Source organism: Thiomonas sp. UBA7699 (genome assembly GCF_002482605.1).
Classification (GTDB): Bacteria; Pseudomonadota; Gammaproteobacteria; order Burkholderiales; family Burkholderiaceae_C; genus Thiomonas; species Thiomonas arsenitoxydans.
Genome location: NZ_DLGH01000018.1, coordinates 1 through 55951, shown reverse-complemented (window position 1 = coordinate 55951; position 55951 = coordinate 1). Strand labels below are relative to the sequence as shown.

Here is a 55951-nt window from a genome sequence, read left to right as displayed (position 1 = left end):
ATCGAGCAGCCCGGCCAGGCCGACCACAATGTTCAGCCCCAGCGCCAGCATGATGTAGAGCATGGCAAAGGCTGCGATCCGCACCCAGGCATCTCCTGCGATTTGCAGCACCATGGGCAGCGCGATGAGCGCAGCAGCGCCCGCCACAATCCAGACCCAGTTCTTTTGTTGGTTCATGTTCAGTCTCCTCAGGCGCGATCGGCCACGCGCTCACCCAGCAGGCCTTGCGGGCGCAGGGTCAGCACCAGAATCAGCACGATGAAGGCGAAGATGTCCTGGTAATTACTGCCGAACACCCCACCGGTGAGCGTGCCGATATAGCCAGCGCCCAGCACCTCGATCAGCCCCAGCAGAATGCCGCCCAGCATGGCCCCCGAAAGATTGCCAATGCCGCCCAGCACCGCCGCGGTAAAGGCCTTCAAACCCGGCGTGAAGCCCATATAGAAGTTCGCCGTGGCGAAGTTGGCAAACCACATCACCCCGGCAATTGCCGCGAGCATGGCGCCGATCACGAACGCCGAGGAGATGACGAAGTTGGGATTCACCCCCATCAGCGACGCCACGCGCGGGTTCTCCGCCGTGGCCCGCATCGCCCGGCCCAGCTTGGTGTGGTTGATCAGCCAGGTCAGCCCCGCCAGCAGCACGGCCGTGACTATCAGAATCATGATCTGTACCGGCGTGATGACAATACCGCCGACATTGATGACATTGCTCGGCAGCAACCCGGACGGGAACACCTTGTAGTCGCGCCCCCAGATGATCATCGCCAGGGTTTCGAGCAGGATGGACATGCCGATGGCCGTGATCAGCGGCGCCAGCTTGGGCGCATTGCGCAAGGGCCGGTAGGCGATGCGCTCGATAAAGTAGTTGAGCACTCCCGTGGCCAGCATGGCGATGACCAGGGCGATGACCACGACCAACCAACCTGGAAGATGCGGGGCCACATGATCGAGCACCTTGAACACGGTGTAGGCCGTGAGCGCCCCCACCATCATCACGTCCCCATGCGCAAAATTGATGAGGTTGACGATGCCGTACACCATGGTGTAGCCGAGAGCGATCAGGGCATACATGCTGCCCAGAACCAGACCGTTGACGATCTGCTGAAGAAAAATATCCATACCTTGAATCTCCTGACGAGCGGATGGCTAGTGAGTGACGGCCTGACTCTTTTGGAGCGGCCGGGGTGAAACGAGTAAACCGGGGATGAAAGCAAAGCGCGTGCCGGGACCCCCGCACCGGTTGAGTGCATGCCTCCAGGACATCGTGTGTGAAAGTGGAACGCCTGCGAGCGCGCACGATACGTGCCGCGTCTGGTACGCGGCGGCACCCGGCAACGATGCTGCCGGGCGAGGGTGAACAGGCTTCATGGTTTTGTCTGGGGGCCGGGCTGTCCTGACCCCTGTTTTTTTGGCTGGCGCGATGATAACCGCCTGCCTTGGGTCACCCGGCACCGGGTCAACCCGCAGTTTGAGGCCGCTCAGTCGCTGGATGGTTCAGTTGCGGCACTGTCACTTTCCGGCCCGAAAGATGACACCACACTGCCCCGGGTATTGCGCTCAGCCAAGTCTTGCAAGCGGCGGGCGATGCGCTCCTCCACCCCGCGCGATGTGGGCTGATAGAAGCGGGGCGGCGTCATGCCGTCTGGAAAATAGGTTTCTCCGGCGGCAAAAGCGTCGGCCTCGTCGTGGGCGTAGCGGTAGTCCTTGCCATAGCCCAGGTTTTTCATCAGTTTGGTGGGCGCGTTGCGCAGGTGCAAGGGCACGGGCTGGGTGCCTTGCTCCCGGGCAAACGCGCGCGCGGCGTTGAAGGCCTTGTAAACCGCGTTCGACTTGGGCGTGACGGCCAGATAAACCACCGCCTCGGCCAGCGCCAGCTCGCCTTCGGGGCTGCCTAAGCGCTCGTAGGTTTGCGCGGCCTCGAGCGCAAGGGTCAGGGCCTTGGGGTCGGCCAGGCCGATGTCTTCCACCGCCATGCGGATCAGCCGCCGTGCCAGATAGCGGGGATCGGCACCGCCTTCGAGCATGCGCGCAAACCAGTAGAGCGAGGCGTCCACATCCGAGCCCCGCACCGATTTGTGCAACGCCGAGATCAGATCGTAGGTCTGCTCGCCGCCTTTGTCGAAGCGCAGCAGGGTCGCGCCCAGGGTTTGTTCGAGCAGGTCGGCGGTGAGCGTGGTTTGAGCGGCCCGTACGGCGGCCTGCAGCGCCAGTTCGAGCGCGCCCAGCAGGCGGCGGGCATCGCCATCGGCATGGCGAATGAGCCGTTCTTGCGCCGCGGGCTCGATGGCCTCGACGCCGCTGCCCGCCAGCGCGCGTTGCATCAGCAAGCCAAGATCGTCGGCGTCCAGCGGTTCGAGTACGTACACCACGGCGCGCGACAGCAAGGCGCTGTTGACCTCGAATGACGGGTTTTCCGTGGTCGCGCCGATAAAGGTGAACAAGCCGGATTCGACATGCGGCAAAAACGCATCCTGCTGGCTTTTGTTGAAGCGGTGTACCTCATCGACGAACACAATGGTCGCCCGCCCCCGTTGCTGCGCGGCCTGGGCCTGGGCGACGGCATCGCGGATGTCTTTCACCCCGGCGAGCACCGCCGACAACGACAGAAAGTCGGCATCGAAAGCATCGGCCATCAGCCGCGCCAGGGTGGTTTTGCCCACGCCGGGCGGCCCCCAAAACAGCATGGAGTGCAGCCGCCGGGTTTCAAACGCCACGCGCAGCGGCTTGCCGGGTCCGAGCAGGTGGCGTTGGCCCACCACTTCACCGAGATGATGCGGGCGCAAACGCTCGGCCAGTGGGGCGTTGGCCCCAGGCGCGGGCTTGGACGCAGACAGCGGGCGGGCGGGCGCGGGCAGGTCCGCGTCGTCGAACAGGCCCGGGCCGCTAGTCATGGCTGGCTGATGACCGAAGCCCCTTTGGGCGGAGTGAAACGGAAGCTGTCCGGGCCGAAGGTCGGGTTGTGTTTGATGGCGGTGAAGCGCATGGTGGAAATTTGCCCGAAAGCATCGCGCAACTGAAGCTCAGCCACTTCCGGGCCTTGCGCCGTGCTGCGCAGACCGATGCGTATCCAGTCGAAGTTGCTGTCCTTGGCCTTGGGCGTGGCCTGCACCCATTGCAGACCGCCGGCATCGGCCTGGGCCTGCAGGGTGAACAGCCGGGTCAGGTCGGTTCCGGCGAAGATCGCGGCAGGCGTGCCCTTGAACGCCTGCGTGACCGGGGTGATGGTCACCTGATCGAGGTCGTGGTCATAGGTCCAGAGCTGCTTGCCGTCGCTGACGATGACCTGGGCATAGGGCTTGGTGTAGTCCCAGCGGAAACGGTCGGGCCGCTCGAAGGCAAACTGGCCGGTAGCCGGCGCCTGCGCCGGGCCCTTGGGGTTGCTCACAGTCTGAGTGAACTGGGCGCTGCCGCCCCGGGTTTGCTGCAGCCACTGTTCGAGCAGTTGCACCGAATTCGCCGCGAAGGCCGCAGGCAGACTGGCGCCGAGCAGACCGCCCGCGAGAAAAAGCCGCATCAGCGTGGTGCGCCAGCGCGTGTTCATAAACATCATCATTCGGTCTTTCAAAAATTCAAATCAGGGTGCGTGATGCGGGCGCAAGTTCACTCCGACCGCACCGGCACCAGGATGTCGCGGTTGCCGTTGGCGGTCAGCGCCGACACCAAACCGGATTGTTCCATCTGCTCCAGTAGTCTGGCTGAACGGTTGTAGCCGATGCGCAGATGACGCTGCACCAGAGAAATCGACGCCTTGCGGTGCTGCAGCACGATCTGCACCGCCTGATCGTAGAGCGGGTCGCTCTCGCCGTCTGAGCCGCCCGCGCCACCCACAGCGCCCGCCCCATCCAGATCTTCCTCGCCAGTGAGGATGCCTTCGAGATAGTTCGGCCCGCCTCGACTTTTGATGTCTTCGACCACGCGGTGCACTTCGGCGTCACTCACAAACGCGCCATGCACCCGCTGCGGCATGCCCGAGCCGGGCGGCAGGTACAGCATGTCGCCCATGCCCAGCAGGCTCTCCGCACCCATCTGGTCGAGGATGGTGCGCGAATCGATTTTGCTCGACACCTGGAAGGCCATTCGGGTGGGAATATTGGCCTTGATCAACCCGGTGATCACATCCACGCTGGGGCGCTGGGTGGCCAGGATGAGGTGAATGCCCGACGCCCGCGCCTTCTGCGCCAGGCGGGCGATGAGTTCCTCGATCTTTTTGCCCACCACCATCATCAGATCGGCCAGTTCGTCGATGACGACCACGATGTGCGGCAACTTCTCCAGCGGTTCGGGAGACTCTGGCGTGAGGCTGAACGGGTTGGTCAGCGGCTCGCCGCGCGCACGGGCCTCCTGCACCTTGGTGTTGTAGCCCGCGAGATTGCGCACGCCGAGCTTGCTCATCAGCTTGTAGCGGCGCTCCATCTCGCCCACGCACCAGTTCAGCGCCTGCGCCGCCTGTTTCATGTCGATCACCACGGGCGCGAGCAGATGCGGAATGCCGTCGTACACGCTGAGTTCGAGCATTTTCGGATCGATCAGAATCAGCCGCACATCGCTGGGTTCGGCCTTGTACAGCAGGCTCAGAATCATGGCGTTGACGCCGACCGACTTGCCCGAGCCGGTGGTGCCCGCTACCAGCAGGTGCGGCATCTTGGCCAGATCGGCCACCACCGGGTTGCCCACGATGTCCTTGCCCAGACCCATGGTCAGCATCGAGGCGGCTTCGTGATAGTTGTTGGAACCCAGAATCTCCGACAGCTTGATGGTGTGCCGCTTGGCATTGGGAAGCTCGAGCGCCATGGTGTTCTTGCCCGGAATGGTTTCGACCACGCGGATGCTCACCAGCGACAAGGCCCGCGCCAGATCGCGCGACAGATTGACGATCTGCGCACCCTTCACGCCAGTGGCCGGCTCCACTTCGTAGCGGGTGATGACCGGGCCGGGATAGGCCGCCACTACGCGCACCTCCACGCCGAAATCCTTGAGCTTTTTCTCGATCAGGCGCGAAGTGAACTCCAGCGTTTCGTGACTGACGGTTTCCGCCTGCACCGAGGGCGCGGCATCCAGCAGGCCCAAGGCCGGCAGGGAAGAGTCGGGCAGTTCATTGAACAGCGGTTTCTGCTTTTCCTTGAGCACGCGCGGAGACTGCGGCACATAAGCCACCGAAGGCTCGATCAGCACGGGAGCGAGCACCTCGCGCTCTTCCACCAAAGGCCGCTGCAACTCGACTTCCTTTTCGCGCTCCTGCTTGGCTTGCTGCCCGGCCAGCACATCGTCTTCGCGTCCGCGGCGTTCGCGCTGCCAGGTCCACAGCCGCTCGATCCAGCCGCCAAGGCGCTCGGCCGCGTCGGCCCATGAAAAATGACCGACCCAGCTCAGCGAAAACAGAAAAACCGCCAGCAGCACCAAGGTGCCGCCGGTGTCGCCCAGCAAGGTATCAACGGCGATACCCAGGCCATGCCCAAGCAAGCCGCCGGCCTCGCCCGGCAGGGCGGAAGCCAGACTCCACAGCCGCGTCGACTCCAGCGCCGCGCTGGAAAGCGGCAACAGCAGCAGGCCCGCCGCGGCGGCCAGCGGCTGCAGCTTGCGCCACCGGCTCACAGGCGTTTGCTCCTCGGCGGCGGGTGTTTGCGCCTGGGTGTTGCGCCACATGCGCAGCAGGCCGTACAGGCCCAGCGGAATCAGCCACAGGGCCGAGAAGCCCAGCAGAAAATAGGCCACATCGGAAAACCAGGCCCCAACCACGCCGACCCAGTTGGCCACATGACCATCGGTGCCCGAACTCGACCAGGACGGATCGGACTTGTGAAAGCTCAGCAGGCTCAGGCAAAGCAAAATCCAACCGATGAAGGCGGCCGTCAGGCGTACCTCGCTCGCAAAACGCTGCAGGCGGCTGCGCGGCTCAGAACGGAGCGCCGCCTGGGAAGGGCGACGTCGGGTATCGATTTTCGGCATGGGAGGGGTGTTCAAAATCCAGGGTGATGCATCGCGCCCGCCATCAAACTGGGCTTCAGGGCGGATTTTGCCGCCTTCGCGGCGGTCATGGGCAAACAAGCCAACGCGACAGATCGCCCAGGCTCAGAATCGCAGGCGGATATAGACGACGGATCAGGAGCGAGGACGAGGAGCCGTGCACACCCCGCTCGCATCAAATCAGGGTCGAGAGATGCTCTCGGATCAACAGGGTGCCGTCTTCGCGCTCGACCACAAAACCTTGCTGTTCAAAGTCCTTCATCACCCGGCTGACCATTTCGCGCGAAGCGCCGACCATCTTGGCCAGATCCTGGCGTGAAAGCTTGTTGCGGATGACGTGCTCGTTCTGCATCTCGTCCGTGAGTTCCATCAGCGCGCGCGCCACACGGCCATAGACATCCATCAGCGCCAGAGATTCAATTTTTCGGTCGGCCCGACGCAGACGCAGCGCCAGCCCGCGCATGATCGCAAAGGACATGCTGGTGTTTTCAGGCAGGCATTGCAGAAACGCCACCCGGCCGAGCATCATCACATCGGTCTGCACCTCGGCCTGCACCGTGGCGCTGTGCGGTTCGCCATCGATCAGGCTCATTTCCCCGATGTAATCGCCCGCATGCAGCACGGCGATGATGACTTCGCGGCCTTTGGCATCCATGCTGATCACCCGCGCTCGGCCGGAAAGCAGAATGAACAGGGCATTCGACTTGCTGCCCTGCTCGACGATGTTTTCGCCGCGCTTGTAGCGCCGCTTGACGATGGATTGCGAAATCGACCAGGCCTGCGATTCGGTGAGCACGGCAAACAGCGGCACGCGCCGAACGAGGTCAATATCGGTGATTTGCGACATCAGTTTCTCCAGTTTATGGGGCGGCGGGGCAATTTCGAAGGCAGGCGGAGAAGCCAGAAAATAGCCGCATGCCGCACGCCCGATATGCCGCACCCCTAAAATCTTATCTATTGTGCGGCGGCTTGCCCTTGTTCTATTTTCGAGGACAGTCCGTCAGCAGCGGTTGCAGCGCGACCTTCTCCCCCATCCTCTCAGCCCGAAGTTTCTCACACATCATGACATCCAAACACGCCAAAGTGCTCATTCTGGGCTCCGGCCCGGCCGGTTACAGCGCCGCCGTCTATGCGGCCCGCGCCAATCTGAACCCCCTGCTCATCACCGGTCTGGCTCAAGGCGGTCAACTCATGACCACGACCGAAGTCGACAACTGGCCTGCCGACGTCGATGGCGTGCAAGGGCCCGACTTGATGGCGCGTTTTCAGGCGCATGCCGAGCGTTTCAATACCGAGATCGTGTTCGATCACATCCACACCGCGCATCTGCGCGAAAAACCCATCCGCCTCGAAGGCGACAGCGGCGTCTATACCTGCGACACCCTGATCATCGCCACTGGCGCTTCGGCCAAATATCTGGGACTGCCCACCGAAGAAGCCTTCATGGGCAAGGGCGTCTCGGGCTGCGCGACCTGCGACGGCTTTTTCTATCGCAACCAGCCGGTGTGCGTGGTGGGCGGCGGCAACACGGCCGTCGAAGAAGCACTGTATCTGGCCAATATCGCCAGCAAGGTGACCGTCATTCACCGCCGCGACAAATTCCGTGCCGAGCCCATTCTGGTCGACAAACTCATGGCCCGCGCGGCCGAGGGCAAAGTCGAACTCAAGCTCTGGAGCGAATTGAAAGAAGTGCTGGGCGACGCCAGTGGCGTGACTGGCGTGCGCATCCACAACAGCCAGACCGGCGCCGACGAAGACATCGCACTGAATGGCTGTTTCATCGCCATCGGCCATCAGCCCAACACTGAAATTTTCAAAGGCCAGTTGGACATGAAGGACGGCTACATCATCACCCGCAGCGGCAACGAAGGGATGGCGACCGCCACCAGTGTGCCCGGCGTATTCGCCGCGGGCGACGTGCAAGATCACGTTTATCGTCAGGCGATCACCAGCGCAGGTACCGGCTGCATGGCCGCTCTGGACGCACAGCGCTATCTGGAGAATGCGGAGTCTTGACACCGATAGCGGTGGACAAGCAAATCTTTCCGGCTATAATCTTTAGGCTTTGTTCTACACAATTTCGAGGTGTGCCATGGCACGAGTGTGTCAAGTGACAGGTAAAGGGCCGATGGTCGGGAACAATGTGTCCCATGCGAACAACAAGACCAAGCGCCGCTTCCTGCCCAATCTGCAATATCGTCGTTTCTGGGTTGAAAGCGAGAACCGTTTCGTGCGTTTGCGCGTAACGAGCTCTGGGCTGCGCACCATTGACAAAAAAGGCATCGACGTCGTGCTGGCCGAGCTGCGCTCGCGCGGCGAGATCTGATCGCCCTCTCCATTCCTTCCTAGAACTGCACGGAACCCATCATGGCAACCAAAGGCGGACGCGAAAAAATCAAGCTGGAATCCTCTGCGGGCACCGGCCATTTCTACACCACCACCAAAAACAAGCGCACCACGCCCGAAAAGATCGAAATCATGAAATTCGATCCGGTCGCGCGCAAGCATGTGAATTACAAGGAAGGCAAGATCAAGTAATCTGATCTGTCTACCAAAGAACGATCCGCTGGATCGGCCAGAGTGTTCAAATTCACTGCGGCCTGACCAGCGGATTTTTTGTGGGCGCCTCTTTTTCATGGGCGCCTCCTTCGGCGCTCCATCAATGTTTAGCCTGGGCATCCGGCATGAATGCCCAGGCGTCGTAAACATCAGAATTCAGGCCGTCGGCGTATAACGTCGCAGCCTCAGCGACAACTCCCGAAGCGGGGCCAGGCCACTGTCTTCGGCGCGGCGGCACCAGTCCTGCAGCTTCAGGCGAAGCTGTTCGGCGTTCAGATTGGTCTGCTCCCACACCGATTTGAGCTCTTCGCGCATGTGAAGCAGCTTGCTCAGGTTAGGGCTGGCACTTGCCGCCGCGTCCACCAAGGCGCGCGAACGCTCGCACAGAATCTCGCGCTCGATGCCGATCCAGCGTTTGGCTGCGCGCAAAGTCGGCAGATGGCTCACCGCGCCCTGCTCTGCAGCTCGGGCCAGCTCGGCCTTGAGGGTGGACTTCAACCCCGCGGCATAGCGCGCCATCAACTCATAACGGTTGGCGATAACAGCTTGCAAAGTGAGCTGATCGACCTCGGCGCGCACCTCGCCCAGCCGGAACTGCGGCGGTAGTTTGCGTGGTTTGGCCAAACCCACCCAGGACAAAGCGCGGATATACGCCCAGCCGATATCGAACTCCCACCATTTGACCGAGAGCTTGGCCGACGTGGGATAGGTGTGGTGGTTGTTGTGCAATTCTTCGCCGCCGATCAGCAACCCCCAGGGAGAAATGTTGTGGCTGCTGTCTCGCGCCGAAAAATTGCGATAGCCCCACCAATGACCCAGCCCGTTGATCACCCCGGCTGCCCAGATCGGAATCCACAACATCTGCACGGCCCACACCGTGGCGCCGATCGCGCCGAACATCAGCACATCGAGAATGAGCAAAAGCCCGACGCCCTGCCAGATAAAGCGGGAATAAACGTTGCGCTCCAACCAGTCGTCAGGAGTGCCGTGACCGAATTTGCTCAGGGTTTCGGCGTTTCTCGATTCGGTTCGGTACAACTCGGCGCCGTGCAACAGCACCGTATCGATGCCGCGCGTCACCGGACTGTGAGGGTCGTCGACCGTCTCGCACTTGGCGTGATGCTTGCGATGAATCGCCACCCATTCCTTGGTGACCATGCCCGTGGTGAACCACAGCCAGAAGCGGAAAAAGTGCGAGGCGATCGGGTGCAGTTCCAGCGCCCGGTGAGCCTGAGCGCGGTGCAGAAAAATAGTGACGGACGCAATGGTGATATGCGTGGTAATGAGCGCAAATAAGACTATTTGCAACCATGATGCACGCAAAAGGCCGTGCCCAGCCCAATTCAAAAACACATCAAACATCAGAAACTTTCAGATCGATACAACACAATTGGAACTTCGCCGCTGGCGAAAGTTGCATTCATTATCGGTCTTGCACTGACGACAGCACTCAGTGCAAACGAGAAGCCCTTGTCAGTCCGATAGCGTGGCATCGGCTTCGCCACGATCAGATGAGGTCGGGCGCCGCTGCAGCACGGCGGCGTAAAAGCCGTCGGTGGCGTGACGATTGGGCAACAACTGCAAGTCCCCTTGGGTCACCAGGCCCTCGCCTTCTACTCCTTGCTGACGTAGCACCGTATCGGCGGGAACACGCTCGAAATCGGGGTGCGCGGTCAGAAAGGCATTGACGATGCCGCTGTTTTCTTCCGGCAAGACGCTACAGGTGGCGTAAACCAAGCGCCCGCCCGGCTTCAGCAACGTTGCCGCCGATTGCAGAATGTTGGCTTGTTTTGTCGTCAACTCGGCAATATCTTCAGGCTTCTGTCGCCATTTCATATCAGGGTTACGGCGCAAGGTACCCAGGCCGGAGCACGGCGCGTCCACCAGCACCCGGTCGACCTTGCCAGCCAGACGTTTGACCCGTTCATCGCGTTCATGTGCGATGGCCACCGGGTACACATTGGATAGCCCACTACGCAACAGCCGGGGTTTGAGCTTGGCCAGGCGGTAGTCGGCCACGTCGAACGCATAAAGCCGACCCGTGCTGCGCATCATGGCGCCCAGCGCCAGGGTTTTGCCGCCGGCTCCGGCGCAGAAGTCGACCACCATTTCGCCGCGGCGCGGGGCCAGCAGTACGGCGAGCAGCTGACTGCCTTCGTCCTGCACCTCCACCCAGCCTTCGCGAAAGACGGTGAGATCCTGCAAAGCGGGTTTGCCTTCCAGGCGTACGCCCCACGGCGAATAGGGCGTTGGCTGCGCGGGCAGATTGAGGCGGGCGAACACGTCGAGCACGGCTTCGCGCCGTGCTTTCTGCACATTCACCCGCAAATCCAGCGGGGCCGGGCGCAACATCGCCTGCGCCAGCGCGGGATATTCCGCGCCATAGTTCGCCTGCAAGGCGGCCGCCAGCCATTCCGGCAGACTCCAGCGCACCGCTTCGGACAGGGCCATCGCGTCTTGTGCCAGCAAGCGTTTGCGCCACTCGAGTTGCTCGGGAGAAAGCGCGGCATGCAGCGATTGCGCGTTTTCCGACCAGCCGAGAATGGCCAGACGCAGTTCCATAGCTCCGCCGATGCTTTCGTCGGTCGCGGCCAGCGTCTGAAACAAGCGCAGATGCCGCAGCACCTGATAGACCGTGTCGGCCAGGATCTGTCGGTCGGTCTTGCCCAGTTGCGGCTTGGCACGGAACAGCCGCGACAGCACGGCATCGGCCGCGGCGTCGAAACGCAACATATCGCGCAGCACGTCGCGCGCGGTGTAAAGCAGGTCACGCGGTTTCATGGCGCTCTTTCAAAGGGAAGAATCGGAGGACGGACGGATACGGGTGCGCAAGCCGTCGATCTGCACCCGCCCTTCCAGCAAAGCCCGCACGGCGGGGGGATAAATTCGGTGCTCTTCAAGCAAGACCCGCGCGGCCAGCGTCTCGACCGTATCACCATCGAGCACCGGCACGGCGGCCTGCGCCAGAATCGGCCCGTGATCGAGCGCACTGCTCACCAGATGCACGGTAGCGCCGTGCCACTTCACCCCTTCTTCGAGGGCCCGCGCATGGGTGTGCAAACCGGTGAAAGCTGGCAGCAAAGACGGATGGATATTCACCAGACGGCCCGCAAAGCGATCCACGAAGGCCGCACCCAGCACCCGCATGAAGCCGCACAGCGCGATGACGTCGGGCTCCAGCGCGGCAATCGCGTCGCCCAAAGCACCGTCGAACGCCTCACGGTTGGGAAAGTCGGCATGCGCGATCACCTGCGTGGGCACACCGAAGGCACGCGCAGCGTCCAGCCCTGCGGCATCAGCCCGGTTACTGAGTACTCCACGCACGCAAACGCCCCAGCCCTGTTCACGCTCGGCCTGAAGAATGGACTGCAGATTGCTGCCGCGCCCGGAAATGAGGAGAACCAGATTTTTCATCGGCGGGCAGTGTAGCCGCCGCGTCAGGTGTTTGATATGCGCCGTGTTTGCGCGCGCTACCGCGAAAACAGACCGCAGCGTGAATAATGACGGGTTTAATGTTGCCACGCCGCCATGAAATGCCCCTTTTGCCAAAGCCCCGACACGCAGGTGATTGAAACCCGCGATGTGGAAGACGGCACCGCGCTGCGGCGGCGGCGGCGTTGCGGCCAATGCGACAAGCGCTTCACCACCTATGAACGCGCGGAGGTCAGCTTTCCGGTGGTGGTGAAAAAAGATGGCCGCCGCACCGAATACGACCGCGACAAACTGCGCGCCTCTTTCCTGCTGGCCTTGCGCAAGCGGCCAGTCAGTGCCGACGCGGTGGATACCGCCATCGGGCGCGTGGAGCAAATGCTGCTGCAAAGCGGCGCGCGCGAGCTGCCCTCCACCCAAATCGGCGCCTGGGTGATGGAGGAATTGCGCACGCTCGACGGCATTGCCTATGTGCGCTTTGCCTCCGTCTATCACAGCTTCAAGGATTTGAGCCAGTTTCTCGATGTGCTGCAGGAAATGCAGCCGCCCTCGCCCGCCGCCAAACCCCGGCGCGGCAAAACTCCGACATGAACCCGGACGACGTTTCATTCAGCGAACAAGATCAGCGCTTCATGCGCCGGGCGCTCGATCTGGCGCACAGCGCGATGTACCGCACCAGCCCCAATCCGCGGGTGGGCTGCGTGCTGGTGCGAGACGGCCAGGTGCTGGGCGAAGGCGCCACGCTGGCGGCGGGGCAAGATCACGCCGAAGTCCAGGCGGTGAAGCAAGCCTGGGAGCGCGGCCACGAGGTGCGGGGCGCCACCGCCTACGTCACGCTGGAGCCCTGCGCGCACCACGGCCGCACGCCGCCCTGCGCCGACCTGCTGGCCACGCAAGGCGTCGCGCGCGTGGTCGCTGCGCTGGTCGATCCCAACCCGCTGGTGGCAGGCCAGGGATTGCAGCGTTTGCGCGATGCCGGCATCCAGGTCGATGTCGGGCTGTTCGCCGATGAAGCGCGCGAGATCAACCTTTGCTTCATCTCCCGCATGGTGCGCGGCACGCCCTGGGTGCGGCTGAAGGTGGCCGCCTCGCTCGACGGCGTCACGGCCCTGCCCAACGGCGCAAGCCAGTGGATCACCAGCGAAGCGGCCCGCGCCGACGGCCATCACTGGCGCGCGCGCGCCTGCGCCGTGCTCACCGGCCTGGGCACGGTGCGGGCGGACGATCCCCAGCTCAATGTGCGGGCGGTGCAGACGCCGCGCCAGCCCATTCGCATCGTCATCGACAGCCGCCTGGAATGCCCGCCGACCGCGCGCCTGTTGCAGAGTGCGGAATCGCCGCTGTGGATCGTCCACGCCCTGCCGCCGGAACAGGCCGCGCCGCGTCTGGCGGCGCTGCGCAGCGCGGCCACCGCCTCGCTCGATCTGCAAGACATCGCCCTGCCCAACGATCCCGGTAAACCGGGCAAAACCGATTTGCGCGCGCTGATGCAGGTGCTCGGCCAGCGGGGCATCAACGAGCTGCACTGCGAGGCCGGCGAAAAGCTCAACGGCTCGCTGCTGCGCGCCGGCGTGGTCGATGAACTGCTGCTGTATCTTGCGCCCCAGTTGCTGGGCGAGGGCGCCGGATTGGCGGCGCTGGGGCCCTATCAGCAGATCAACGAAGGGCTCGCGCTGCGATGGCACGATGTGCAGCGGATCGGCGCCGATCTGCGCATCCTTGCACGTCTCCCTCATTCCTTTTCTCTTTGAACCCTCATGTTCACCGGACTCATCACCAGCGTCGGCCGCATCGCCGAAGTCACCCCCCTCGGTTCCCAGGCCAGTCACGGCAAACGCGTGCGCCTGCAGGTCGATCCGGCCTGGCTGCAGGGCGTAGAGCTCGGCGAGAGCATCGCCGTCAGCGGCGCCTGCATGACGGTGGTGGATCTTCAGCCCTGTGGCTTTGCCTTCGACATTTCGGCCGAAAGTCTGGCGCGTACCACGGGGCTGAACGTGCCGGGCGCCCGGGTCAATCTGGAACAGTCGGTCGCGCTGTCCACCAAGCTGGGCGGCCATCTGGTCACCGGCCATGTGGACGGCGTGGGCCAGGTGGCCCGGTTCGAGCCCATCGGCGAATCCTGGCTGCTGGAGGTGGACGCGCCCGCCGCTTTAGGCAAGTTTTTTGCGTACAAGGGCTCCATCGTGATCAACGGCGTGAGTCTGACGGTCAACCGCGTCGAAGATCTGCCGGAGCGTTGCCGCGTGAGTATCAACCTCATTCCGCACACCCTGCAGCACACCAATCTGCATCAACTTCGCGAGGGCAGCGCGGTGAATCTCGAAATCGACCTCATCGCCCGCTATGTCGAGCGCATGCTGGGCGCACCGGAGGGTCGGAAAGATGTGTGAGTTGTTCGCCTACTCCAGCCGTGTGCCCGCGCGGGTGCGGTTCGCCTTTCGTGAATTCGCGCGCCACGGCGGGCCGCACGCCGCCAATCCCGACGGCTGGGGCGCGGCGTATTACGAGGGCAGCGACGCGCATGTGCTGCGCGAAGCCCAACCCGCGCTGACCAGCGCCTTCGTTCCGGTGCTCGAAAAGCACGACTTTCACAGCCCGCTAGTCATCGCGCATATCCGCCGCGCCTCGCGCGGCCCGGTGACGCTGGTCAACACCCAGCCGTTCGCCCGCGAGCTGTTCGGCAAGCGCCACCTCTTTGCCCACAACGGCGATCTGCCGGACATCGAGCAGGCGCTTCCGCTGGCGCATGCAGCGCACCGCCCGATGGGCCAGACCGATTCCGAACATGCCTTCTACGTGCTCATGCAATCGCAGCAAGTGCTCGATGCGGCGGGTGAGAGCGGCGACCTCAAACGCCGCATCGAAGTGGTCTCCGACTTCGCGGCCAAATTGCGTGCCCTTGGCGCGGCGAACTTTCTGTTCACCGATGGCGACCTGCTGTTCGCTCATGCGCATCGCCGCCGCAGTCATCCGGGCAACACCTGGGTGCCCGGTTTGCACCTGCTCATGCGCGAAGCCGCCAGCGAGCATCAGATGCGCGCTTCTGGGCTGCACGTTCAGGGCCGCGACGACAAACCCGCGCCCGCCGTGATGCTCGCCAGCGTGCCCCTCACCCCGGAAGACTGGGAGCCCCTGCCCGAAAATACGCTGCTCGTCGTCCAGCAGGGCCGATTGATCGCGCGCCTCGGTGCTTGATCATTGCCCCGATCAGCGCCCCAACCCGGCTCTGAACAGCGCTTGAGTCGGCCACACACATGCCGCCCGTTGCAAACGGACACAGGCTCAACCTTTTGCGCTGATAAAGTCTGGCCCGACTTCCCTGAGACGCCCGCCACGAGCCCATGAAACATTTTCCAGCCCGCCTTCTATCCACTTTCGCCCTCCTCTGGCTGGCCCTGGTTCCCCGCGCGAGTTGGGCGCTGGGGCTGGGCGGCGTATCCGACTGGGCGCAGTCCACCTGGAATGCCGCGGTCAGCACCACCCAGACCGGACAGGACGATCTGTACTTCAGTGGCTACACCTGGCACGACCCCGGCACCTACACCGCCGCTAAACGCGCCACGCTCAACAAACACGCCTGGGGCATAGGCTGGGGCCGCCATCACATCAATGCCGACGGCAACGAAGACATGGTGTACGCCATGATCTTCTCCGACTCGCACTGGAACGCCGAGCCCGTGGTCGGCTACGCCCATCAGTGGATGTTCAACAACGACGCGCCGGTGGGCTTCGGTCTGGGCTACACCCTGGCGGTGACCTCGCGCGCCGACATCTTCCACAACATCCCCTTCCCCATCGCGCTGCCCATCGCCTCGATCCGTTTCGGCAGGCTGTCGATTTATGGCACCTTCATCCCGAAGGTGAACAACAAGCTCAACAACGGCAACGTCGCGTTTTTCTTCGGACGTTACGAATTCTGACAAGGCAAGCGGCGCAAGCGCGCCGGGTGAGGCGGTTTTAGAATGTTGGGCTTTTCAGCAGCGCCCCGTCCCCATCATGCCCCTGTCCCCCGTTCCCGACATCATTGCCGAGCTCAAGGCCGGGCGCATGGTCATTCTGGTCGATGAGGAAGATCGCGAAAACGAGGGCGATCTGGTCATTGCCGCCGAGCACATCACCCCGCGGGCCATCAATTTCATGGCCACGCATGCGCGCGGTCTTATCTGCCTGACCCTCACCGCCCAGCGCTGCGCGCAGCTTGGCCTGCGGCATATGGTCGAGCACAACGGCTCTTCGCACGGCACCGCCTTCACCGCGTCCATCGAAGCTGCCGAAGGCGTCACCACGGGCATTTCGGCGGCCGACCGTGCGCGCACCGTGCAGGCCGCCGTGGCGCGCAACGCACAGGCCAGTGACATCGTGCAACCGGGTCACATCTTCCCGCTGATGGCCGCTGAAGGCGGCGTGCTGATGCGCGCCGGGCACACCGAGGCCGGCTGCGACCTCGCCGCTCTGGCCGGGCTGGAACCCGCCGCCGTGATCTGCGAGGTGATGAACGCCGACGGCACCATGGCCCGCCTGCCCGATCTCGAACAATTTGCCGCGCAGCACGATCTGAAAATCGGCGCCATCGCCGATCTCATCGAATACCGCAGCCGCACCGAATCGCTGGTGCAGCGCGTAGGCGAACACCCCATGCAGACGCCGTTCGGCCCCATGCGCTGCGTGGCCTATACCGATCGCGCCGGTCATGGCCTGCATCTGGCGCTGGTGCATGGCGACCTGGCCGCGCAGGCCGCGCCGCTGGTGCGGGTGCACGAGCCCCTGTCCGCTCTCGACCTGCTCGATGCCGCCTGCCAGCGCCATTCCTGGAATCTGCCGCAGGCGCTTGGCCGCATCGTGCGCGAAGGCGTGGGCGTGGCCGTGCTGCTCAACTGCGGTGAATCGGCCGCGCAATTGAAAAGCCAGTTTGAGCGCTTGTTGCAGCCGGCGGCCACGCCGCCCAAATCGGGCGTCACCGCCTTGCGCGACTACGGCATTGGCGCGCAAATCCTGCGCGATCTCGGCGTGCGCCAGATGCGCCTTCTCGGCCAGCCGCGCAAAATGCCCAGCATGGCAGGCTATGGGCTGGAGATCGTCGGCTTCGAGTCCGCACAGGACAGCGCCCCCACCCTTGCGCCCGGCGCGTAAGCTGTTGCCCTTCTGCGCCCCGCGGCGCGCCACTCCTCTGCACTCCAACGCCATGCAAAACGTCCAGAACCGCATTCTTTCCGAACAACTCGATGGCCGTGAGCTGCGCGTCGCCGTGGTGCAGGCCCGCTTCAACACTGCCATTACCGACCGCATCACCCAGTCCTGCCTCGACGAACTCCAGCGCCTGGGCGTGAACGAAGACGATATCGGGCTCTACACCGTCCCCGGCGCGCTCGAACTGCCGCTGATGCTGCAGGCGCTGGCCGAGAGCGAGGCCTTCGATGCGCTCATTGCCATCGGCTGCGTGATTCGCGGTGACACCTATCACTTCGAGGTCGTCTGCAATACCAGCGCGGCCGGTATCGCTCAGGTGGCGCTCGACTACAACATGCCGGTGGCCAACGGCGTGCTCACCGTGGAAAACGAAGCGCAGGCCGAAGCCCGCATCGACAAAGGGGCCGAATGCGCCCGCGTCGCGGTGGAAATGGCCAACCTGTTCATCGACATCAGCGACAACGACGACGAGGCCGCATGACCGCAACCACCGCCCCCAAAAGCGCGCGGCGCAAGTCGCGCGAGCTCGCGTTCCAGGGCATTTATGAATGGCTGCTCGCCGGCAGCGATACCGGCGCGATCGAAGCCTTTCTGCACGAACGCTACCCCACCATCAAGCTCGACGACGATCACTTTCAGTCGCTGCTGCATGGCGCGCTGGCCGAGGCCGGGCCGCTCGACGCCCTCATTCAGCCGCACATCGACCGCCAGACCAGCGAGCTTTCCCCGGTAGAGCACGCCCTGCTGCTGATGGGCGCCTTCGAGCTGCAGCGTCATCTCGACGTGCCCTATCGCGTGGTCATCAACGAAGCGGTCGAACTCGGCAAGGTGTATGGCGGCACCGACGGCTATAAATACGTCAACGGCGTGCTCGACCGCATCGCCGCGCAATTGCGCAAGACCGAGGTCGAAGCCGCTAACCAGTCGCACCCGCAAGCGCAGCCCACGGCCACCGACTTCAGCCCGCCGCCCAACCCCTACGCGAACGTGCCCGTCAGCCACAAGGCCAAAGCCCCGCCGCGACGTGCGGCCGCTTCTTTCCCCCGGCGCGCCAGTGCCAGCCCGCGCCCGCCGCGCAAAGACTGATCTCCCTCTGATAGCCGCCATGCGCTTAGCCCAACGCAACCAGTCCATCGAACCCTTCTACGTCATGGACGTGGTGCGCGCCGCGGCCGAACAACAAACGGCCTGGGAAGCGCAGGGCAGGCGCATGATCCATCTCAGCGTGGGCGAGCCCGATTTCACCGCGCCCGAACCCGTGGTCGAAGCCGCCACCCGCGCGTTGCGCGACGGCCGCACCGGCTACACCCTGGCGCCCGGCCTGCCTGCGCTACGCGAGCGCATCGCGCAGCACTACGCCCAGGTGCACGGCGTGACGCTCGATCCCGCGCGCGTGTTCATCACTGCGGGCGCCTCGGGCGCCCTCACCTTGGCCAGCCTGCTGCTGTTCAATCCGGGCGATGCAGTGCTCATGCCCGACCCGAGCTATCCGTGCAACAAGAACTTCGTGGCCGCTGCAGGAGCCCGGGCGCGCATGCTGCCCGCCCCCGCCGCGCAACGCTTTCAGCTCACCGCCAGCGAAGTCGAGGCCGCGTGGACGCCGCAGACCGCTGGGGTTTTGCTGGCCTCGCCCTCCAACCCCACCGGCACCTCCATCGCGCCAGACGAGCTGCGCCGCATCGCCGACGTGGTGCGCGCGCGCGGCGGGGTGAGCATCGTCGACGAAATCTATCTGGGCCTCAGCTATGAAGCCGGCTACGGCCACACCGCGCTAGCCGCGGGCGACGACATCATCACCGTCAACAGCTTCTCCAAATACTTCCAGATGACCGGATGGCGGCTGGGCTGGCTGGTCGTGCCGCCCTCGCTCGTCGCCCCGCTGGAGCGCATGGCCGGCAATCTGTTCATCTGCGCCAGCAGCGTGGCGCAACATGCCGCGCTGGCCTGCTTCGAGCCCGACACCCTGACTGAATACGAACGCCGCCGCGCCGAGTTCCAACGCCGCCGCGACCTGATCGTGCCCGGCCTCGAAGCCTTGGGCCTGCGCGTGCCCGTGCGGCCGGACGGCGCGTTTTATGTGTACGCCGACTGCTCTGCCTACAGCGCAGACAGCTGGGACTTCTGCTTCGAGGTCATGCGCGATACCGGCGTAGTGCTCGTACCCGGCAAAGACTTCGGCACCGCCGAGCCCCAGCGCTACTTCCGCCTGAGCTACGCCAACAGCATCGCCAACCTGCAGGAAGCGCTGGCCCGGCTACGCGGCTATCTGGAACGCAAGGTGGCATGAAAATCGCCCAATGAACCTGGAGCATCGCATCCTGCTGATCGCGGGGCCGAATGGCGCTGGGAAAACCACCTTCGCCAAGATTTTCCTGCCCGAAGCGGATTACAGCGACTTCATCAATGCCGATCTCATCGCCTCGGGCTTATCCCCATTCGATCCCGATAGGGCTGCTCGACGCGCTGCGCGCCTGATGCTGGAAGAAATTGACTTACGGGTGAAAAACGGGAAAAGCTTCGCCCTGGAAACCACCCTCAGCGGGCGCGGCTATGCCGCACAAATTCCACGGTGGCGTGCATTGGGCTATCACGCCAAGCTCGTGTTTTTGTCCTTGCCCGATGCGGAAATGGCAGTACAGCGTGTGGCGGCCCGTGTGGCACAAGGCGGGCATGCCATCCCTGAAGCCGTCATCCGACGCCGTTTTTCAGCCGGATTACTCAATTTCCATCATCTCTACAAACCGTTGGTGAACGCCTGGGCACTTTATGACAACTCGGGTGATCTACCCTCTCTGATCAGCAGCGGGGACAACCCATGACCATCTCTCCGATCAAGCACACCCCGCCTTCTGTCGACCCCGATCTGCAAAAAGTCGAGCCCGCCCTGCGCCGTGCAGCCCAAAGCGCGCGTGAGCTCGCGCTGCGTACCGGCACGCCTTGCTATGTCTGGCGCGATGGCAAGCTGATCAACATTGGCAGCCCGCAGATGAATCCCTCAGCCGACACCCACACCACCGAGAAGGCATGAACTCGACCGCCAGACCTTCGGCGCAAGCCCCTTGCCTCGCTGTTTTCCACTGGCCCGTGCGGGTGTACTGGGAAGACACAGACGCCGGGGGTATCGTCTATTACGCCAACTATCTCAAGTTTTTCGAGCGCTCGCGCACGGAATGGCTGCGCAGCCTGGGGCTGGCACAGTCGGAGCTGGCGGCGCAATCGGGCCTGGTATTCGTCGTGGCCGACGTGCATCTGCGCTACGCCGCCCCCGCCAAACTCGACGACGCGCTGCAGATCCAGCTTCGCTTGCAGGACATCGGCAGCGCCAGCCTCACCGTCGCGCAACAGGCCTGGCGCTGCGACGCCAGCGGCGCGCCCGCCGCGCTGCTGTGCGAGGCCACGGTGCGCGTGGGTTGCGTGGCGGCGGCCACGCTGCGACCATCGCGCATTCCGCGGGAAGTCTTCGACCGCGTCACCCGCTGGGCAGCGCCTGCTTCACCCGCACCCTGAGTTGCAACCCTTCCTGTCGTGAACCTTTTTTCCGCAATCCTGTCTTCTCCGCAGCGGCCGCGCCCGTTGGGGATTTGTTGTAATGCAGGCTGTCTCTCCTGAGCCGCGCGCTCACTCTCCCACTACTACAGCCAGACCTCCCTATGGATCAAAACTTCTCCATCGTATCCATGGTGCTCGGCGCCAGCATCGTGGTGCAGCTGGTGCTCGCCCTTCTGCTCTCCGTATCGCTGGCGAGCTGGACCGTCATCTTCCGCAAATATTTCGCCATCAAGTCGGCGCGGGTGAAGTCTGAAGACTTCGAACAGGAGTTCTGGTCGGGCACGGGGCTCAACGACCTCTACCAATCGGCGCTGAGCAACGGCCGCCACGGCAGCCCGCTGCAGCGCATCTTCGCCTCGGGCATGCGTGAATACCTCAAGCTGCGCGAGCGCCATGTGCTCGACGGCTCCACCCTGGTGGACGGCGCCCGCCGCGCCATGCGCGCCGCCTTCCAGCGCGAGATGGACGCGCTCGAAGCCAACTTGTCCTTTCTCGCCTCGGTCGGCTCAGTGTCGCCCTATGTCGGCCTGTTCGGCACGGTGTGGGGCATCATGCACGCCTTCGTCGGCCTGTCCAATCTGCAGCAGGTCACGCTGGCCACCGTGGCGCCCGGCATTGCCGAGGCGCTGGTGGCCACGGCCATCGGCCTGTTCGCCGCCATCCCCGCGGTGATCGCCTACAACTTCTTCGCCCGCGACATCGACCGCCTGGCCAATCGCTACGAGTCGTTCACCGAAGAGTTTTCCAACATCCTGCAGCGCCAGAGCACGCCCGCGCCGAGCGCCGCGCAGTCGGCCGCGGCAGCAAGCGCCGGGCGAGCCGGGCCGGTCACCGGCTTTGGCGGAGGGCGCTGAGATGACGCTACCGCGCTCACTTCGTTCGCTGATCCCTGGGAACTTCTGACATGCCCGCCCTCCAATCCAGCAGTCGTGGGCATCGCTCGCGGCGCGCTCTGGCCGACATCAATGTCGTGCCCTACATCGACGTCATGCTGGTGTTGCTGATCATTTTCATGGTCACCGCGCCGCTCATCACGCCGACCATGGTCAAGCTGCCCACCGTGGGCAATGCACCGCAGGCGCCCAGTACCTTGGTACAGGTCACCATCCAGAAGGACGACATGCTCGAAGTCTCGCTGCGCGACCCCAAGAGCAAGGCCGCCAACGCCGCGCCGCAGCCCGTCAGCCTCAAGGACTTGCCGCAGACCGTGCAGCAACTGGCCGCGCAGGCTGGCCTCAGCCTCGATGCCATGCCGGTGCTGATCGCCGCCGACAAAAACGTGAAGTACGACGCGGTGATGCGCGCGCTCAATCTGCTCAAACAACACGGTGTGGAGCGCGTGGGCCTGGCCGTCCAGTCCAACCCATCCTGATGCGTTTTTTCTCCCGTTTTTTAGCCCGGTTTTTTCCCCTTTTCCCATGAACACCGCGCGCTTATCCCCAGGCGACCCCTCCGCGCTGCGGCCGCCGCACGAACGCGGCACGCTGCGCGCCTTCGGCCTGGCCGCCCTGTTCCACCTACTGCTCATTGCCCTCATCGCCTTCGGCGTGCACTGGAAGAGTCACCCGCCCGAAGCGGTGGAGGCCGAGTTGTGGTCGCCCACGGTGCAGCGCGCCGCGCCCCGGCCCACCGCGCCGATGGAACGCAAGCAGCCGCAACCCCGGCCGCAGCCCGCCCCTCCGCCACCGCCACCGCCCAAACCCGTGGCGGCCCCCAAACCCGAGCCGCAGGTGCAACAGGCCGACATCGTGCTGAAGCAAGAGCGCGAAGCCGCGCTCAAAAAACAGCAGGCCGAGCAACAGACGCTGATCGAAAAACGGCTCAAGGAAGAACAGAAAAAACTCGCCGAAGAAAAGCAGCGCCTGGCCGAGCAAAAGCAGCAGCAGGAACTCAAACAACAACAGTTGGCCGAACAGCGCAAACAGCAGCAGGAAGAAAAACTGCGCCAGGAAAAGCTGGCCGAGCAAAAAAAGCTGGCTGAACAAAAGCGGCTAGCCGAGCTGAAGCAGAAAAAACTGGAGCAGCAGCAGGCGCAGCTTGCCGCCTCGTCGCGCGACGATTACATGAAGCAGTTGATGCAGCAGGCGGGCACCGGCGCGGCCAACAGCACAGGTACTGCGGCGCGCACCTCCGGTCCGTCGGGCACGTATGCGGCGCGCATCGCCAGTCTGGTGCGGGAGAACGTGACCTATCCCGAGATCAACCAGATCACCGGCGATCCGCGGGTGACGGTGCTGGTCAACCTGGCGCCGGACGGCACCGTGCTCACCGCGAAAATCGAGCGCTCCAGCGGTGTGACGAGCTGGGATCAGGCCGTGCTACGCGCCATCGAGCGGGTGCACCACTTCCCGCCCGACAGCAACGGCAAGATCTGGACGCCGATGTTGGTCAAAGCCGGGCCGCGCGACCCAAGCTGATCAGTAGTCGATCTCCGCCCGGCCGTCTTTCGAGATCTGGGCCAAGGCGCTCAGGATCGGATCGGTGGGTGGCAGGCGGCAGGCCGGCACACTCAGGCGCACTTGCGCCCCGGCGCGTTCGACGTCGAGCAGCAGCGGCAAGCCATCTTCGCTGGCGTGCTGGCGGGCCAGCCCCACCAGCGGCTCGGCCGAGCTGGCGCCGTTGAGTTTGAGACGGATACTTTTTCCCAAGCGGGCGCGGGCCTCTTCGAGCGTCCACACCGCGTCGGCGTTGAAACGCAGCCCGCCATTGAAGCGGTCGGTCTGTGCCTTGCCACGCAGCACCAGCAGGGCGTCGTCGCGCAGGCGGTCGCGCACGGTGTCGAGCAGGCTTTCGCCGATGACGATCTCCATCGCCCCGGAGCGATCTTCGAGCGCGAGGATGGCGATGCGCCCGCGCTGCGACTGCACCAGACGCACCCCGGCCGCGATGCCCGCGATAAGCACCGGGTCGCGCGAATCGACCAGATCCATCAGCGCAGTCGGGGCGAAGCGCCGCACCTCCTCGGCGCTGGCGTCGAACAGATGGCCGCTGAGGTAGTAGCCGATGGCGGTTTTCTCAAAGGAGAGCTTGGTGCGCAGATCCCAGGGCTCGACCTCGGGCAGCAGCGGCTCGTGCGCCGGGTTGTGGTCGCCATCGGCGGCGTCGGCGGCGAACAGGTCGAACAGCCCGGCCTGCTGCCGGGCGGCCTCGCGCTGCGCGGCGTAGTCCATCGCGGTTTCCACCGCGGCCATCACCGCGGCACGCTCGGGGTGCAGGGTGTCGAACGCGCCGGCCTTGGCCAGAGCTTCGAGCACGCGCTTGTTGAGGCGGGTGCGATCCACCCGTTCGGCAAAGTCGAACAGCGAAGTGAAAGGCCGCTCTTGCCGCGCAGCGATCACGGCCTCCACCGCAGCCTGGCCGTTGCCCTTGATGGCGCCCAAGGCGTAGCGGATGGTCTTGCTGTCCACCGGATCGAAGCGCCACTGCGAGGCGTTCACATCGGGCGGCAGCACGGCAATACCCCGCGCCTGCGCATCTTCCACCAGCACCTTGAGCTTGTCGGTGTCGTCGAGGGCGATGCTCATGTTGGCCGCGAGGAATTCGGCGGGGTAATGCGCCTTCATCCAGGCCGTCTGCACGGCGAGCAGCGCGTAGGCGGCGGCGTGCGATTTGTTGAAGCCGTAGCCCGCGAACTTCTCCATCAAATCGAAGATCTCGTTGGCCTTCTCCGGCTTGATGCCGTTTTTGGCCGCGCCTTCGGCGAAGATGCCGCGGTGCTGCGCCATCTCCTCGGGCTTTTTCTTGCCCATGGCGCGGCGCAGCAGGTCGGCGCCGCCGAGCGAGTAGCCACCGATGACCTGCGCCACCTGCATCACCTGCTCCTGATAGACCATGATGCCGTAGGTTTCCTCCAGCACCGAGGCCATGCGCGGGTCGGGATAGACCACGTCTTCCTTGCCCGCTTTGCGCGCGCAGTAGGTGGGAATGAGGTCCATCGGGCCGGGGCGGTACAGCGCCACCAGGGCGATGATGTCCTCAAAGCGGTCGGGCTTGGCGTCACGCAACATGCCTTGCATGCCGCGCGATTCGAGCTGGAACACGGCGACGGTGTCGCCCTTGGCCATGAGTTTGTAGCTCTTGGGGTCGTCCAGCGGAATGTCTTCGAGTTTGAAGTCGGCGCGGTCGGGGTGGTTGCGGCGGATGAGTTGCGCGCCCAGCTCCAGGATGGTCAGCGTAGCCAGGCCGAGAAAGTCGAACTTCACCAGCCCGGCGGCTTCGACATCGTCCTTGTCGAATTGTGAAACGGCGTCGGTGCTGCCCGGCTGCGCATACAGCGGGCAGAAGTCGGTAAGTTTGCCCGGCGCGATGAGCACACCGCCAGCATGCATGCCGATATTGCGCGGCAGGCCTTCGAGCTGCTGGGCGAGATCGAGTAGTTGCCTGACCTCCTCTTCCTCCTCGTAGCGCTGCGCCAGCAGGGGCTCCTGCTTGAGCGCGTCGGCTAGTGAGATGTGCTGGCCCGGCTTGGCGGGAATGAGCTTGGCGATGCCGTCGCAGAAGGTGTAGCTCAGATCGAGCACCCGCCCGACGTCGCGCACCGCGGCGCGCGCGGCCATGGTGCCGAAGGTCGCGATCTGCGACACGGCTTCGACGCCGTATTTCTCTTTCACATAATCGATGACGCGGTCGCGGTTTTCCTGGCAGAAGTCGATGTCGAAGTCGGGCATGGACACCCGCTCCGGGTTGAGAAAGCGCTCGAACAGCAGCGCGTACTCCAGCGGGTCGAGGTCGGTGATGCGCAGGCTATACGCCACCAGCGAGCCCGCGCCCGAACCCCGCCCCGGCCCCACCGGGCAGCCGTTGTTCTTGGCCCAGTTGATGAAGTCGGCCACGATGAGAAAGTAGCCCTCGAAGCCCATCTTGGCGATGATGCCCAGCTCGTACTCCAGCCGCTGCTGATAGCGCGGGCGGGCCGCTTCGCGCTGGTCGGCCTGCGGATAGAGCACGGCCAGCCGCTGCTCCAGTCCTTCCTGCGCCTGCTGGCGGAAGAACTCGGCGGGGGTCAGTCCCTGCGGCGTGGGGAACAGCGGCAATTGCGGTTTTCCCAGATCGAGCACCAGATTGCAGCGCTGGGCAATCGCCACGGTGTTGGCCAGCGCCGAGGGCACATCGGCAAACAGCGCCTCCATCTCGGCCTGCGACTTGAAATATTGCTGAGCAGTGAACTTGCGCTGGCGGCGCGGGTTGCCCAGGGTTTCGCCCTCGGCGATGCACACCCGCGCTTCGTGGGCATCGAAGTCGTCGGCCTTGAGGAATTGCACCGGGTGCGTTGCCACCACCGGCAAACCCAGTTCGGCCGCCAAGGGCACCGCCGCCTGCACGTGGGGCTCGCACGCGGCATGACCGCCGCGCTGCAACTCGATGTAGAAGCGCCCCTCGAACACAGCCGCGTGCTGCCGCGCCAAGTCACGCGCGGTGGCCGTGTCGCCCTGCAGCAGCGCCTGCCCAATGGCACCTTCATGCGCACCCGAGAGCGCGATCAGACCTTCGGCCAGCCCGCCCTCCAGCCATTCCCACTGCACCACGGCACGGCCGCGCTGCTGGTTGTCCAGCCAGGCCCGACTGAGCAGATCGCAGAGGTTGAGATACCCGGTGCGGTTCTGCACCAGCAGCAGCAGCCGTGTGAACTGCCCCGGATGGCGGGCGCTGCCCAGCAGCACATCACAGCCGATGATCGGCTTGACCCCGGCGTCCAGCGCGGCTTTGTAGAACCGCACGGTGGCAAACAGGTTGTTGAAATCGGTGATCGCCAGCGCCCCTTGCCCGTCGCGGACGGCCGCGGGCACCATGTCGTCCACGCGCAAGGCGCCGTCGACGATGGAGTATTCAGTGTGGGTGCGAAGATGGACGTAGGACATCGGGGTATTTTAGGGAGGCGCCGATCCCTGGTGCACACTCAATGAGCCGCCAATTTCTGCACCTCGGCCAGCACCAACGACCTCATGCGAGGCAGTTCTACCAGCGTGGTCTGCCACACAATGCCAAGGTCCACGGTGAAGTAGCCGTGAGCCACCGCATTGCGCAAACGATAGGCGTCGGCCAGTGCGGTCTCGGGATGCCGCTGCAAAAAATCCGGATATGGGCGAGATAGTCTGCCAGCCGCAGCGCATTCCGATTCAATGGGACACCCTCTGCGAAGTTCGCCTGTGAAGAGGCTTACACCGGCTTCGCTTCGGTGAGCACCTGGTCCCGGAACTTGGGCGGCAAGGCATTCGGCGTCAAAACGTCCACAAGCACGCCAAGCAGGCGCTCCAAAGCATTGCTAATGGCGTTCAGATCGAACAGTGAGGTTTCAGGCAGGGGATCGACCAGTAAATCAAGGTCACTGCCTTCCGTATCGTCGCCGCGCAAAACCGAGCCAAACACACGCGGATTTCTTGCATGGCGCGCCTCCACGATGCTGCGAATGGCAACACGGTGCGCGTATAAAGCCTCAGAAGGTTTCATCCGGCCGACTCCATGAAAGTTTGCGAACCATCATAACGCGGGTCTCAAAATTTTCGAGATCGCGTTATTTCAACATTTACTGCTTCTATTTTCCCTCTTTTCCGCCCATCTTTCCTGCAAATTCCCGCTCTGCTATGGTGTCAACCAAGGCAGCGACGACTGCCTATTTCACACACCGGAGACCCCGCAAGATGATCAACAGCTACCTGCCCGCATGGCCCTTGCATCCTGACGGGGTGTTCTGGGTGGGTGCCGCGCTGGTGTTGGCCACGCTCACGGGGGAATCGGTGTTTCGCTTTCTCAAGTGGCCGCGGCTGGTGGGCTATGCCGCGGCCGGCATGATTCTGGCCGCAGGCGGGGCCGGTCTCAATGTGTATGAGCTGCAGAACAGCGCCCGCGCCATTGTCGATACGGCCCTGGCCGTGCTGCTTTTCGAGATCGGCCACCGGGTGAATCTGCGCTGGCTGCGTGCCAATCCGGCGCTGCTGGGCATGAGCCTGCTCGAATCGGCGCTGGGCTTTAGCGCGGTATGGATCACTCTGGTGTTCCTGGGCTTCACCGCGTTGCAGTCGGCCATCGTGGCTGGGCTGCTCATGGCCACCTCGCCCGCCGTGGTGCTGCGCATCAGCAGCGAGTTTCGCACCAACGGGCAGGTGACCGAGCGCTTGCTGCTGCTCTCGGCCCTCAACACCTTTTACGCCCTGCTGGTCTGCAGCCTGCTGCTGGGCATGATGGACGCCGACGGCCCGCAGGGCGCGGCCGCCTCGGCGCTGCATCTGCTGTACCTGCTCGGCGGCTCGGTGCTGGCGGCGGCGCTGCTGGCCTGGGCGGTGAACTGGGTGGAGCGGCATTTCGACTTCCGCGACGAGGGCGGGGCGCTGATGCTCGTCGGCCTCATTGTGCTCACCCTCTCGGTCACCCGCATGCTCAACTGGTCGGCCCTGCTCACGCCTCTGCTGGCCGGCGCGCTGCTGCGCTGGCGCAGCCCCAGGCCCCGGCTGTGGCCGCGCCATTTCGGCACCGCAGGCGGTGTGCTCATGGTGCTGCTCTTCCTCATTCTGGGGCTGAGCCTCAACGCCCGCATTCTGCTGGCGGGCGGGCTGGCGGCGGCGTTGGTCATCGTCGTGCGGCTGGTGGCCAAGCTCGCCGGGGCGCTGACGTTCGGCCGCGTTAGCGGCGCGAGCTGGCGGCAGTCTGTCGCGCTGGGCCTGTCGCTCAACCCGGCCGCTGGCGTGAGCTTCGTACTTGCGCTGAGCTTTCTCGGCAGCTCGGCCGGGGCGGCGCTGCACCCCATGCTGGCCGTCGCGTTCAGCGCCATCGCCCTGCTCGAACTGCTCGCCCCGCTGCTCACCCGCTGGGCGCTGGGCTATAGCGGCGACATCGCCCCCGGCCCGGTCAGCCGCACCACGGGAGGAAGCGCATGAGTCTGGGGCCCTTCACCAAATCAGGCGCCTTGAGCATCGGCATCGAGCTGGAGCTGCAGATCGTCAACCGGCACAACTACGACCTCATGCCCTGCGCTCCCGATCTGCTGCGGCTGCTGCAAGGCCACAAGTTGCCCGGCGTGGTCACGCCGGAAATGACTGAGAGCATGATCGAGCTCGCCACCGGCATCTGCACCGGTTATGACGACGCCCTCGCCCAGCTCACCGAGATTCAGGGCGCGCTGGTGGAAGCCGCCAACAAGCTCGACGTGGGCCTGGCCGGCGGCGGCACTCACCCCTTTCAGCACTGGGCGCAGCAGCGCATTTTCGACAAACCGCGCTTTCTCCAGCTCTCCGAGCTGTACGGCTACCTGAGCAAGCAGTTCACCGTGTTCGGCCAGCATGTGCACCTGGGCTGCCCCGACGCCGATACCGCGCTCTACACCCTGCACTGCATCTCCCGCTTCATTCCGCACTTCATCGCCCTCTCCGCCTCGTCGCCCTATGTACAGGGCGAAGACACCGGCTTTCACTCCGCGCGGCTGAACTCGGTGTTCGCCTTCCCGCTCTCGGGCCGGGCGCCCTTTGCCCTGACTTGGGAAGACTTCGAGCGCTACTTCGACAAAATGACCGCCACCGGAGTGGTCAAAAGCATGAAAGACTTCTATTGGGACATCCGCCCCAAGCCCGAGTACGGCACCATTGAAGTACGCGTGATGGACACCCCGCTCACCATCACTAAGGCCGCGCGCATCGCCGCCTACATCCAGACCCTGGGCGCCTACATCCAGCGCGAGCGGCCCTTCCAGCCGCAGGAAGACGACTACCTCGTCTACACCTTCAACCGCTTTCAGGCCTGCCGCTTCGGCTTCGACGGCACCTTCGTCGACCCCGCCACCCGAGAACACCGCACCCTGCGCGAAGATCTCATCCGCACCCTCGTCAAACTCGAAGGCCACGCCGCAGACTGCAAATCTGACGTCGCCCTGCGCGAGTTACTGGCCGACGTCAGCGCCCGTGGCAACGATGCCGAGTGGATCCGCGAGGTGTTCTCACGCGAGCATCACCTGCCCGAAGTGGTGCGGCAGCAGGCGGGGCGGTGGATGACGGCGAGCCCGTACAAAGCCTGAACCGGCTGGCTGGCAAGCGCGGTGACGTTCAGATCAGCGATTGGTAAAGCGCAAGGGTCTGATTGACCATGGCCTCCACGCTGAAGCTCTGCAACACACGGGCCCTGCCCGCCTCGCCCAGCCGATGCGCCAGTGCCGGATCGGCAAGAACCCGGTTCAGCGCCCCAGCCAGGGCCGTAGCATCGCCAGGCGGCACCGTCAGTGCGCACACGCCCTCTGGCGCCAAGGCGTTGACCCCGTTGTGCAACCAGGTGTTGACCACCGGCTTGCCACAAACCATCGCCTCGGCCTGCACGATGCCAAAGGCCTCGGCCGTGGCAATGGAGGACAGGCAATACACGTCACAGGCATGAAAGTAGGCGGGCAGATCCACCTCGGGAATTTCTCCGGCGAAGTGCACCTGGGCGCCCGTGCCGCTTGCAAGTTCGCGCAGCTCGGCGCTCATCGGGCCGCTGCCACCTAACAACAAGACGGCAGGCACCGTCGCCATGGCCCGGATCAAAACATCGAAACCCTTGTAATACACATGCCGCCCGAGGGCGAAGACCAGAGGCTTGTGACCGTGCTGGGCACGCAGCGCCTCGGCCTTGCGCTGCACGGCCTCGGTCAGTGTGAGAAGCCGGGTATCGATGCCGAAGGGAATGACGTGGCGCTTATCCAAGGGAACGAAACGGTCCATCTGCGTGGAGTTCAGGTGCGCCTGCGTCGCCCCCACCACGGCGTCTAGCCGCTTGAGCAGGTGCGGTGCGAGCTGCTGGTACAGCGGCCCCAGAACCCGCTGGCGCACGATGTCGCTGTGCCAGCTCACCACCTGCGCCGGCTCTCCCGGCACCAGACTCGCTACCACATGCGCGAAGGGGTCGGGCCAATGCTGGTGCACCAAATCAAAGCGCCTTGCCTGTGCCAATTGCCGGGCGCGCCCAATCATCGCCGGGGCAATGGCCTGACTGCCCAAGTGCCCCCAAACGCCCACTGGCTCCACCCGCACGCCATCAACCAGCCGCGAACTGGCGCGGCCCGTAGTGTCGTAAACCAGCACCGAAACATCCACCCCCGCCGCCGCAAGCCCGCGCGTGAGCGTCTCCACATGGCGCTCCATGCCCCCCGGCCGCTCGAAGGCGTATTTGGCGATATGCAGAACGCGCATCAAAGACTCAACTCAATAGGGCATCAGGCGAGGCTGCGGTAGACCGCCAAAGTTTGCTGCGCGCACTTCTCCCAACTGAACGTTTTGGCACGTTCCAAGCCGCGCTCTGCGTGCTGTCTCGCCAACTGGGCGTCGTCGAGCAAGCGATACAAACCCTCGCGGATGGCCTCGGTGGAAAGAGGATCGACCTCCAATGCCGAGCCCGCCGACACCTCGGGAAGCGAGGTGACGTTCGAGGTCAGCACAGGTGTTCCGCTGGCAAACCCTTCCAACACCGGCAGACCAAACCCTTCATAGAGCGACGGGTAGGCAAAAACGGCTGCGGCTGAATACAGATCGACCACTTGCGAGCGCGGCAGGTAGCCCGTGCGCACAACTTCGCCCTTGGCTTCCAGCTCCCTCACCCGTGAAAGCAGGGTCGAATCGCGCCAGCCGCCGCCGCCCACAAGGACCAGCGGGCAGGCGCGGCGCGTGGCCGCTGGCAAATCGGCATAGGCTGCCACCAGGCGTTCCACGTTTTTGCGGGGTTCCAGTGTGGCGACGGAGAGCACAAAGCCCCGGTACCGAAGACCGAAGGCCTTCAAGGTCTCTGCAACCTCCTCCGCTGACCTCACGCGAAAGTCTGCATCCGCCCCGAGGTGGGTGACAAAAAGCTTGCCTGCCGGAATGCCATACACCTCTGCAAGTTCGCCCGCGACAAAGTGCGAATCGGTGACCACCCGGTCAGCCCTGGCTAACGCCGAAGCCAAATGCTTGTCGAGAAAAGCCACTCGCTCTGCCGGATGAAACTGCGGATAGCGCACATGCGACAGGTCGTGCGCCGTGATGACCAAGGGGCCGGCATATCGCACCGGGATGTAGTTAGGCTCGTGATAGAAAAATCCTTCGCTGGCCAAGGCACCAATACGACGCCCATCCTGCCACTCGCGCAAAGCCTGCCTTGCCGCATAGGCCCCTGGAACCCCCCGTATCGCCACCTTCAGCGCTGCGAGTCTGCCCCGTGGGCTCAAGGCCGGGGCGGAATGGGCAGACCGGTCTTCATTCACAAAAGCATGAAGCGCCTCACCACGATAAATGCGCCCCCCCAGGAAACCCGCCACGGCATCCAGTTCTCCCGTGGCCGCTAACGCCTCGATGAGATGTTGCGTGTAAAGGCCAATCCCGGTGCGCGGTGGCAACAGCGACTGCACATTGAACAGAACTTTCAAGCCACGGCTCCAGGGGCCGTATTGCCCTGCAGCATCCACGCCAGAGTGTCTTCCAGGGCATGGCGGGGAGCAAACCCCACGGCTTCCGTCAGCTTGCGATGCGAACCACGAAGCACGGGAATCTCGTTCGGCCGCACGAAGGCCGGGTTGACTTCCACGGCCATGGTGTGACCCGTCTGGCGGGTCATGATGTCCAGCACGGTGCGCAAGGCCACCGCCTTGCCCGAACAGACGTTGAAAACCTCAGACCGCACACCCGACTCCAACAGCCCCATGTAAGCCGCGGCCACATCGCGCACGTCCGAGAAGTCTCGGCTGACGTCCAGATTGCCCAGCTCGATCTTGGCCGCGCGGCGTTTGAAATGACTCACGATCTTGGGAATGAGAAACTTCTCGTCCTGCCCTCTCCCGGTGTAGTTGAACGGCCGTGTCATCACAATGGGCAATCGGTCAAACCAGGTGCGCACCATGTGTTCCATGGCGAGCTTGCTGCAGGCGTAGTGGTTGACGGGCGCGGGGCAGACCGATTCATCGATGATCTCGATACCCGGCGTGCCGTAGATATTGGCCGAGCTGGCGATCAACACCTTGCGAGGCAACTCGGCCAACGCCGCCAGGGCTTCGAGCAAATTCAACGTGCCGAACAAGTTCACGTCGTAAAACGCACGCGCATCGGCATGCCCCACAAAAGCCAGCGCAGCCAGATGCACCACATGCGTGGGCCGCACCTGCGCAACGGCCGCACGCACGGCCTGGGCATCGGTGAGCTCGCAGGCGATTTCTTCAGGGCACTGTGGTGAGCCTTGCACCAAGCCCACCACCTTCGAACCGCGCGCGCGCAGTGCAGCAGCAAGGTAATGCCCTGTGAAGCCACGAAGGCCGGTGATGAGAACGGTGTGCTGCTCGATGGTCATGGGCGCAATTGGGCCAAGAGAGGATGCGGAACGTCCGCATAAGGGTTGACGACCGTGACACCGCGCCATGTGAAGCCTTGTTGTAAATCTTCACTCAGCAAAACGCGACAGTGGTGGTCTGCGGCGACGGTGAGGATGAGCGCATCCCAAATATGCAGGCCATGGGCTGCGCACAAATCCATGGCCGCGATGAAAGCCGAGCCGGTGGAGTCTGCCACCTGAAAGGCATCGGCCCAGGCCAGCACGGCATCCCGCGCAAGCTCGGCAGGGCGTAACGCTTTACCTCGCAGCACGCGAAACAATTCACCCAGGCATTGCGCCGGAATAAGCACATCGCCCAGCGCCAAGTGCTCGATCAGTGCAAGGCTGGCATCGTGCTTGGCTGCGCTGCCCACACCTTCCGCGTAGGCAAGCACGTTGGTGTCTAGCGCAACGCGCAGATCAACGGTCATACAGTTCTTCGCGCTTCCAGGGAGGCAGATTTTGCGGCGGTTGTTTTTGCAAACGCTGCAAGAGCGCGCGTCTCGCCATTAAATGACCCTGCCCTGCCGAAACGGCACGCATGGTGGCGACGGATTTGCCGCGAGACAGAATGACAACCTGCTCACCCTGGCTCACCTCACGTAGCAGCGCGGAAAAATGCCGATTGGCCTCGCCAGCGGAAATGGTTTTCATGTGCGCCCCAATGAGTAGTGTTGAGCACTAATTGTAGTCGCGCACATCCATTGCGATTGCTCAAAAAGACAACCCTGCCGCATTTCTGCGCAAGTCCGCCTCCACCATCATGGCGCACAGTTGCTCCAGCGTGGTGGTGGGCTCCCAGCCGAGTTTGGCCTTGGCCTTGGCCGGATTGCCAATGAGCAAGTCAACCTCAGCTGGCCGGTAAAACTTCGGATTGACGGAGACGATGGTCTTGCCCGTGGCGGTATCGATGCCTCGCTCTTGCTCATTCTTGCCCTGCCATTCGAGCGCAATGCCAGCGCCTTTGGCGGCCATGGACACGAAGTCGCGCACCGTCTCGGTGCGGTTGGTGGCGAGCACAAAGGTGTCGGGCTCGTCAGCCTGCAGCATGCGCCACATGCCCTCCACATAGTCTTTGGCGAAGCCCCAGTCGCGCTTGGCGTCGAGGTTGCCGAGTTCCAGCACGTCCAGCTTGCCGAGCTTGATCTTGGCCATGCTGTCGGTGATTTTGCGGGTGACGAACTCACGGCCACGCAGCGGGCTTTCGTGGTTGAACAGAATGCCGCTGCTGCCGAAGATGCCGTAGCTCTCCCGGTAGTTCACCGTCATCCAATGGGCGTAGAGCTTGGCTACGCCATAGGGGCTGCGGGGATAGAACGGGGTGTCTTCCACCTGCGGAATGGCCTGCACCTTGCCGAACATCTCTGAGGTGCTGGCCTGGTAGAAGCGGATCTTCGGATTGACGATGCGGATGGCCTCCAGCAGGTTCAGCGGCCCAATGCCGGTAATCTGGGCCGTGGTGTGCGGCTGGTCGAAGCTCACCCCGACAAAGCTCTGTGCGGCGAGGTTGTAGACCTCGGTTGCACCTGTGTTCTGCAACAGGCGGATGGTCGACCCAAGGTCCGTCAGGTCGTATTCGACCAAATGCAGGTTCGGATGGTTGGTTATCCCGAGCGCCTCAATGCGCCAAAAATTGACCGAACTGGTGCGGCGGTAGGTGCCATAGACCATATAGCCCTTCGCTAGCAGTAGACCTGCTAAATAGGCGCCATCCTGCCCACTAATCCCAGTGACAAGCGCAACTGCGCGAGATAGTGCTTCAGCTGCCATGCCTCACCTTATCTATAAATGAAATATTTACGAATGCCTTCGGAAAATTCCGATAAACGACTCAATTTAAATGCGCGAGCGCCTCTACTTCGTTACAAAACCAATTAATAGAATGATTCCACTCCCAAATTCTCGCCTCGCGAACGCCTTCTGTTTGCATCTTCTCCCTCAAAATGATAGATGCCTCAACTGAATCAACAACCAGATCGACTCCAAACGCACGATGCGCCGGAATGTCAGACGCGATGACGTTCAAACCCATCGCGAGCGCCTGCCCAATGCCTAAATTATAACCTTCCCAACGCGAAAAATTCATATAAATATCGGCCGCCGCATACAAATCAAGCATCTCCTCATCCGAAACATTAGCATGTACGGTGAGTCCTAGTGCTCGCATCCTGTCAACATCCGCTTCGTCGCCCTTCCCGCACAATACGAATACACACCGAGTCGCAAAATCTGGATCAAAGGAATCAAGAGCAGCCTTGACCTCACTAAACTTATCAACCCCCTTGTACAAAACCTCTCCAGCGTGAAATCTACACACATTTAACACTACAAATTTCGAACTCCAACCGTGAAACCCTCGAATTACTTCCCTTCTAACTCGGAAATCAGATGACCACCTACCCAAATGCGCGTTACCCAGAGGAATAACTGCATCTGGCGCGACAACGGACTCATCGGCCACTGCTTGAGATATAGCAAAAACCTTCGTCGCCATTCTCATACTAATATTTTTATCCGCAAGCACCTCCCTTCTGGCCGCTGCATCCGGGAAAAATCGAGGTGGCGGTTCCCCATAGTCATACGCAATAACTGGTGGATACACGCCAACCCATCTCGAAACTGAAAAATAAGGGGGCGTGTGCGCGACAATTATGTCCACCTGAGAATCTATAGCTAGCGTCGCAATGGACCGCGGATCTTGCATCTCAATAATTTCAATTCCATCATACCTATAGTCGTTTTCACTTCTCCTACCGACAAGAACAATCTGATGTCCTCTCCTCATTAATTCCCGAACCTGCAGATCAATTACAACAGCAACTCCGTGTCCAATTGCGTAGGTCGACGAAAGCACCATAATCTTTATATCCAGGTCCGGAGATTTTTGCCATGCAGCCCGTCTTCTCGGCGCAAATGACAACTCGTAGGGGTGCTCCAAAGAAAGGTTAGGCGAGTAATAGGGATCATCAACCATATAGTTTTTATGGGTAATCCACGCTTTTATAGCCTCCGAACGCGCTAGTTCGATTTTCTCTGCCGTTGTATCGAAACCCCTACTTTTGCTCTCGTGATGTATAACAACACAATCGGCAACATAAATATTTTTCCTCCCCATTTCCAGGAGATCAAGACATAACATCACATCATTAAACGAAACGGCGAAATCTTCTCGCAATCCTCCAACTGCCTCAAACGCCGATCTAGACACGGCTAATACAGCTCCAGTAACCGCCGCGACCTCTCGGGTCGTATTCGCAAGGTTCCGATATCCACCATCCGTCTGCTTTAAGAAAACATGCGCATGAGCAGCAACACCTTGAATTCCTAAAATTATTCCACCATGCTGAACGGTTCTATCCGAATACAAAAGCTTCGCGCCGACCGCACCAACATTTGGTAGCACGGCATAACGACACAATTTCCAGATCCAATCGGGGTCTATAATCTCAGTGTCATTATTTAACAATACAAGGATGTCCCCCCGGGCCGATTTCGCTGCCAAGTTATTTAATGCAGAGAAATTGAATTTCATCGGGTCTCGTATTACGCGGATTTCGCCCAGCGCCTCCGACGCACTTAGATTATCAAGCGTCTCAACCTCGACGGAACCATTATCAACCACAATAACTTCTAGTTTGTCTTTAGGCCAGTTTGTGATTTTTATACTTTCTAGACAAGGCCCGAGTAAACTCCACTTATCTCGCGTCGCAATCAAAATGCTAACGAATGGCCTCTCCTCTACCGCGCCATTTACTCGCGATACCCCCGCCTCAGCAGTCTTCCCATTGCTGCTATGAAATAAAACATGAGGTACGTGTAAAATTTGCGTGTCCAGAGATTTCTCTGCAATGCATAGCGCTACATCGGAAAGTGATTTGCCCTCAACTGAGAGCATATTTTCTATTTTCGCAACGGGCATGACCGCATTAGTGGTCGCAAAAAAATCACCAAACAATAGCCCTTGTTTTGCCAGCACTCTTGAGAATCTTGGCTTCATCCAGGGAGAGTGAATTACCCCATCCTCCGATATTATATCCTCGTCGCTATATGAAAGAGTTGCATTGCTATTTTTTAGCATGGCATCTGCAAAACATCTGAACGCATGACTCCGAGGAATTGATTCAGGCTCCATGCATACAATTATTTTATTTTCAATTTTATTTTCTATTCCGCCCCGACAAAAGACTTTCTCACCCCTTGATGCCTCAGCAAATGCAATTTGAAATTCCGTTTCATCAACATCAATGTTAATGGCCACAACCACCCAGTCGACGCCAACACTTTTCTTTATATTATCGAACACAGCCCAAATTCGATGGACATTTTTCTTAGAAAATGGAATAACTATTAAGACATCCGCCGTATATTTTTCACTTTCGGCTAAATACTTCAACTCAATGGCCGAAGGCGTATCGAATCGTAGCGACCATATTTGATAATTGAAGGCCGCCGCCTCGTGAAGCGGCAGCTTCGCCAGGCTCTTGATTTCTGTATTTTCATTTCTAGGCCTCCAGACATGAGGCGCTCGGCTCAGTGACAAGCCCATCTTTTCCAACGCACCTTGAACACGTGGAAAGCGGCGAGTAATTGCCTGCATTACGATTATGCGCTCGCTCTTGTTTTTCGGAAAAAGCGCTAGCAGAATAGTCCTTAGATGGCGACTCGGCCGAGAGAGGCCTAATTGCCCCATGTATGAAAACAGGCGAAGCGGCTTAGTTAGCCTCCACGACCTTGAATTCAAAAACTTAGCTAACTGCTCCTCAGTGCCCAACAGTCGACTCTGAGATTCGCTGGCAATCTGTTCCAACTCAGCTGCATGCGCCCGTAACCGTGCTCTTTCTTGCTCTGCCTTTGAGGCTCGCAGTGCCATAAAAGCAACCTTTTCTTCAAGAGTGCGTATTCGCGAGAGTTCCGCTGAATTTGAGGTTGCAGCCTTTGAATTCTCTATTTTAGAAATTTCAATATTTTGATTCATGAAATTTATCTTGACAATTTCTTGATTATTAAGCTGCTGAGACGATTAACCATAATTTGGAATTTTTTGCCGCGCGAAAAATTTTTCAGCCTTCAATATAATTGATCTTCTTTAATCGGTAAATATTATTATAAGAGCCAGCTATCATGAATGTGATTTACATTAATTTCTGCCATATAAATCATCAAAGCGGATAATATCATCCTCTTCAAGATATGTGCCGCTTTGCACCTCGATCATAACTAGATCGATCATTCCTGGGTTACTTAGGCGGTGAGCAGTACCCGCGGGAATGTAGGTCGATTCATTGGTGCGGACGAGCATGTCCCGTTCACCGTTGGTCACCCTCGCAATTCCGGAAACCACAATCCAGTGTTCGCTGCGATGGTGGTGCATCTGCAGCGAAAGCGTGCCTTTGGGTTTCACCACAATGCGCTTGATTTTGAAATCTTCAGCCTCTTCGAGCACGGTGTAAGTGCCCCATGGCCGGTGAACTTCGCGGTGGATTTTGTAGGCATCGTGGCCGCTGGCCTTGAGTTGTGCGGTGATCTGTTTGACGTCTTGGGCGCGGCTGCGGTCGGCCACGAGCACGGCGTCTGGGGTGTCCACCACGATCAGGTCGTGCACCCCCACCAGGCCGACAATGCGCTGCGGGCTTTGCACATAGCAGTTGCGCGCGTCGTGCAGCAGGGCTTCACCGAGTATGCGGTTGCCTCGCGCATCGGCATCTTGCAGGTCGCTCAATGCGTTCCACGAGCCGATGTCGCTCCAGCCTATGTCGCAGGGCACCACGGCCACCTCGGTGGAGGGTTCCATCAAGGCGTAATCAATCGAGATGTCGGGGGCGTATTCGAAGGCCTCGGGCCGCATCTCCACCTGGCTGATGCCCCCGCCCTGAATTTCTGCTGACGCGCCCAGGCAGTTCTGCACGCTGTCGAGCACATTGGGGGCATGTTCTGAAAGCTCACGCAGCACGGCATCCACACGGAAACAAAACATGCCGCTGTTCCAGAGGTAGCGCCCGCTGCTCAAAAACTCGGAGGCTTTGGCCAGCGTTGGCTTTTCCACAAAGCGCAACACGGTGTTGCCCTCGGCTTCGATGTAGCCGAAGCCCGTTTCGGGGGCCGTGGGCTGGATGCCGAAGGTCACCATCTTGCCCTGTGCCGCGAGCTCGCAGGCTTGATTCACGGCAGTGGTGAACTCTGCCTGCTTGGTGATGAGATGGTCTGCGGCGAGCACGAGCAAGGTGGCATCTGGCCCGAGGTGCTTCTCGGCCCAGAGGGCGGCGGCGGCCAGCGCGGGGGCGGTGTTGCGGCCGAAGGGCTCAAGAATGTAGGCGGTGGCTTTGCCTGTGGGGTTGACCAGGGCGTACTCGTCTTTGGTCTTGAATACGAGATCGCGGTTGGTGACGGTGAGAATCTGCTCGACGCCGGGCAGGGCTGCTGCACGCAGAAAGGTCTTTTGCAGCAGGCTCTGGCCATCGGCCAACTGCATGAAGGGTTTGGGGTGCTGCTCGCGCGAGACGGGCCAGAGGCGGGTGCCTGCGCCGCCGGAGAGGATGACGGGGAGTAGTTTTTGACAGGTGCTCATGGTTCGGATGGAAAAACATCTATTCCGAGGGACTGTGCGGCAAGCGCGAGACGCTTGTCGTAAGCGCCAAAGACAAGCAGGTGGGATGTTCCCAGCCTTTGGTGCAGTGCCTCGGCTGCGGCGAGATGCACAGCATCGTATGCGCGCAGGGAAAGAAGATCAGCCAATTCTCCCGCGCGGTGCAGCAGAGTTTGCGCCGCGCCGACAACGTCGAACTTTGGCCAGTCTGCTTCAAAATCGCGCCGCCAACGCTGCAGCGCGTCTGCGTCTGTTGCATCGGCGGCGCGCCGCCTGAACGCAGCGCGGGCCTCGACATAGGCGATGCCATGGGTCACCACGCGTTCTGCTTGCGCAATGGCGTGCCGCACCTCACTTGAGCCGGACTCTTCGACGTAGAGTTTGACCAGCGCGGAGGTGTCGAGATACAGAATCAATCGCGCAACTCGCTAATGGTTTGTGCGAGTGATGGAGTTTCGGCGTGCAGCGCAAAGTGTTCGCGCGCGCCCTGTGGTTTCCCCCCCTTGCCGACGCGCAGCCATGGCAATTCTTCCAGCATGGTGAGTGCGTCTTTCGGTTCCGGAGCATCAATAGGGGGCTCAACCCGCGCAATTTTTTTGCCATGCGAAGTGACAACCAAGCCCACGCCCGTGGAGACCCTGTGCAGATAGGTGGACAGATGCGCTTTGAACTCCCGAACGCCGACTTCAATCATCCTTGACCCTTTGGTTGTAATCACATCGTGTCATTGTAGCCTCAAGCTGATTTGCCGGCCTTTGTGATTCCTTGTGATTGATTGACCAAAGCCAGACCTGTTCGCTCAACAATATCAAGATGTTTTTCGCAGCGTCTGCTTGCGCTGGGCGAATTGCTGGTTGGCAATCCGTTTGCGTAGCACAGTCGGTGCGGGCGGGCTCATGTGTTTGTCATAAGCGCTCACCACCTCGTCCACCCCGCCAAACATTTTTACTTTGCCCCGCTCCATCCACAGCACTTTATTGCAGGTCTTGCGAATGGTGTCGCTGGAATGAATGGCGAGCACCACAATTTCCGCGCGGGCGTGCAGGTCTTGCAGGCGCTTGTTGGCCTTTTCCTGAAAGCTGGCATCGCCCACGCCGAGCACCTCGTCGAGCAGCAGGATGTCGGCTTCCACGGCGGTGGAAATGGCGAAGGCCAGGCGCACGCGCATGCCGCTGGAGTATGTGCGCAGGGGCAGGTCGAGGTAGTCGCCCAGTTCGGTGAACTTGGCGATGTCTTCGGTCTTGCGCTTGATTTCGGCGTCGGTCATGCCCAGCAGCAGGCCGCGCAGGCGGATGTTCTGGCGGCCGGTGGACTGGTCGTCCATGCCCAGGCTGATGTCGAGCAGGGGCACGGTTTTGCCTTGCACGGCGATGTGCCCCGCCGTGGGCGGGTAGATGCCGGCCATTACGCGCAGCAGGGTGCTTTTGCCGGCGCCGTTGTGGCCGATGAGGCCCAGGCGGTCACCGCTCTCCAGCTTGATGCTGAGGTCGTCTATGGCGCGCACCACGACCACGCCGGTGTTGTCTTCGGCAATGCGGTTGCGGCGCCCCATGCGCAGCACACGCTTCTTGAGCGAAATGGCTGACACATCGAAAATGGGCAGATCGAGGTGGACGTTTTGGAGGGTGATGCTGGCGGGCATGACGAAGTGGGGACTCGGGCGTCACACCAGGGTGACGAGGTCGCTGGAATACGCAGGCAATTGCGCATCGGTGGTGAGAAAGCGCAGCGGCTCTGAAATGGCTTGCGCGATGAGTAGCCTGTCGAACGGATCTTTGTGATGATTGGGCAGTGAGCCGACCGTCAGGGTGTGTTGCCAGGTGACGGGCAGCTCTTGAAACCCAGCTAAATGAAGCTGGCGCAGCAATTCAGAAACGTCAACCTGAATTTTTCCCAGCCCCGCCTTGATGGCAATTTCCCACAGGGAGGCTGCGCTGATGTAAACGGCGTCTGCGGCTTGCAGCATGTCGCGCGCTGTACCGGACAGGCGGGGGTCGTCTGTCATCGCCCACAGCATCACATGGGTGTCCAGAAGCAACTTCAAATCTTTAGCCCTTCGGTGAAACCCTGCAGCACCTCGGCGGGCAAAGGATCGTCAAAATCTTCAGCGAGTTGAATTTGTCCCTTCATCAAGCCGAGGCGCACGGTCGGCTTCGCTGTGGCTTGCAAGGCAGTCAGCCGGGCCACCGGCTTACGCGCCCGGGCGATGATGACCTCTTCGCCATGCTCGACACGCTCAATCAATTGAGACAAGGTTGTTTTGGCTTCGTGAATGTTGACGGTCTGCATGGCATTCGCAATTTTGCACGGAAATTGAGTCTAGTTTAGCCAAACACAAATCAGATACGGGCTTTGGAAAAATAGCGCACGCCCGGCATCCCTCCAAAGGCTTCGTCGATGGCAGCGACTTCGCCTTGCGGCATGACGGCCACGCAGGCGATGGCGTCGTTTTCGTCCCGCTGCACCGCAATGCGTTTGAACACCTCGAAGAGGGTGATGGCCGGTAGCAATAGCGCCGCTGGCTTTCAAATGATGGGCGCGAAGTGCTCTGCGCTTGGTCAGTCGGAGAAATACGCCAGCCAGCCCGATGAATCGACCACATGGCGCGTCATAGTCGGGCTCACGCGGCACTGTGGTGTCGATACCGCGCAGCAAACCCCGCAAGGCACGCGCGGGCTGCTGCATAACCAGCTCGATGCGCGAGCCAATCTGCACGACTTCGAGTTTTTGTCAGGGCTTGAGGCCCAAGTGCTCGCGCACCCGCTTCGGGATAACGAGTTGAAACTTGGGGGAGAGGGTCACGGTTTCCATGAAACGCCCATTGATTGCATCAGTCAACCCGACGCAGCGGGAGATCACAATCGATCAGTTTGCGGCGACGTCCCTCTTCCATAGTCTTCACACCCAATACGGAATTCGACGGTGGTAGCGCCCGGTCATGCCCAGCGCCAGCAGCCAGCCGAACACGGCCATGCCGATGGTGAGCCCCCAGGTAAAAGCGGGCGGCACTTCGCCCACCAGGGGCTGGCGCACGATGTCGATGAGGTAGGCCAGCGGGTTGTATTCCACGATCCACTTGTGTTTGCCGCTGAGCATGCCGCCGTGAAACAGAATGGGGGTGACGTAGAACGCGACTTGCAGCAAGGCACTCACGATTTGCGGCAGGTCGCGAAAGCGCGCGGAAATGAGCCCGGCCACCGCCGCCATCCACATGGCATTGAGCAAAAACAGCACGAGGCCCGGAATGAACAGCGGCAGGGTGGCCCAGCTTTTCACGCCAAATATCAGCAGGGTGATGATCACGATGATGAAGTTGTGCGCAAAGATCACGCTATTGCGCCACGCGGCCTGCAGGATGTAGATCAACCGCGGGGTGTGCACCTGGCGGATGTAATTGGCGCTGTTGATGTAGGCGGTGCTGCCTTCGTTGACGATGCTGGAAAACAACCCCCACATCACGATGCCGATGGCCAGCATGGGCAGGTAATCCGCGAGCTTCACACCGAACAGCGAGCCATACACCACGCCCATGGTGCCCACGAGCACGCCCATGCTGATGGTGAGCCAGAAGGGCCCGAGCTTGGAGCGGGCGTAGCGCTGGCGAATCTCAAGCCAACCCAGCAGGCTCCACAAACGCCAGGCAAAAATGCTGCGGGTGAGGTCGTTGAAGGCGATGCGGAGTGCAGACATGTAGCGACAGATTTAGCGACAACAGAGGGCTTGGAGGCGGCGATGTTACGTGACCGGTTGTGCAGACCATCGCTTGACCTGTTGACTCGCCTGACCTGTCGCCGCTTCGGCAAAGACGCTAAGTGCCACGCTGCTCACACTGGAATAAGTCTTTGCGCGGTAAGGCTATTGAATCGGCACGTTAAAGTTTGAAACGACTCATCCCCACCCCGCCCTCCCCACAAGTGGAGAGGGAGCCAACACTCCTCCCCCACAGCGTGGGGGAGGCTGGGAGGGGAAGCGCCTTGCGTGGCGAGGCCCATGAACCGTTCATCCTTCTCCATGCCGGATCAATAGTCAGGCACCTCCAGGCTCAGCCCGCATTTGACTTGGCCTCGCCTGGCCGAAACTGCATGCGGTGTAGCTGGGCATAGAGGCCGTCTTTTTGCAGCAACTCGGCCTGCGTGCCGAGTTCAATCAGCCGGCCCTCGTCGAGCACGGCGATGCGGTGGCAGTGGGCTATTGTTGCAAGCCGGTGGGCGATGACGATGGTGGTGCGGCCTTCCATGAGGCGGTTGATGGCTTGCTGCACAAGGCGCTCGCTTTCGGCGTCGAGCGCGCTGGTGGCTTCGTCGAGGATGAGCAGCGGGGCGTTGCGGTAGAGCGCACGGGCAATGGAGAGCCGCTGGCGCTGCCCGCCTGAGAGCTGCGAGCCGTTGTGGCCGACCGGGGCCTGCAAACCGCCGGGCAAGCCGCGCACGAAATCGCCCAATGCTGCGGCGTTGAGCGCGGCCCAGGCGCGGTCTTCGTCCACCTCGGAACCGAAGCTGACGTTGGCGCCAATGCTGTCGTTGAGCAGCACCACGTCTTGCCCGACATAGGCGATCTGCTCGCGCAGGCTGTGCAGACTCCAGTCGCGCAGCGGCACGCCGTCGAGCAGCAGTCGGCCCCGAGTGGGCTCCAGCAGGCGCGGCACGAGGCGCATGAGCGTGGTCTTGCCCGCGCCGGAAGGGCCTACGAGCGCAAGGCTCTCGCCCGCCTGCACGCGAAGGCGAATGCCGTCGAGCACCGGGCGGTCCATGGCGCTGAGGGTGACGCCCACATCGTCAAACTCAAGGTCGCCGCGCACGCGCTCAGCGGTGTGCGTGCCAGTGTCTTGCTCTCGCGGCGCATCCACAATGCTGCGCAGACGGTCGAGGGAGCTGAGCGCGCGCATCATCGGCTGGACGATGTCGGCCACGCGACGCAGCGGCGACAGCGTCATCATCATCGCGGTAATGAACGCCACAAAGCCGCCCACGCTGTGCTGCCCCGACACATCGCTTTGCCACATGGCAAACACGATGACCACCGAAACCGCCAGCGCCGACAGCCATTGCGACACCGGCGTGGTCGTGGAGCCCGACACCAGCGTTTTCACCGTGGTGCGGCGCAAAAATTGGTTGATGCGATCGAACCGCGCGGCAAAACCGTTCTGCGCGTTGTGCACACGAATCACCGGCGCGGCTAGCATGCCCTCCTCCAGCGCGTAGGAGGTTTCTTCCGCCGCCTTCTGCATCTGCGCATTCAAGCGCTTGGCGCGGCGGCTGATGATGCGCATGGTGAAAATCAGCGGCAGCAAAATGCCCAGGGTCAACAGCGTCAGACTCCAGTTGACCCACAGCAGATAGCCGAACAAGGCGATCAGGGTGAAGCTGTCGCGCACCAGCGTCAGCAGGCCCGGAAAGATCATGCCGAGCGCCAACTGCGCCTCATACACCGACGCCCCGATCAGGCTGCTGGCGCTCTCGCGCTGGAGTTGCGACAGTTGCGCGTGCACAATCTGCCCGTAAACCAGTTCCCGCACCCGCGCGAGCACGTTCTGCGTCAACCACTGAGTGAGAAACTGCGAAGCCAGCCACGCCAAACCCCGCACCGTGAACAAGCCCATGAGCACCGCAGGCACAGCCCACAAGGGGAAGTCCCGCTTCGCCGTGAAGCCCACGTCGAGCACATGCTTCATCAGGGCTGGGAGCACCGGCTCGGTCGCTGCCACAATCGCGGCGAAGAGCACGATGAGCAAGGCGGCGGAGCGGTTGCGGGGGGTGGCGTTGAAAAGTTGCCGCAGCAGACGAACCGCAGAGCCAGACGGTCTCAAACTTCTTTCAGACATATAGAACACTCATGCTTATAAAGCGACAGAGCATAGCCTCCAGCAGCTTGACCGACACTTCAATATTTACAACTTTTGCCATTGTCTTCGCCGCGGCCTCCACTCCGCTACCGACAGCATGGGGCTCCGCTTCGTTGGTTTTTTTGCTGATCGCGTTTTTCCTCCAATCCCTCAAGAAAAACACATGGCTTCGCATTCGCAGAAATTCTCTAGCTTGGGCCGCGATGGGATTACTCACGGCGCTAGCCATAGGTATGCTTTACGGCGCAACGCCGCTTTCACAAGCATTCGAGTTCTGGACAAAATATCTCAAATTGCTAGCAATCCCAATCATCATTGGACTCGCTCCCGATGAAAGATTGAAGCGCTTGGCATTAAACGCGGCGTTGACCGCACTAGTCCTGTCATTGCTAGTATCTTACGCACGATATTTTGGCATCATACCGCTCTATACCGATCCAAATCAAGCCTATATTGGCTTTCAAAACAGGATCACCTTTGGCCTTTATACATCAATTGCAAGTTACATATTCGCATACCGCGCCATTAAGCATAGTGACAAGAACTGGAAAGTTGCTTATTTAATACTTTTTCTATCCAGCTCCTTTAATACTTTGGCCGTCAACAACGGGCGAACCGGCTATGTGATATTTTTCGCACTCACAGCTATGTTTCTTTATCGAAACATACAACCAAGATGGAGGCTGCCATCGGCTGGGGTTGCACTAATCACCATTACCGCGCTTCTATTGGCCTCTCCAGTCTCGCGTGATCGCATAGGAAGAAGTATATCGAATGCGGAAACAATTCAACAAAAAGCGCCGGTGGAACAAAGTTCGATTGTTATTCGATGGCAATTTCTGAAGAATAGCATAGACATAATTCGGAGTGCGCCCTTCTTTGGACATGGCACGGGAAGCTTCGAAAGCCAATACGAAAAGCGCATAGTTGGCACCACTCAAGTCGGCAGTTCAAACCCGCACAATGATTATCTTTTGATACTATCGCAGCTTGGAATATTTGGCCTATTTTTTGAAATATTTTTTATCGTCACAATATATATAAAAGCGAGGCTGATGAACAATGAACCAGAGGAGTGGGCATATGCCTTATTAGTTGCGTTCATTTTATACTCAGGCCTTAACTCCACACTTCTTGATGCAGGCGAAGGGAGATTTTTTGTAGTTCTTTTGGCAATAGTACTCCAACACAGTACGGGCCACACCATTAAAAATTTCGCCTACAAAAATAATCATTCGGGGCTTGATTAAGATGGCAAGTTTGAGCTTGATAATAATCACAAAAAATGAAGCGCGTAACATCGCGAAATGCATTAATTCCACGCAAGGAATAGCAGAGGAAGTCATTGTATTTGACTCGGGAAGCACCGATGGAACACAGGAAATTTGCCGCCAATTGGGTGCAAAAGTTAATGAAACTGATTGGCCTGGATTCGGGCCACAAAAAAACCGTGCATTGCAAGAAGCCGCTGGCGAGTGGATATTATCACTCGACGCAGATGAGCAACTCAGCCCTGAACTAAAAGAGGAAATAATCACCATATTAAATGGCGAGCACCATAATGCGGTCAGCTATTCAATCCCCAGAAAGTCGAGCTATTGCGGTCAATTTATGAAGCATAGCGGATGGTGGCCAGATCGGGTTGTGCGTCTTTTCAAAAAATCTGCTGGAAAATTTACTGACGACATAGTACACGAAAGAGTCATTTTCTCAGGAAAACTTGCGGAATTAAAAGGCTGCATCATACATAATTCCATAGTCAGCATTGAGCAGTCGATTGAAAAAATGAACTCCTACTCAACTTCTGGCTCCATGCGACTCACCGAGCTAGGAGTTCGCACATCCATTACAAGAGCAATTTTTAAAGGGCTATGGGCTTTTTTCAGAACTTATATTCTAAGACTTGGTATTTTAGATGGCCGTATGGGGTTTATTTTGGCTGTTGCCAATGCAGAGGGAGTTTATTATCGTCATGTCAAGACATGGGTGAGGCAACGTGACCAGTCCAAATGACACAAAGAGCAACCTGAGTGTAGTTATATTGACATACAATCGTAGTGATGCACTTTTTGCAGTACTCTACGGCTTGACCCATCAAAATATAAAGCCCCAGGAAGTAATTATTACAGATGACGGATCTACCGTACATCACAGGCTGGCCATTAAGCAGCACTTAGCAGAGCGCAACTGGCCATTCAAAATAAAATATATCTGGCATCCTGATATTGGATTTACGGCGGCCCGCGCAAGAAATCAAGGCGTTATTAATTCATCGGGTGACTACATTATATTATTAGACGGTGATTGCGTTCCAAAGGAAGACTTCATTCTTCAGCATTTATTTCTCAAGAGGCCAAGATGTTTCATAAATGGCAGTCGCGTGCTACTGAATAAAAATTTAACAAAAAAAGTTATAGCTAGGCCAGAAACTATCGGTCTTTCATCTTCTTATTGGCTTATGCAAAAAATTACGGGCCAAACGAATAAATGGATTCCGACCGTCATGCGTATTCCCCACCAATGCCGACGCGGGTCTGCCGTGTTTCATTGGAAAGGAATAAGGAGCTGCAATTTCTCTCTTTGGCGGGAGGATTTTGACAAAGTCAACGGTTTTGACGAGATGTTCGTCGGCTGGGGGCATGAAGACGCGGACTTTGTCTGGCGGCTACATCAAGCAGGTTGCCGACGTATCAATGGTTTTTGGGCCACCGAAGTGCTGCATCTATGGCACAAGGAGGCCAGCAGAGATCGCGAATCGGCTAATGTCAGGCGCTTACAAGAACGCATGAGCGATCCGAATGCGGGGTATGTGGCAAAAAAAGGCATCCGCGAAGCAGCCTATGACGATTGCGAGATCGTCTACTCCAACTGATGCCTGCCCGGAACCATTCCCCCTTTCCCAACTCAGCCTTTTTGTCGTCCTGTTCTAATTCAATTGCGCATCGCAGCAAGACTTGCGAATTTTTACTCCGGCAGGGCTCTCGTCCTTCTTAGAATTCCATTGCTGTGTTGGCTTCGGTCTGGCCGAAGCAACACGGCTCTTTTACTGACACCCTCATGCAGCGACGCCGCTTTGTTTTAGGTTCTCTCTCTGCTCCGCTTGTTCGCGGGGCGGCTTCTTTTGTTGGGCTCGCCGCGCTGGCCAAATCGGCGCAGGCGCAGTTCAAGGTGGATGTTTCGGGCATCGGCGCCACGCAGATTCCCGTGGGCATCGGCGCTTTTCGCGACCTGAACCATTGCCCGCAGCCGATTGCCGACATCGTGCGGGCCGATCTCACGCGCAGCGGGCTGTTCGCCGTGAGCAATCTGGGAGAGCAAACGCTCACCGAGCAAGGCCCGCCGAATTACGCCGCCTGGCGTTCGCAAAATCTCGAAGCGGTGGCGGGGGGCAGCGTGGCGCAGGTGGCGGGCGGGCGTTGGCAAGTTCAGTTCCGCCTGTGGGACGCGGTGAAGCAGGCCGATCTCGGTGGTCTGGCGCTGACGGTCATGCCGGGCGACCTGCGACTGGCGGCGCACAAGATCAGCGATTACATCTACCAGAAGCTCACCGGACAGCGCGGGGTGTTTGCCACGCGCATTACCTACATCACTAAGGCGGGACAGCACAATTTCTCGCTCAACATCGCCGACAGCGATGGCGCCAATCCGCAGTTTGCGCTGCGCAGTCGCGAGCCGCTGCTCTCGCCAGTTTGGTCGCCCAACGGGCAGGAACTGGCCTATGTCTCATTCGAGACCGGCAAGCCCGTCGTCTTCATGCAGGATGTGCGCAGCGGCGCACGGCGCGCAGTGGCCAATTTCAAGGGATCGAACAGCGCACCAGCCTTCTCGCCGGATGGCAGCACGCTGGCCGTGGTGCTCACCCTCACCGGGCGCTCGCAGATTTATCTCATGCCCAGCAAAGGCGGCACGCCGCGGCAGTTGATGCGCTCGTATTCGATCGACACCGAGCCGACTTTTTCGCCCGACGGCCAGAGCCTGTATTTCGTCAGCGACCGCGATGGCGGCCCGCAGGTTTACAAGGTCGGGCTCAATGGCGGCAGCGTACAGCGCATCACCTACAGCGGCGGCTATAACGTCAGCCCGGCCATCAGCCCGGACGGCAAGACGCTGGCCTACATTTCACAACAGGGCAACAGCTACCAGCTCTGGTCGATCAATTTCGCCACCAACGCCACCCAGTTGCTCGATGATGGCAGCGATTGCGGTCACCCGAGTTTTGCCCCGAACGGCCAGATCGTGCTTTATTCTGCGGGGGGGCGTGGCGGTGAAGTGCTCAAGACGGTGTCGATTGACGGTCGTGTGCGCTCGACCTTGTCGCAGGCCGGCGTGCAGGTGCGCGAACCCAGTTGGGGACCCTGGACGCCGGATCGCTGAGGCTGCTTTCCACTGATAATTTCTTATTCCGCTTTCCTTTTTTCTCGTTTTATCTGTTCTTCGTTGCACCCACCCCTTTTTACCCACCCTGATCTGATCGGAGAAACTCGTGAACATGCGCACTACCCTGGTATTTACCGCACTCGCTGCCGCCTTGGCCCTTGGTGGCTGCGCGTCACCCGTGCCTGTCAAACAAGCGCCAGTCGAGTCCAAGGCGCCCACCGCTGTGGAAGGCGGCACCGCAGGCGCCAATGCCAACGGCGCTGGTCAGAACCAGGTCGCCGCGGTACAAGCCCCGGCTGAGACCAACGCCGGCCCCGGCCCCAACGTGCCCAAGAGCGTGTATTTCGCGTTCAACAGCTACACGGTGGAAAGCCAATACACCCCGGTGCTCAACGCCAACGCCACCTATCTCACGCAACACCCGCAGGCTCATGTGCAACTGCAAGGCAATACCGATGCCCGTGGCAGCCGCGAATACAACCTGGCGCTGGGCCAGAAGCGTGCAGATGCGGTGATGAAGGGCATGGAGCTGCTCGGCGTGAAGCCCGCGCAGATGGAAGCCATCAGCTACGGCAAGGAAAAGCCCAAGGCCCTGGGCAACACCGAGGCTGACTACGCCGAAAACCGTCGCGTTGACATCGTCTATCAACGATGAGCCGCTTCACTTTTTCGCAAGCCGCCCGCCCGCTGCGCCGTGTGCAGCAGGTGCTGCCTGCGGCTTTGCTGGCCGCGGGGCTGGGCATGGGTCTGGCCGCGCCAGCCCATGCCGACATGTTCCCGGACAACGAGGCGCGGCGCGCCATTCTTGATCTGCGCAACCAGGTGACGCAGAACCAGCAGGCCACGCAGAACCAGCTCGCGCAGCAGGCGCAGCAGATCCAGCAGATCCGCAACTCATTGCTCGATCTGTCGAACCAGATCGAGCAGATGCGCGGAGAAATCGCCCAGGTGCGCGGCAAGCAAGACGCCGCCACACAGCAGCTCAACGATGCGCTGGGCAAGCTGCAGACCAGCCAGCAGCAGCTCACCCAGCGCCTCAAACCGCTGGAGCCGGTGCAGGTGCAGATCAACGGTCAGACTTATACGGTGCAGCCCGCAGAAAAAGCCGCTTTCGAGCAGGCGCTGGCCACCTTCCGCAACGGTGATTTTGCGGGCAGCGCCACGCAGTTGAAGGCGTTTTTGGCGCAGTATCCGTCCAGCCCGTATGACGCCGATGCCCAGTATTGGCTGGCCAACGCGCAATACGCGCAAAAGCAGTACAAGGATGCCATCGCCTCGTTTCAGGGCCTGATTCAGAGCAGCCCGAACAACCCGCGCTTGCCCGAAGCCATGCTGGGGCTGGCGAACTGCCAGATCGAGGTGCGGCAAATCGTCGCAGCGCGCAAAACGCTGAACGAACTGGTGAAGACCTACCCGCAGTCTGAAGCGGCGCAGGCCGGGCGCGACCGGCTGGCCAAGCTGAGGTGACCGTCACGGCCGCTGCAGCGGCCGTGACAGAGTGATCGGCAGCGTCGTTCCCGCAAACTGCGAGCCGGATTGCCGAACCCCGTCCCGGCAACACGGCTGGCATCGTCATGGAACAATAACGCATTGCGGCGAGACCCATCCGTTCTCGTCATCCAGGCACTTTCTCTTCCATGTCGTTCGCTTCCGTTCCCGTCATCAACGCCACCGTCCTCTGGGCGGGCTTCGCCCTGAGCCTGGTGTTTGGTGCCATCATGCAGCGCACGCGTTTTTGCACCATGGGGTCGGTAAGCGACATTGTCAACATGGGCTCGTGGATGCGCATGCGCATGTGGGTGCTGGCCATTGCCACGGCGACCATCGGCTTCAATCTGCTGGCCGCCACCGGGCAGATCGACTCGGCGCAGACGATCTACACCACGTCCAGGGTGCTCTGGCTGTCGGCCCTGGTGGGCGGCGTGTTGTTCGGCTTCGGCATGGTGCTGGCCTCGGGCTGCGGCAGCAAAACTCTGGTGCGCATTGGCGAGGGCAATCTCAAAGCCGTGGTCGTTTTTGTGATGATCGCGATATTCGCCTACATCACCCTGCGCGGCATCACGGCCGAGGTGCGGGTGCGGGTGTTCGACAAAGTGGCGTTCAATCTCTCGGGGCCGCAGGATTTGCCCGCGATCTTTGCCCACGCCACCGGGCTGCCGCTGGCCGATTTGCAACTGGTGCTGGGCCTGGGCGTCGGGCTGCTGCTGGGCATCTGGGCCTTGAGCGCGCGCGAGTTTCGTACCGCCAACAACCTGCTCGCGGGTTTCGGCCTGGGCGCCGTCATCGTGGCGGTCTGGTTCGTTTCGGGCAAACTGGGCTTTCTGGCGGAAGACCCGCAAACGCTGCAGGCCGCGTACATCGGCACGCAGAACAACAAGATGGAATCGCTGAGCTTTGTCGCGCCGCTGGCCTACACCCTGTTCTGGTTCATGATGTACAGCGACGCCAGCAATGTGCTGACGCTGGGCATTGTGTCGGTGTTCGGCGTGATCGCGGGTTCTGCCGGTATGGCGCTCATCACGCGCCAGTTCCGCTGGGAAGGTTTTCGCGGCGCGGAAGATACGGCCAACCACATGGTCGGCGGCGCGCTGATGGGCATTGGCGGCGTGACCGCGCTGGGCTGCACCATCGGCCAGGGCATGAGCGGGGTGTCCACCCTGTCCATCACCAGCTGGATCGCGTTTCTGTCCATCGTGGGCGGCGCTGTGCTCGGGGTGAAGTATCAGGCCTGGCGCGTCGAGCGCACCGCCTGACGCGCTCGACCATGCACGCCTCCCCTTTCGTCGCCATCCCCCCCGCCGAAACGCCCGACCTGGACCGGCGTTTCGGCGGCCTTTCACGGCTGTATGGCCCGGTCGGCGCCCAACGCATCCTCCAGGCGCATGCGGTCGTCGTCGGCGTGGGCGGCGTGGGATCTTGGGCCGCCGAAGCCCTGGCCCGCAGTGGCCTGGGGCAGCTCACACTGATCGACCTCGACCACGTTGCCGAATCCAACATCAACCGGCAGATTCAGGCGCTGGACAGCACCTTGGGCATGTCCAAAGTGGGGGCGCTGCAAGCGCGATTTGCGCAGATCAACCCAGAGTGCCGCGTCAATGGAGTGGAAGAGTTCGTCGATGCCGAAAACGCCGAGGCACTCATTCCAGCTAACGCCCAGGTGGTGATCGACTGCTGCGATCAGGTGCGAGCCAAGGCCGCGCTCGCCGCGCTCTGCCTGCAACGCCGCCAGGCCCTATTCATGGCCGGCGCTGCGGGCGGCAAGCGCCATGCCGACGCCCTGCAATGCGCCGATCTGTCGGAAGTCACGCACGACCCGCTGCTCTCCAACGTGCGCTACCAGCTACGCCGCCAACATGGCGCTCCTCGCAATGGCCGCATCGGCGTGCTCTGCGCGTTCAGCAAGGAAGCCATCATTCGCCCCGAAACAAGCACTTGCGACCCGCTGGCCGAAGAGGCGACACCGCCCGACAACAGCCTCAACTGCGCCGGTTTCGGCTCCAGCGTGATGGTGACCGCCTCCATGGGCATGATGCTCGTCGCCCGCGCCATGGATGCCATGCTATGATCACAAGCTTGATTTCTGTGGGGTCGTTAGCTCAGTCGGTAGAGCAGCGGACTTTTAATCCGTTGGTCGCGTGTTCGAGTCACGCACGACCCACCAGACCCACCAAGACGCACCGTTGAAACCAAATCAAACGGGTTGTTAGCTCAGTTGGTAGAGCAGCGGACTCTTAATCCGTAGGTCGACAGTTCGAGCCTGTCACAACCCACCAATAAAATCATGCACTTAGCCCACCTTCACCGGTGGGCTTTTTGCTTCCTGGGGCACTGGTGGGGCACTCAGAGACAAAAACAAGCAACACAGCGCAGCACAAGAGCGGGAAGGTGCAGACTTGACCCCGGCTTTTTTCCCCCTGTCACCCGAGTTCGACACCAACAGCGCCAAGTCTTTGTTTTCATTGGTGTCGGCTAAAAAATTGCCACTACAGCAGGGGCATCTGGGCGTCGCGGGTCGGTCTGGGCAGCTTGAGGGCCTGGAAGAGAAGCGCCTGGTTGGCGTCGATGCTGGAGATGCCGTCGATCGAGTCGGCGCCGTTGATACGCACACGGTGCCGCTGGATGGCGCGCAGTTGTTCGAGCGCGCGTTCCGGGGAGACCTTGGCGCCTGCGAGCTTGAGGCGTGCTCGCATGACCAGGTACAGGATCAGGGCGATGAAGCACAGCATCGCGTGGGCGCGGATGCGATCGGGCAGGCGGTGGAACACCGGCGCGATCTCGATCTCGGATTTGAGGACTCTGAAGCCGCGCTCGATGTCGGCCAGGGCCTTGTAACTGGCGACGACCTCTTTCGGATGCAGGTCGGTGACGTTGGTCACCAACAGCAGCTTGCCGTCCATGAGCTCGGCACGCGCCAGCGCCTTGTCGTCGAGACTGTAGACGAACTGCGGGCTCTTGAGGTCCACGCGCACGATGCGCAGCAGGTGCGACTCGCTGACCTCGTGATAGAAGCGCGCCGTGGCGCCACCGTCGGAGAGCTGGCGGCCGCGGCTCTTGACGCCGGTGTCCTGTCCGTCGAGCTTGCCCGCGAACTGGGCGGCACGCACCCCCAGTTCCTTGATGCGCTCGCGCCGCCGTGCCGTCTGCTCGGCGGCCTGGGCCGGGTTGTGCGCCACGACTAGGCGCAGGTCCTGCCAGCGGGCCTCGTCAACGACCTCGCTGCTAGCGCCCTCGGCCGTGGACTGGAAGGCCTGCAGGATGTCGGGGAACTCCCCGTAGCGGCGCCCCGGCACGGCCAGGATGAACTCCAGCGGCTGGCCGTCGGGCAGGGTGATGCGGCGCAGCTCCTCGATGTTGTCCAGAGACAGCAGACCGCGGTCGAACCCTACGCCTTTCCGCGCGACGTCGGCTTCATGCTCAACGCCGCGCTCGGCCGCGGCGCGGAAGTTCACTGGCATCTGCGCGGGCTGCAGCAGATGGCGGTGCCGCTGCTGAAGTATTTTCACAACTCCCGTGCGCAGTCGCATGCCCGTGCGACCCTGGCCTACAGCCAACTGATTGCCCACGCCACTGAGGAGCACGCGCCGCTGATCGAGGCTGCTGGCGCCGAGGATCTGGTTCGCCGCGACGGCTTCCGCTTCGTCTTCCGCTCGGCCCGGGCCTTCGACGACGCGCTAATCCGCGCCCGCGACCTGCAGGCCCGGTTCGGTGTGCGGCACGCACCCGAGGATGGCGCCGCGCTCGCCCGCACCGAACCGGCGCTGCGCCTGCGGCTGGCCGGGGCCGTGCATTGGCTCGACCCCTGGGCGATCCGCGATCCGGGCGCACTGGTGCAGCGTTATGCGGCGCTGTTTGTCGCCCGTGGCGGCCGCATCCTGCTGGGCGATGCCGCGACGCTCCAGCCCGCCGGCGCCGGCTGGTCGGTTCTGTGTGAAGCCGGTCGCATTGATGCCGGACAAGCCGTGTTGGCGACTGGCCCGTGGGCCGACGGCCTGATCCGCAAGCTCGGCTACCGCTACCCGCTATTCCTCAAGCGTGGCTATCACCAACACTATCCATCGGCGGCGGTGGACCTGCCACTGCTCGATGCCGAGCGCGGCTACGTTCTCGCGCCGATGCGGCGCGGCCTACGCCTCACGACGGGCGCCGAATTCGCCCCCATCGACGCGGCCCCCACACCGATCCAGCTCGCGAAGGCCGAAGCCCTGGCGCGCGAGCTGGTCGATCTGGGCAGCGCGCTGCCGGAACCACCGTGGCACGGAGCCCGTCCCTGCACTGCCGACATGCTGCCGGTGACCGGCCCCGCACCGCGGCATTCCGGGCTGTGGTTCAACTTCGGGCACGCCCACCAGGGATTCACCCTCGGCCCGGTGGCCGGCCGCCTGCTCGCCGAGATGGCGGCCGACGAGCGTGGCTGGATCGATCCGACACCGTATCTGCCAACCCGCTGGCACTGAGGACTGCCTTCGCCACCCCCCGAAGGGTTCTGGCCCAGCTGGCAGGCGCCCAGGCCTCCATCATCCGGGCTCGCGCGGCCTGCAGTCGGCCGACATCGGTTCGGCAAAGGTCTTCATCACCGCATAGCCCCGCACCGGATCTGTTCGCAGGCTGCTGCCATATGCACAAAGTCATAAGAATTGCCCAACTCCTGTTCGTGCCGAACGAAAATTG

58 protein-coding genes, 2 tRNA genes and 1 pseudogene (1 of these 61 cut by a window edge) are annotated in these 55951 nt (G+C 61.4%); 32 read left to right on the top strand and 29 right to left on the bottom strand.

Annotated elements, in window-relative coordinates; translation table 11 throughout:
* The 6 genes from B3H47_RS07380 to B3H47_RS07355 form a co-directional block, all read right to left on the bottom strand.
* A protein-coding gene (locus B3H47_RS07380; RefSeq protein ID WP_013123936.1) for an ABC transporter permease subunit crosses the window boundary here: on the bottom strand, nt 1-177 show its beginning. 945 nt of this gene lie to the left of the window's left edge; only the first 177 of its 1122 coding nucleotides appear in the window; it begins with the start codon at nt 175-177; its stop codon lies off the left edge, out of view.
* A gap of 11 nt (nt 178-188) precedes the next feature.
* On the bottom strand, nt 189-1121 hold the full coding sequence (locus tag B3H47_RS07375) for a branched-chain amino acid ABC transporter permease (protein WP_286730349.1): 933 nt from the start codon (nt 1119-1121) through the stop codon (nt 189-191).
* Nucleotides 1122-1480: 359 nt separating this feature from the next.
* Nucleotides 1481-2893, bottom strand: coding sequence for a replication-associated recombination protein A (locus B3H47_RS07370; protein ID WP_286730348.1), 1413 nt, complete (start codon nt 2891-2893; stop codon nt 1481-1483).
* A complete protein-coding gene (gene lolA, locus B3H47_RS07365) occupies nt 2890-3543 on the bottom strand; it encodes an outer membrane lipoprotein chaperone LolA (protein WP_232054307.1) in 654 nt (217 codons plus the stop codon). Before lolA ends, B3H47_RS07370 begins: the two co-directional genes overlap by 4 nt.
* A 59-nt stretch (nt 3544-3602) precedes the next feature.
* The gene (locus B3H47_RS07360) at nt 3603-5948 is read right to left on the bottom strand and encodes a DNA translocase FtsK (RefSeq protein ID WP_286730347.1); all 2346 of its coding nucleotides are present in this window, start codon (nt 5946-5948) and stop codon (nt 3603-3605) included.
* 193 nt (nt 5949-6141) lie between these two features.
* On the bottom strand, nt 6142-6813 hold the full coding sequence (locus B3H47_RS07355) for a Crp/Fnr family transcriptional regulator (protein ID WP_013106702.1): 672 nt from the start codon (nt 6811-6813) through the stop codon (nt 6142-6144).
* Nucleotides 6814-7025: 212 nt separating this feature from the next.
* Here B3H47_RS07355 and trxB point away from each other — a divergent pair, with 212 nt between their 5' ends.
* The 3 genes from trxB to rpmG all read left to right on the top strand — a co-directional run bounded on the left by trxB (nt 7026) and on the right by rpmG (nt 8504).
* Nucleotides 7026-7982 (top strand): thioredoxin-disulfide reductase, encoded by a 957-nt coding sequence (gene trxB, locus B3H47_RS07350; protein WP_196794234.1) that lies wholly within the window; start codon nt 7026-7028, stop codon nt 7980-7982.
* A gap of 76 nt (nt 7983-8058) precedes the next feature.
* A complete protein-coding gene (gene rpmB, locus B3H47_RS07345) occupies nt 8059-8292 on the top strand; it encodes a 50S ribosomal protein L28 (protein WP_013106704.1) in 234 nt (77 codons plus the stop codon).
* 41 nt (nt 8293-8333) lie between these two features.
* Nucleotides 8334-8504 carry a 50S ribosomal protein L33 gene (gene rpmG, locus B3H47_RS07340; protein ID WP_013106705.1) on the top strand — a complete coding sequence of 57 codons (171 nt, stop codon included), beginning with the start codon at nt 8334-8336 and terminating at the stop codon, nt 8502-8504.
* Between the two features lie 177 nt (nt 8505-8681).
* On the opposite strand, the gene B3H47_RS07335 is transcribed toward rpmG, so the two are convergent.
* From B3H47_RS07335 to purN, 3 genes are all read right to left on the bottom strand, one after another.
* Nucleotides 8682-9887 carry a DesA family fatty acid desaturase gene (locus tag B3H47_RS07335; protein WP_276709827.1) on the bottom strand — a complete coding sequence of 402 codons (1206 nt, stop codon included), beginning with the start codon at nt 9885-9887 and terminating at the stop codon, nt 8682-8684.
* A 111-nt stretch (nt 9888-9998) separates the two neighbouring features.
* The gene (locus B3H47_RS07330; protein WP_286730346.1) at nt 9999-11306 is read right to left on the bottom strand and encodes an RsmB/NOP family class I SAM-dependent RNA methyltransferase; all 1308 of its coding nucleotides are present in this window, start codon (nt 11304-11306) and stop codon (nt 9999-10001) included.
* 9 nt (nt 11307-11315) lie between these two features.
* Complete coding sequence (gene purN, locus B3H47_RS07325; protein ID WP_276709830.1) at nt 11316-11939, bottom strand: phosphoribosylglycinamide formyltransferase; 624 nt, start codon at nt 11937-11939, stop codon at nt 11316-11318.
* Between the two features lie 114 nt (nt 11940-12053).
* Between purN and nrdR the strand changes: the two genes are divergently transcribed.
* The 15 genes from nrdR (at nt 12054) to B3H47_RS07250 (ending at nt 23107) form a co-directional block, all read left to right on the top strand.
* Nucleotides 12054-12545, top strand: coding sequence for a transcriptional regulator NrdR (nrdR, locus tag B3H47_RS07320; protein ID WP_013123944.1), 492 nt, complete (start codon nt 12054-12056; stop codon nt 12543-12545).
* A complete protein-coding gene (gene ribD, locus B3H47_RS07315; protein WP_286986598.1) occupies nt 12542-13705 on the top strand; it encodes a bifunctional diaminohydroxyphosphoribosylaminopyrimidine deaminase/5-amino-6-(5-phosphoribosylamino)uracil reductase RibD in 1164 nt (387 codons plus the stop codon). The genes nrdR and ribD overlap by 4 nt, the downstream gene beginning before the upstream one ends.
* 6 nt (nt 13706-13711) lie before the next feature.
* Entirely contained in the window at nt 13712-14344 is a 633-nt protein-coding gene (locus tag B3H47_RS07310; protein WP_276709837.1) for a riboflavin synthase, read from the top strand.
* Nucleotides 14337-15149 (top strand): class II glutamine amidotransferase, encoded by an 813-nt coding sequence (locus B3H47_RS07305; protein ID WP_276709839.1) that lies wholly within the window; start codon nt 14337-14339, stop codon nt 15147-15149. Before B3H47_RS07310 ends, B3H47_RS07305 begins: the two co-directional genes overlap by 8 nt.
* A gap of 146 nt (nt 15150-15295) precedes the next feature.
* On the top strand, nt 15296-15874 hold the full coding sequence (locus B3H47_RS07300; protein ID WP_013106713.1) for an Antimicrobial peptide resistance and lipid A acylation PagP: 579 nt from the start codon (nt 15296-15298) through the stop codon (nt 15872-15874).
* Between the two features lie 76 nt (nt 15875-15950).
* Entirely contained in the window at nt 15951-17084 is a 1134-nt protein-coding gene (ribBA, locus tag B3H47_RS07295; RefSeq protein WP_276709845.1) for a bifunctional 3,4-dihydroxy-2-butanone-4-phosphate synthase/GTP cyclohydrolase II, read from the top strand.
* 52 nt (nt 17085-17136) lie between these two features.
* Nucleotides 17137-17622, top strand: coding sequence for a 6,7-dimethyl-8-ribityllumazine synthase (gene ribH / locus B3H47_RS07290; protein ID WP_013123949.1), 486 nt, complete (start codon nt 17137-17139; stop codon nt 17620-17622).
* Entirely contained in the window at nt 17619-18227 is a 609-nt protein-coding gene (nusB, locus tag B3H47_RS07285) for a transcription antitermination factor NusB (RefSeq protein ID WP_286986597.1), read from the top strand. The genes ribH and nusB overlap by 4 nt, the downstream gene beginning before the upstream one ends.
* A gap of 19 nt (nt 18228-18246) precedes the next feature.
* Entirely contained in the window at nt 18247-19428 is a 1182-nt protein-coding gene (locus B3H47_RS07280) for a pyridoxal phosphate-dependent aminotransferase (RefSeq protein ID WP_276708828.1), read from the top strand.
* Between the two features lie 10 nt (nt 19429-19438).
* The gene (locus B3H47_RS07275; protein WP_276708827.1) at nt 19439-19960 is read left to right on the top strand and encodes an AAA family ATPase; all 522 of its coding nucleotides are present in this window, start codon (nt 19439-19441) and stop codon (nt 19958-19960) included.
* Nucleotides 19957-20169 carry a hypothetical protein gene (locus B3H47_RS07270; protein ID WP_013106719.1) on the top strand — a complete coding sequence of 71 codons (213 nt, stop codon included), beginning with the start codon at nt 19957-19959 and terminating at the stop codon, nt 20167-20169. Before B3H47_RS07275 ends, B3H47_RS07270 begins: the two co-directional genes overlap by 4 nt.
* A complete protein-coding gene (gene ybgC / locus B3H47_RS07265) occupies nt 20166-20648 on the top strand; it encodes a tol-pal system-associated acyl-CoA thioesterase (RefSeq protein WP_276708826.1) in 483 nt (160 codons plus the stop codon). Before B3H47_RS07270 ends, ybgC begins: the two co-directional genes overlap by 4 nt.
* A 143-nt stretch (nt 20649-20791) precedes the next feature.
* Nucleotides 20792-21544, top strand: a complete 753-nt coding sequence (tolQ, locus tag B3H47_RS07260) for a protein TolQ (protein WP_013106721.1) — start codon at nt 20792-20794, stop codon at nt 21542-21544.
* A 50-nt stretch (nt 21545-21594) separates the two neighbouring features.
* Complete coding sequence (locus tag B3H47_RS07255; protein ID WP_013123955.1) at nt 21595-22062, top strand: biopolymer transporter ExbD; 468 nt, start codon at nt 21595-21597, stop codon at nt 22060-22062.
* 46 nt (nt 22063-22108) lie between these two features.
* Nucleotides 22109-23107 (top strand): cell envelope integrity protein TolA, encoded by a 999-nt coding sequence (locus B3H47_RS07250; RefSeq protein ID WP_276708823.1) that lies wholly within the window; start codon nt 22109-22111, stop codon nt 23105-23107.
* On the opposite strand, the gene dnaE is transcribed toward B3H47_RS07250, so the two are convergent.
* From dnaE to B3H47_RS07235, 3 genes are all read right to left on the bottom strand, one after another.
* Nucleotides 23108-26548, bottom strand: a complete 3441-nt coding sequence (gene dnaE / locus B3H47_RS07245) for a DNA polymerase III subunit alpha (protein ID WP_286730343.1) — start codon at nt 26546-26548, stop codon at nt 23108-23110.
* Nucleotides 26549-26586: 38 nt separating this feature from the next.
* Nucleotides 26587-26757, bottom strand: a complete 171-nt coding sequence (locus B3H47_RS07240; RefSeq protein WP_286730342.1) for a DUF86 domain-containing protein — start codon at nt 26755-26757, stop codon at nt 26587-26589.
* Between the two features lie 89 nt (nt 26758-26846).
* Nucleotides 26847-27137, bottom strand: a complete 291-nt coding sequence (locus tag B3H47_RS07235; protein WP_286730341.1) for a nucleotidyltransferase family protein — start codon at nt 27135-27137, stop codon at nt 26847-26849.
* Between the two features lie 191 nt (nt 27138-27328).
* Here B3H47_RS07235 and B3H47_RS07230 point away from each other — a divergent pair, with 191 nt between their 5' ends.
* Nucleotides 27329-28561: a cation:proton antiporter gene (locus B3H47_RS07230; protein ID WP_286986596.1), complete on the top strand. Its 1233-nt coding sequence runs from the start codon at nt 27329-27331 to the stop codon at nt 28559-28561.
* Nucleotides 28558-29691, top strand: coding sequence for a YbdK family carboxylate-amine ligase (locus tag B3H47_RS07225; RefSeq protein ID WP_286986595.1), 1134 nt, complete (start codon nt 28558-28560; stop codon nt 29689-29691). The genes B3H47_RS07230 and B3H47_RS07225 overlap by 4 nt, the downstream gene beginning before the upstream one ends.
* A gap of 28 nt (nt 29692-29719) precedes the next feature.
* Here the strand turns inward: B3H47_RS07225 and B3H47_RS07220 are convergent, their stop codons facing one another.
* The 14 genes from B3H47_RS07220 to B3H47_RS07155 form a co-directional block, all read right to left on the bottom strand.
* The gene (locus tag B3H47_RS07220; protein ID WP_286986594.1) at nt 29720-30838 is read right to left on the bottom strand and encodes a glycosyltransferase; all 1119 of its coding nucleotides are present in this window, start codon (nt 30836-30838) and stop codon (nt 29720-29722) included.
* A 23-nt stretch (nt 30839-30861) separates the two neighbouring features.
* Nucleotides 30862-32046 (bottom strand): glycosyltransferase family 4 protein, encoded by a 1185-nt coding sequence (locus B3H47_RS07215; RefSeq protein ID WP_286986593.1) that lies wholly within the window; start codon nt 32044-32046, stop codon nt 30862-30864.
* On the bottom strand, nt 32043-32960 hold the full coding sequence (locus B3H47_RS07210) for a GDP-mannose 4,6-dehydratase (protein ID WP_286986592.1): 918 nt from the start codon (nt 32958-32960) through the stop codon (nt 32043-32045). The genes B3H47_RS07215 and B3H47_RS07210 overlap by 4 nt, the downstream gene beginning before the upstream one ends.
* Nucleotides 32957-33412 carry a PIN domain-containing protein gene (locus B3H47_RS07205; RefSeq protein ID WP_286986591.1) on the bottom strand — a complete coding sequence of 152 codons (456 nt, stop codon included), beginning with the start codon at nt 33410-33412 and terminating at the stop codon, nt 32957-32959. The genes B3H47_RS07210 and B3H47_RS07205 overlap by 4 nt, the downstream gene beginning before the upstream one ends.
* Nucleotides 33402-33635: a type II toxin-antitoxin system Phd/YefM family antitoxin gene (locus tag B3H47_RS07200; RefSeq protein WP_286986590.1), complete on the bottom strand. Its 234-nt coding sequence runs from the start codon at nt 33633-33635 to the stop codon at nt 33402-33404. Before B3H47_RS07200 ends, B3H47_RS07205 begins: the two co-directional genes overlap by 11 nt.
* 60 nt (nt 33636-33695) lie before the next feature.
* Nucleotides 33696-34751, bottom strand: coding sequence for a GDP-mannose 4,6-dehydratase (gene gmd / locus B3H47_RS07195; protein ID WP_286986589.1), 1056 nt, complete (start codon nt 34749-34751; stop codon nt 33696-33698).
* A gap of 61 nt (nt 34752-34812) precedes the next feature.
* Nucleotides 34813-37956, bottom strand: a complete 3144-nt coding sequence (locus B3H47_RS07190; protein WP_286986588.1) for a glycosyltransferase — start codon at nt 37954-37956, stop codon at nt 34813-34815.
* Nucleotides 37957-38118: 162 nt separating this feature from the next.
* Nucleotides 38119-39546 (bottom strand): mannose-1-phosphate guanylyltransferase/mannose-6-phosphate isomerase, encoded by a 1428-nt coding sequence (locus B3H47_RS07185; protein WP_286986587.1) that lies wholly within the window; start codon nt 39544-39546, stop codon nt 38119-38121.
* Nucleotides 39543-39980 (bottom strand): type II toxin-antitoxin system VapC family toxin, encoded by a 438-nt coding sequence (locus B3H47_RS07180; RefSeq protein WP_286986586.1) that lies wholly within the window; start codon nt 39978-39980, stop codon nt 39543-39545. Before B3H47_RS07180 ends, B3H47_RS07185 begins: the two co-directional genes overlap by 4 nt.
* A complete protein-coding gene (locus B3H47_RS07175; RefSeq protein WP_286986585.1) occupies nt 39977-40258 on the bottom strand; it encodes a type II toxin-antitoxin system Phd/YefM family antitoxin in 282 nt (93 codons plus the stop codon). The genes B3H47_RS07180 and B3H47_RS07175 overlap by 4 nt, the downstream gene beginning before the upstream one ends.
* A gap of 114 nt (nt 40259-40372) precedes the next feature.
* Nucleotides 40373-41206: an ABC transporter ATP-binding protein gene (locus B3H47_RS07170; protein WP_286730743.1), complete on the bottom strand. Its 834-nt coding sequence runs from the start codon at nt 41204-41206 to the stop codon at nt 40373-40375.
* A 21-nt stretch (nt 41207-41227) separates the two neighbouring features.
* The gene (locus B3H47_RS07165; protein ID WP_286730745.1) at nt 41228-41608 is read right to left on the bottom strand and encodes a type II toxin-antitoxin system VapC family toxin; all 381 of its coding nucleotides are present in this window, start codon (nt 41606-41608) and stop codon (nt 41228-41230) included.
* Nucleotides 41605-41853, bottom strand: a complete 249-nt coding sequence (locus B3H47_RS07160; RefSeq protein WP_276726678.1) for a type II toxin-antitoxin system Phd/YefM family antitoxin — start codon at nt 41851-41853, stop codon at nt 41605-41607. Before B3H47_RS07160 ends, B3H47_RS07165 begins: the two co-directional genes overlap by 4 nt.
* Nucleotides 41854-41903: 50 nt before the next feature.
* Nucleotides 41904-42047, bottom strand: a complete 144-nt coding sequence (locus B3H47_RS07155) for a hypothetical protein (RefSeq protein ID WP_286730764.1) — start codon at nt 42045-42047, stop codon at nt 41904-41906.
* Between the two features lie 13 nt (nt 42048-42060).
* Here B3H47_RS07155 and B3H47_RS15370 point away from each other — a divergent pair, with 13 nt between their 5' ends.
* Complete coding sequence (locus tag B3H47_RS15370; RefSeq protein ID WP_422664344.1) at nt 42061-42459, top strand: hypothetical protein; 399 nt, start codon at nt 42061-42063, stop codon at nt 42457-42459.
* A gap of 3 nt (nt 42460-42462) precedes the next feature.
* Here the strand turns inward: B3H47_RS15370 and B3H47_RS07145 are convergent, their stop codons facing one another.
* Together B3H47_RS07145 and B3H47_RS07140 are read right to left on the bottom strand one after the other, a co-directional pair.
* Complete coding sequence (locus tag B3H47_RS07145; RefSeq protein WP_286986584.1) at nt 42463-43254, bottom strand: ABC transporter permease; 792 nt, start codon at nt 43252-43254, stop codon at nt 42463-42465.
* A 352-nt stretch (nt 43255-43606) separates the two neighbouring features.
* Nucleotides 43607-45385 carry an ATP-binding cassette domain-containing protein gene (locus B3H47_RS07140; protein ID WP_286986583.1) on the bottom strand — a complete coding sequence of 593 codons (1779 nt, stop codon included), beginning with the start codon at nt 45383-45385 and terminating at the stop codon, nt 43607-43609.
* Nucleotides 45386-45432: 47 nt separating this feature from the next.
* On the opposite strand from B3H47_RS07140, the gene B3H47_RS07135 reads away from it, so the two are divergent.
* From B3H47_RS07135 to B3H47_RS07090, 10 genes are all read left to right on the top strand, one after another.
* Nucleotides 45433-46656, top strand: a complete 1224-nt coding sequence (locus tag B3H47_RS07135; protein ID WP_286986582.1) for an O-antigen ligase family protein — start codon at nt 45433-45435, stop codon at nt 46654-46656.
* A 1-nt stretch (nt 46657) separates the two neighbouring features.
* Complete coding sequence (locus tag B3H47_RS07130; RefSeq protein ID WP_286986581.1) at nt 46658-47419, top strand: glycosyltransferase family 2 protein; 762 nt, start codon at nt 46658-46660, stop codon at nt 47417-47419.
* Nucleotides 47403-48278, top strand: coding sequence for a glycosyltransferase (locus B3H47_RS07125; RefSeq protein ID WP_286730753.1), 876 nt, complete (start codon nt 47403-47405; stop codon nt 48276-48278). Before B3H47_RS07130 ends, B3H47_RS07125 begins: the two co-directional genes overlap by 17 nt.
* A 185-nt stretch (nt 48279-48463) precedes the next feature.
* Nucleotides 48464-49780 carry a Tol-Pal system beta propeller repeat protein TolB gene (gene tolB, locus B3H47_RS07120; protein ID WP_286986580.1) on the top strand — a complete coding sequence of 439 codons (1317 nt, stop codon included), beginning with the start codon at nt 48464-48466 and terminating at the stop codon, nt 49778-49780.
* Between the two features lie 115 nt (nt 49781-49895).
* Nucleotides 49896-50438, top strand: coding sequence for a peptidoglycan-associated lipoprotein Pal (gene pal / locus B3H47_RS07115; protein ID WP_156055300.1), 543 nt, complete (start codon nt 49896-49898; stop codon nt 50436-50438).
* Nucleotides 50435-51250 carry a tol-pal system protein YbgF gene (gene ybgF, locus B3H47_RS07110; RefSeq protein WP_013106737.1) on the top strand — a complete coding sequence of 272 codons (816 nt, stop codon included), beginning with the start codon at nt 50435-50437 and terminating at the stop codon, nt 51248-51250. Before pal ends, ybgF begins: the two co-directional genes overlap by 4 nt.
* 170 nt (nt 51251-51420) lie before the next feature.
* Nucleotides 51421-52536 carry a YeeE/YedE family protein gene (locus tag B3H47_RS07105; RefSeq protein WP_286730754.1) on the top strand — a complete coding sequence of 372 codons (1116 nt, stop codon included), beginning with the start codon at nt 51421-51423 and terminating at the stop codon, nt 52534-52536.
* A gap of 11 nt (nt 52537-52547) precedes the next feature.
* Nucleotides 52548-53348: a tRNA threonylcarbamoyladenosine dehydratase gene (locus tag B3H47_RS07100; protein WP_286730761.1), complete on the top strand. Its 801-nt coding sequence runs from the start codon at nt 52548-52550 to the stop codon at nt 53346-53348.
* Between the two features lie 20 nt (nt 53349-53368).
* Nucleotides 53369-53444: transfer RNA gene (locus tag B3H47_RS07095), tRNA-Lys, on the top strand.
* A gap of 36 nt (nt 53445-53480) precedes the next feature.
* A tRNA-Lys gene (locus tag B3H47_RS07090) sits at nt 53481-53556 on the top strand.
* Between the two features lie 210 nt (nt 53557-53766).
* On the opposite strand, the pseudogene B3H47_RS07085 reads toward B3H47_RS07090, so the two are convergent.
* A pseudogene (locus tag B3H47_RS07085) lies at nt 53767-54660 on the bottom strand (IS1634 family transposase); the annotation flags it as partial.
* Nucleotides 54661-54693: 33 nt separating this feature from the next.
* On the opposite strand from B3H47_RS07085, the gene B3H47_RS07080 reads away from it, so the two are divergent.
* Complete coding sequence (locus B3H47_RS07080) at nt 54694-55737, top strand: NAD(P)/FAD-dependent oxidoreductase (protein ID WP_156053328.1); 1044 nt, start codon at nt 54694-54696, stop codon at nt 55735-55737.
* The last annotated feature ends 214 nt before the right edge of the window (nt 55738-55951 follow it).

Coding starts and splice junctions, on each gene's coding strand:
- B3H47_RS07200 (WP_286986590.1), bottom strand. CDS start 33,635: ATGAAAACCATTTCCGCTGGCGAGGCCAATCGGCATTTTTCCGCGCTG.
- ribH (WP_013123949.1), top strand. CDS start 17,137: ATGCAAAACGTCCAGAACCGCATTCTTTCCGAACAACTCGATGGCCGT.
- B3H47_RS07235 (WP_286730341.1), bottom strand. CDS start 27,137: ATGAAACCTTCTGAGGCTTTATACGCGCACCGTGTTGCCATTCGCAGC.
- B3H47_RS07370 (WP_286730348.1), bottom strand. CDS start 2,893: ATGACTAGCGGCCCGGGCCTGTTCGACGACGCGGACCTGCCCGCGCCC.
- rpmG (WP_013106705.1), top strand. CDS start 8,334: ATGGCAACCAAAGGCGGACGCGAAAAAATCAAGCTGGAATCCTCTGCG.
- tolB (WP_286986580.1), top strand. CDS start 48,464: ATGCAGCGACGCCGCTTTGTTTTAGGTTCTCTCTCTGCTCCGCTTGTT.
- gmd (WP_286986589.1), bottom strand. CDS start 34,751: ATGGCAGCTGAAGCACTATCTCGCGCAGTTGCGCTTGTCACTGGGATT.
- B3H47_RS07105 (WP_286730754.1), top strand. CDS start 51,421: ATGTCGTTCGCTTCCGTTCCCGTCATCAACGCCACCGTCCTCTGGGCG.
- tolQ (WP_013106721.1), top strand. CDS start 20,792: ATGGATCAAAACTTCTCCATCGTATCCATGGTGCTCGGCGCCAGCATC.
- B3H47_RS07280 (WP_276708828.1), top strand. CDS start 18,247: ATGCGCTTAGCCCAACGCAACCAGTCCATCGAACCCTTCTACGTCATG.
- B3H47_RS07230 (WP_286986596.1), top strand. CDS start 27,329: ATGATCAACAGCTACCTGCCCGCATGGCCCTTGCATCCTGACGGGGTG.
- B3H47_RS07170 (WP_286730743.1), bottom strand. CDS start 41,206: ATGCCCGCCAGCATCACCCTCCAAAACGTCCACCTCGATCTGCCCATT.
- B3H47_RS07160 (WP_276726678.1), bottom strand. CDS start 41,853: ATGCAGACCGTCAACATTCACGAAGCCAAAACAACCTTGTCTCAATTG.
- B3H47_RS07205 (WP_286986591.1), bottom strand. CDS start 33,412: ATGACCGTTGATCTGCGCGTTGCGCTAGACACCAACGTGCTTGCCTAC.
- B3H47_RS07220 (WP_286986594.1), bottom strand. CDS start 30,838: ATGCGCGTTCTGCATATCGCCAAATACGCCTTCGAGCGGCCGGGGGGC.
- B3H47_RS07255 (WP_013123955.1), top strand. CDS start 21,595: ATGCCCGCCCTCCAATCCAGCAGTCGTGGGCATCGCTCGCGGCGCGCT.
- B3H47_RS07080 (WP_156053328.1), top strand. CDS start 54,694: ATGCTCAACGCCGCGCTCGGCCGCGGCGCGGAAGTTCACTGGCATCTG.
- B3H47_RS07355 (WP_013106702.1), bottom strand. CDS start 6,813: ATGTCGCAAATCACCGATATTGACCTCGTTCGGCGCGTGCCGCTGTTT.
- B3H47_RS07185 (WP_286986587.1), bottom strand. CDS start 39,546: ATGAGCACCTGTCAAAAACTACTCCCCGTCATCCTCTCCGGCGGCGCA.
- B3H47_RS07130 (WP_286986581.1), top strand. CDS start 46,658: ATGGCAAGTTTGAGCTTGATAATAATCACAAAAAATGAAGCGCGTAAC.
- ybgF (WP_013106737.1), top strand. CDS start 50,435: ATGAGCCGCTTCACTTTTTCGCAAGCCGCCCGCCCGCTGCGCCGTGTG.
- B3H47_RS07360 (WP_286730347.1), bottom strand. CDS start 5,948: ATGCCGAAAATCGATACCCGACGTCGCCCTTCCCAGGCGGCGCTCCGT.
- B3H47_RS07310 (WP_276709837.1), top strand. CDS start 13,712: ATGTTCACCGGACTCATCACCAGCGTCGGCCGCATCGCCGAAGTCACC.
- pal (WP_156055300.1), top strand. CDS start 49,896: ATGCGCACTACCCTGGTATTTACCGCACTCGCTGCCGCCTTGGCCCTT.
- dnaE (WP_286730343.1), bottom strand. CDS start 26,548: ATGTCCTACGTCCATCTTCGCACCCACACTGAATACTCCATCGTCGAC.
- B3H47_RS07300 (WP_013106713.1), top strand. CDS start 15,296: ATGAAACATTTTCCAGCCCGCCTTCTATCCACTTTCGCCCTCCTCTGG.
- purN (WP_276709830.1), bottom strand. CDS start 11,939: ATGAAAAATCTGGTTCTCCTCATTTCCGGGCGCGGCAGCAATCTGCAG.
- B3H47_RS07375 (WP_286730349.1), bottom strand. CDS start 1,121: ATGGATATTTTTCTTCAGCAGATCGTCAACGGTCTGGTTCTGGGCAGC.
- B3H47_RS07270 (WP_013106719.1), top strand. CDS start 19,957: ATGACCATCTCTCCGATCAAGCACACCCCGCCTTCTGTCGACCCCGAT.
- lolA (WP_232054307.1), bottom strand. CDS start 3,543: ATGAACACGCGCTGGCGCACCACGCTGATGCGGCTTTTTCTCGCGGGC.
- B3H47_RS07210 (WP_286986592.1), bottom strand. CDS start 32,960: ATGACCATCGAGCAGCACACCGTTCTCATCACCGGCCTTCGTGGCTTC.
- B3H47_RS07145 (WP_286986584.1), bottom strand. CDS start 43,254: ATGTCTGCACTCCGCATCGCCTTCAACGACCTCACCCGCAGCATTTTT.
- B3H47_RS07305 (WP_276709839.1), top strand. CDS start 14,337: ATGTGTGAGTTGTTCGCCTACTCCAGCCGTGTGCCCGCGCGGGTGCGG.
- nusB (WP_286986597.1), top strand. CDS start 17,619: ATGACCGCAACCACCGCCCCCAAAAGCGCGCGGCGCAAGTCGCGCGAG.
- B3H47_RS15370 (WP_422664344.1), top strand. CDS start 42,061: ATGGCCGGTAGCAATAGCGCCGCTGGCTTTCAAATGATGGGCGCGAAG.
- B3H47_RS07190 (WP_286986588.1), bottom strand. CDS start 37,956: ATGAATCAAAATATTGAAATTTCTAAAATAGAGAATTCAAAGGCTGCA.
- B3H47_RS07330 (WP_286730346.1), bottom strand. CDS start 11,306: ATGAAACCGCGTGACCTGCTTTACACCGCGCGCGACGTGCTGCGCGAT.
- B3H47_RS07140 (WP_286986583.1), bottom strand. CDS start 45,385: ATGTCTGAAAGAAGTTTGAGACCGTCTGGCTCTGCGGTTCGTCTGCTG.
- B3H47_RS07335 (WP_276709827.1), bottom strand. CDS start 9,887: ATGTTTGATGTGTTTTTGAATTGGGCTGGGCACGGCCTTTTGCGTGCA.
- rpmB (WP_013106704.1), top strand. CDS start 8,059: ATGGCACGAGTGTGTCAAGTGACAGGTAAAGGGCCGATGGTCGGGAAC.
- B3H47_RS07225 (WP_286986595.1), top strand. CDS start 28,558: ATGAGTCTGGGGCCCTTCACCAAATCAGGCGCCTTGAGCATCGGCATC.
- B3H47_RS07100 (WP_286730761.1), top strand. CDS start 52,548: ATGCACGCCTCCCCTTTCGTCGCCATCCCCCCCGCCGAAACGCCCGAC.
- B3H47_RS07275 (WP_276708827.1), top strand. CDS start 19,439: ATGAACCTGGAGCATCGCATCCTGCTGATCGCGGGGCCGAATGGCGCT.
- B3H47_RS07175 (WP_286986585.1), bottom strand. CDS start 40,258: ATGATTGAAGTCGGCGTTCGGGAGTTCAAAGCGCATCTGTCCACCTAT.
- ribBA (WP_276709845.1), top strand. CDS start 15,951: ATGCCCCTGTCCCCCGTTCCCGACATCATTGCCGAGCTCAAGGCCGGG.
- B3H47_RS07250 (WP_276708823.1), top strand. CDS start 22,109: ATGAACACCGCGCGCTTATCCCCAGGCGACCCCTCCGCGCTGCGGCCG.
- ribD (WP_286986598.1), top strand. CDS start 12,542: ATGAACCCGGACGACGTTTCATTCAGCGAACAAGATCAGCGCTTCATG.
- nrdR (WP_013123944.1), top strand. CDS start 12,054: ATGAAATGCCCCTTTTGCCAAAGCCCCGACACGCAGGTGATTGAAACC.
- ybgC (WP_276708826.1), top strand. CDS start 20,166: ATGAACTCGACCGCCAGACCTTCGGCGCAAGCCCCTTGCCTCGCTGTT.